Here is a 57,671-nt window from a genome sequence, read left to right on the forward strand (position 1 = left end):
TGTACCGGGCTATTGAAAAGGCGCTCCCGGTTATAGACTTCAGGTTGAGCCGGGGTAAAAACGCAGATAGTTCATACTCCACAGAATCGGTAAAACCATGAACAATCTTCAGGACAATGGATGAAAAGCTAAGTTTGGTGTTACGGGTAAAATCAACCGAACGGTTAAGATATTGCTTATCCAGAACGGGGCGCTCAACAAAAGAAAAGATTTTTTTTAGAGCCTTCGCTACTGCGCGCTCCTTCAGATTTTGTTACTTTTGACATATATTTTAGTTTTCAAACACAAAATAAGGCGTTTTTCCCCATAAGGTGATTATACGCCTTATTTTAATAGCATTGGTGTCCTCACAAACCACTAGTAATTACGCATTTTAATAAAATAGATTCCGGTTCATTATTAGCCGTCAGCAATCAGCTTTCAGCGGCCAGGTCAAAATAGAAAATAGTGAATGGTCAATCGGGTGTAAAATGAATTTACCTACGGAACTTTAAACCTCAAATAGACCATGCCCCTGCTACCACAGGCGCTGCACCAGTTCGCAGGTATTGAGGTCGTTGTTAAAGGATTTTTCGACCAGTGCTTTTCGGAACCGGATCTCGTCCTCGTCAAATGGCTTATAATAGAGCTGGGAAATGATGGAGGCAATGGCATTGGAATTGTTTCCGATATGGCAGGCACCTTCCAGGCCCGTACCGGACACCATTGCGGGGGTTGTTACACAATGCCTGCCGGAAAACAATGAGTGCAAAAGCTTTAGCCTTATTCCTGTAATATTTTTATTGAAGTTTGGCAGTACGTTGATATGGGCCTTTTGCACCAGGTCGTTGATCTCCGAATCGCTGGGATTGCCGATCAGGCAGGTGTGCTGGCAAAGTGATGCAGCCTTCTGTAACGGCCGCCCCGGGTCTTTTCCTGCAATGATGAAGGGCACCCTTACCTTATTAAAGACCTTGTTGAGCAGCCATAGCGCAGCTTCCTCGTTTTCCGCTACGGAAAGATTGCCATGAAAAAGGCAGTGTGTGCCCATGCCTTCAAGGCTGCTTACTTCCTGCCAGGAGGGATACGTGGGCAGCAGGAAGGCATCTTTAAATCCCTGGTCCTTGAAAAAGCGGATATCTGCTTCTGAAACGCAGGCCAGCATCAGGTTCCTGGGCAGCGTGGGCACATATTTCTTTATAAGCCGGCTTTCTGTTGTATAATAAAGCTTTTTAAAAAGATCAGAAGTGGCACGGGCCAGCTCCTTGTAATAGATCTCTTCATTATTATGCATGCGCACACAGATCTTCCGCTCCTTGTTTTCCAAAAAAGGCAGGATGCCGGTGCAATGGAGTCCTTCCAGCAGTATGGGATGATCGTCTTTGTTGAGCTGTTCCGTCAGCTCCCTGTTGATCCTGGAGGAAACGATATAAGGAAGCGAAAGGCTGAGGCATTCGGTTTTTTTCCTGCGTTTGTATACGTTTACCGATTCGCAAAAAATATTTAATTCCTTGGGAATGCCCCGCTCATTATAGCTGAAATAATGGAGATGCACTTTCACGCCGTGCCGGTTGAGGGCCCGGATGCGGTTCATCATATCAATAACGCCACCGTAGTCTGCCGGCCACGGCACATCCAAACAAACAATATGTAAATGATTGCTCAAGTTCTATACCAACGAGTTATAAAAATCCAGTACTTTATACTGTTCCCGCTCCCAATTTAGATCTTTTTTTGCTGACCTGCAATTGAGTTGTAATGTTTGATATAGAACAACATCTTCCATTAAAAGGTTGAGTTGGCCGGAAATGACGGCGGGCGATAATGCATCGATAAGCACTGCAATATGATATTGATCATTGATCTTCTTTATTTCCGGGTAATTCATGGTCAGTTGCGGGATCTCTGCCTGGATGTAATCGAAAAGCTTGTTGGGAAGCGCCCAGTACTGGTTCATGCCGGTGGCTTCAATAAGCCCCACAGCCACTTTTGCCTGGCGGATGGCATCCCGCAAAGCATCCGGAGGCGTCATCCCTTTCAGGATCACTTTTTCTTCCACGTTGTTTTCCTTTATAAGTTGTACCAGCTGCGGCATAAAATTCCCGTCTCCGTAAATATGCAGGGGATGGCGTACCTGTTTCATAGCAGGAATAAGCGCTTCAAATCCCCTGCCTTCATTAACGGCTCCGGCATAAATGATATATTCCGGCAGGCCGGGGGTACTCTCCTGGAGCTGGCTGGCAGCAATATTGCGTATGGTTTTATAGGATACCTGGTAGCGTTTCTCAAATTCGCGGGCAATACTGTCACATACGGTATACCCGTACCGGAACCCGGGTACCGCAAATTTTTCAATGGCCGTCCATATTTTAAATGATAAGGGATTTGTTTTTACTTCCTTTAATTCGGTAAAGAACTCATGGGCATCATAAACCCGCTTACTTCCATGAAGCCTGGATACAAACAGGCAGGGGAGGATCGTATCCAGGTCAATAGCACAAATAACAGGGACCTTATGGAACAACAGCCAAAAGAACAGGCGGATATTATATTCTGCATAAAACAACTTCCCCTTCGAAAAAAAACAGCGCAGTCTTTTTTGCCTGAATGGTTTGGCCGGCAGCGCGGAGGAACCCTTTAATTTGCGGCCAACCAGCGTGACCTGCCATCCGTTTGCTGCGAGCGTTGAGCAAATGCGGTTCATCCGCTGGTCAAATGACAGATCATTTGTGACGGTAAAAAAAACTCGTTTTTGTTTCAATCTTTTCGCGGATTATTGAACGTAGCCAGTGCAAGAATAATAAACAGGCGCGAATATCCTCATTTTTTGAGGGAAAATTTTGGGAATTTGAAAATTTGAGAATATGGGTCCTTATCAGGTATAAAACCGGATCTGACAAAAACCTTAAACTTTAAACCTGGAACCAAAGAAAGCCCCGGGAGGCGTGCACACGGATCAAATATGATTACTGTCCGCCCATGCCCTGCATGCCCCCCTGTATGCTTTCCTGTTCGCCTTTCATATTCTTGCGTTTGAACAGGGAAGCATCAAACTTACCGAAGCGATAGGCAAAATTCAGCCGGAAGAACTGCTGGTCGCGGGTGCGTACCTGGTGTTGATTAAAGAAGGTGGAGGAAGTATATACGTCATTCTTCCTTGTCTTGAAAATATCGTTCACACTAAGGGTCACAGAAGCTGCTTTTCCTTTGAGGAACTCATATTTCAGTGCAGCATCCACGCCATAATTGGGCATGGTGTAGCCCTGTGCATTGCCGCTTACCGTACCGCCCATAAATCCGCGTCCGCCGCCGGAGTTGTTACTGCTGCTGCCTCCCGGGGCCAGTACGGTTTTGGAATTATAATCTCCGGACAGCTGCAGCGTAAAGTTGGCAGGCAGCTTGAAATCATTATTGATCTTGCCAAACCAGCTATAGATCTGGTCTGCAGTTGGGATGGCCGGATCATCGATGTTGATTTTTGAGGTGTAGATATTGACGTTGCTGGTCAGATCCCACCAGGGGGTCAGCTTGTTCTTACCTACAGCCTCAAAGCCACCCACAAAACTGGAGTTGGCGTTGATGAACGTATTCACCAATACCGGCCGGTCGTTGATCGGGTTTACATCCGGCGACTGGTACCGGGTAATAAGCCCGAAAGTGTGCTTATAGTATACCGAAAGGATCAGGCTGTTGTTCCGGTTGAAATTGTTGGAGTAAGACAGCTCAAACGAGTTGGTGAACTCCGGCTTCAGGTCGGGATTACCCCGGCTAAGGTTGAGCGAATCAGAGTAATCCGTAAAGGGAAACAGCTGAAAGAATCCCGGGCGGTTGATGCGGCGGCTGTAGTTAAGCTGCAGATCCTGTTTGTCGTTTAGTTTCTGGCTCAGGAACACGCTTGGGAACAGGCTTACCGGGTACTTGATATTAAAGTGATTACTGGAAGACTCGAAATTGCCGGAACTGTTCCTGGTGCTGGTATAAACAGTACCGTCGTAGTTCGAACTTTCCAGCCTTACCCCAACCTGGTAGCCGAATTTTTCACCTATTTTACTGGAAAAATTGCCATAGGCGGCTAATACCTGGTCCTTATAATCGAACCGGGAAGACAGGGGTGGCTGCAGTTGCAGGGCGCCGTTGGAGAGTACGTAATACATATTGTTCTGGCTGGATACGCTGGTCTGGTTCATCCGCACGCCGGCTTCCAGTTTGGAATTATCGGACAGGGGGTTGGTATAATCCGCCTGGGCGGTAATGCGCTCCGTGGTCCCGTTGCCCTTCTGCAACTGGTTAAAGCTCCGGGTCTGTGGCCCAGAAACATTATCGAAGATGCTGTTGTTTACGGCTGTCTGGTTGTCATTTTTACTTTTATTATAGTTGGCATCTGCGGTGAGCTGGTGCCCGTTCTTTGGAAAATTATGTACATAGCCCAGGCTACCGCCGAGGTTGCGGAAACTAAAGTTTCCGTTGGATTCCCGGATGGTTTTGGAGTGGGCCTGGTATCCGTTGGCCAGCGTATCTACAAAAAGATCACTTTCCGTATTGTTATTGAATTTACCCTTTACCCCTATACCGGAAAGTGTAAGGGTATTACGGTTATCCAGAAAATAATCAAAACCTGCTCTTCCAAACATGAAGGTTCCATCGCCCACATTGTGGTCGGTTTGCAGCAGGCGGGTTGTAGTATCACTTAAAGTGGTAGACCGCTCGGTGGTTCCGTCGGAAACCGATTTACGCTGACCGTAATTGGCGTTGGCAAAAATGTTGAATTTACCCTGGCGGACGTTTACATTGCCGCCGGCATTCAACTTGCCCCGCTGGTCAATTCCCGCTCTTACGTTTCCGCTGTATCCCACCCGTTTTGTTTTTTTCAGCACAATGTTGAGAATACCGGCAGTTCCTCCGGATGCATCGTATTTGGCAGAAGGGTTGGTGATTACCTCAATAGTTTCGATCTGGTCGGAAGGGATCTGGTCCAGGGTAAGCGTTGTAGGCCTTCCGTCCACGAAGATCTGGGGGCTGCTGTTCCGGATGCTGATGTTCCCGTCGATATCGACGTTTACTGAAGGGATATTTTTTAAAAGGTCTGTTGCCGTGCCTCCTGCGGCCATCAGGTTATTTTCAACATTATATACTTTACGGTCAATACCCAGGCTCACAGAAGGCTTGGAGCCGGAAACCGTAACGTTGGAAAGGGTCTGGTTATCGATGCCCAGCCGGATATTGCCCAGGTCTTTGTCCAGGTTGCCCAGCAATGATGCCATGTCCCTGTTGCCCTGTTTTAATTTGGCGGGGTCAATAAAGGAAAAAGGTTTTTGATAGGCTTTATAACCGATCCCGGTGATCTCAAGCTGGTACCGGCCTATGGCGGGAACGCCTTCCAGCCGGAACTCACCGTTCGCCTTTGTGAGCATGCCGGTAACAACCGTTGTTTTGTTTTGCCCGGAAGCGCTGTCCTTTTTGATCTGGACCAGTTGTATGGATGCGGCATCGATCCCTTTGCCGGTTGCTGAATCGACTACTCTTCCATAGAGGGCTCCTGCGGGCATCTGGCCATTCTGTGCATATATACAGGTCGACAATAAAAGCATCAACCCCAGGAATAACTGTTTTTTCATTAAAAATTATTTTAGTGCGTTAGACGCGTAATTAATGGAATTCTTGTTATGGGCTTCAAAAAATTTGACAAATGCATAAAACCCGGTATAAAGCGGCCATTTAAAGGACAAAGCAAAGCAATACCAGGTTTACCAGCCCGATAACCAGTCCGTAAAGGAGCCCGGCGTTGCGGTACCGCCGGAGTTGAGCCGCCATATCCTTCTTCATAAGGGACGACAGTGGTTTTTCTGTAAGTTGCCGGGTTACGATCTGCTCAGGATTCAGTTCATTTTTAAGATTGGCTGTCAGCTGCAGCATCACCTGGGGAAACAGGGTCTTCAGCTGGTCGATAAAAACTTCCCGGATCTTATCGGTCGTTTTGTTGCCGATGAACATTGCCAGCATGGGGATCTCTTCCTTCAGTTTTACGTTCAGGAAATCATCAATATGTTTTTCGATGGAAGGCATTGCTTTTTCGATCAGTGCCGGGTCGCTGATCTTTTGCTCGATATTAAAAGACTGTTTCATCAGCTGGCCCGCCCAGTGCCCTGCTTTTGCAGCAAGCGGCGCATCCTGGCGGGGAAGGTACCGGTTCATAAAATAATTACCGGCGATCCAGTGAATCAGCCAGCCGGCAAAGGCCGAAACAGGAAGGATAAGGAATAACCAGCAGGACATGAAAACAGTTTTTATTATGGAATACCTACAAAAAAACCCCGAATCGCAATTCGGGGTTTGATCAGGGTGGCTAACCGGGTTCGAACCGGCGACCCTCAGAACCACAATCTGATGCTCTAACCAACTGAGCTATAGCCACCATTACAGGGCTGCAAATGTAAATAAAAAATCGGAACAAACCATAGGAAAATATTTATTTTGACATCAAATATTTTTATTGATGTAATTTTAGGCAGGAAATTTTATCAATTTATTGTCTTAAAAAAAAAAGTGAAATACGTAAGGCATCGTTTTAAGCAGTATTTTTGGTAAATGCGTGGTTTGTTAAAGTATATATTGAATATGAAAAGATTACCATTTATATTATTGGTTGTTTTATTGATCGGATCCTTTTTTGCATTTAAATCGTCTGTTGCCCGCACACCACCGGGCAAATACGAGCAGATCATGGGCCTGGTAGGCCAGCTTTTGGTTCAGGGACATTTCAGTCCGCAAAATATCGACGACAACTTTTCCAGGAAAGTCTTTGATAAATTTATGGATGACCTTGACTTTGAGAAGAACGTTTTTTTGAAGTCGGATTATGATTCGCTGGCGGCCATTTATGCCAACCATATTGATGATGAAATGAAAGGAGCCCCGGTACAGAGTTTTCTTGCGATCTCCGCTGTTTTTGATAAAAGGATCCAGGAATCCTCCAACTGGAGCAAGGCCATCCTGGCAAAGCCATTCGACTTTACGGTGAATGAATCCGTTGCCATGAATTTTGATAAGTTGCAGTATCCTGCCAGCGAAGCCGAACGCAGGGATCGCTGGAGAAAGAAACTGAAATACCTGACGCTGGAAAAATATGTAGACCTGCTGGATGAAAAGAAGGCGAATAAGGATCAGAAGGGCTATGTGATCAAAAGTGATAAGGAACTTGAGGCGCAGGCCCGCGGCAGGACAGATACCGTTATGGGCCGGCTATTTGAGCGTTACAAGGCGAAGTATACGGACAATGACAAGTTTGATATGTTCATGAATACTATCGCCAATACTATGGATCCGCATACCAGTTTTATGGCCCCGGTAGACCGGCGTTATTTTGATGAAGAGATGAGCGGTACTTTTTTTGGTATCGGCGCCTTATTACAACAGGCAGATGGCAAGATCAAGATTTCGTCGCTGAACGCAGGAAGCCCTGCTGAAAAGTCGGGTCAGCTGCAAAACGGGGACATCATTACCAAAGTGGCCCAGGGCGACGGTCCGGCGGAAGACCTGATGGGCTACAATGTACAGGACGCGGTAAAGCTGATCCGTGGTAAAGAAGGTACTATCGTAAAACTAACCGTAAGAAAAACGGACGGCACCGTGAAGGTTGTGGCTATTAAAAGGGAAAAGATCGAGGCCGATTTTGATACTTATGCCCGCAGCGCGGTGATCAATGACCCGGTAAAACATACGAAGGTGGGGATCATTTACCTGCCGGAATTCTATGCCGCTTTTGATGACCCCAACGGTCGCCGCAGCTACCTGGATGTGGCAAAAGAAGTGCAGAAACTGAAGGACGCCAAGGTAAACGGCATCATCATTGATCTGCGGTACAATGGCGGGGGCTCTTTGTATGATGTAGTGCAGATGGTAGGGCTTTTTGTAGGAAAGGGACCGGTGGTTCAGGTAAAAGACCGGATCAACAGGGCCAATGTACTGGATGTAAAAGATGAGTCCGTCCTTTATGATGGTCCGCTGGCAGTGATGGTCAATGAATTCAGCGCCTCTGCTTCCGAAATATTTGCCGCCGCCATACAGGACTATGGCAGGGGAGTGATCATCGGAAGTACCTCTACATTTGGAAAGGGTACGGTGCAGCGCAACTTTGGTTTGGATGCCAAGAACGGGATCACTTATGGCGAATCGGATCTGGGAACAGTAAAGCTGACACTACAAAAGTTTTACAGGGTAAGTGGCGGCTCTACCCAGTTAAAAGGTGTGGAGTCTGACATTGTGCTGCCCAGCTATATGGATGTGCTGAAGCTGAAGGAGAAAGATAATAAGGACGCATTACCTTACGACGAAATCGCCAGGGCTTCTTACAGCCCCTGGAAGAGCAGCTGGAACCTGGGCGAAATAAAAGCTTTGAGCGACCAGCGCCTGAAGACAGACAGTGCCTTCAAGATCATTAAAGCGAATAGTCAGTGGCTGGTACGGGAGAATGATGAAAGTTCCCTGAACATTGATACTTACCGGGCAGAGCGGAAGGCGATCAAAGCAAAATCGGATCAGCTGAATGCTGCTCAGAAGCTGAAGTCCACAATGGATATAACCCTGCTTCCGGCGGAGGTCAATAAATTTGCGGGAGATAAGACCAAGGCCGAAAGAGCCAAACAATGGCTGAAGAGCCTGAGTGAAGACATTTACCTGAACCAGGCCGCCGATGTAGTGGATGATATGATCAACATTGACCGCCTGGCAAAGAACGCCACGCCGGTAGTTACCCAATAAGTGCATTATAGCAAGGGCATGTGCCCGATGCACATGCAAAGAATAATAAACAGGAGGGAAGGAGCCATTGCTCTTTCCCTTTTTTTGCGGGTGCAGCGGGCATAAAAAAACCGGCTACAGGGCCGGTCTTGACGATATAGGTGATTGGTTTACGCTAAAAGACAAGCTTATTTAAATAAGCGGCTCCTTCTTTCACACATTCGATCGGTGCTTTTTCATAAGCTTCCTGTTCCAGGATATAGTGCTGCATTCCTTCTTTACGGGCTGCTGCAAGGATCGTTTTGAAATCAATGGAACCGGTGCCTACAATAACACTCAGGTTAGGTTCACCCTGTTTGGGCGTTACACCTTTTTTACGGTCTTTAACGTGGCAAAGCCGGAAGCGCCCGCTGTATTTCTTTAACCAGGCAATGGGATCCTGTCCGGCCGTTACCACCCAGTAAATATCCATCTCATAGTCCATCAGGGCTTTATCGGTATGCTGCATGAAAATGTCCTGTGGAAACTGCCCGTTCTGCAAGCGGAAGCTGTAGTCATGATTGTGATAGGCAAACCGGATCCCGTTCTTCTTACAGGTTTCACCGGCTTTATTAAATGAATCGGCCAGTCTTTTATAGTCGTCCAGCGATTTCTGCGGCCCTACGTAGGGGCAGATCAGGTAGCTCATGCCGATTTCAGCGGCTTCAGCGGCCTTGCGCTCAAAATCATGGGTATAATCGCAATGGCTGCTTACGATCTTCATGCCCAGCTCATCCATGTATCGCTTAAAACCCTTGTTCCCCATACCCCAAAACATGCCCTGTGCACCTTCGTAACTTTCAACCTCTTTATAACCAAAAGCTGCCAGCTGCTTCAGAATGCCCTTCGGATCTTTAGGAAGGTCATCCCGGAGGCTGTACAGTTGTATGCCTACGGCGGAAATACTCCCGGAGGCTTTTATACGGGAAGAAGCACTACACCCGGCATAGAGCGATGGCCCCAGCATCAGTCCCAGCGCTGCACCACCGGATCGTTTCAGGAATTCTTTTCTATTATACATAATTTATACTTTTAGCGGGATCATTAAACATCACATACAGCAATGGCTTCCTTTAAAGCCTGTTTCCGGTCCTCATCTGTTTTGCCCGTGGGTATGAACTCCTGCGCTACGTACCCTTTAAAACCGGTTGCTGCAATGGCTTTCATAATAGGAGGGTAATTCAGCTCCTGCAGCTCATTCAGCTCATGCCTGCCCGGAACGCCTGCGGTATGGTAGTGCGCAAAGTACTGGTGGTTGGAGCGGATGGTGGCAATCACGTTGCCCTCATCTACCTGCATGTGATAAATATCGTAAAGCAGTTTGAAGTTTTCAGAGCCAAGGCGTTTACACAATGCAACGCCCCAGGCGCTGTGGTCGCACATATAGTCATGATGATCAACCTTGCTGTTGAGCAGCTCCATCACCAATGTTACTTTATTTTTTTCAGCAATCGACAGGATCTTTTTTAACCCCTGTTCACAGTTCTTTAAACCGGTTTCATCATCCATACCCCGGCGGTTGCCGCTGAAGCAGATCAGGTTCTTATAGCCGGCTTTTGCTACATATTCTATATGTTCGGTATAGCTCTTTATGAGCGTACTGTGAAAATTCGGCTCATTCCAGCCATCTACCAGGTTAATTTCAGCACCATTGCACATGCTGGAGTAAATGCCGTGCTTTTTTAATGTATCCCAGTCTTTGGGCCCTACCAGGTCAATGGCAGCAAAGCCCAGCTCCTTAACCATAGCACAAAGCTGTTCCAGCGACAGGCTGCCGTAAGTCCACCGGCACACACTATGATTAATAGTTCCTTTTAAACGCATTTTCTTTTTATTATTATTTAATACCGTGCTCCAGCCGGTTGTAGTTCCGGCAAGGGCGGCTGCTACTGCAATTGTCTGGATCGCTTTCCTGCGGGTGGTCTTTTTCATAAACATTATTGAGGAAGTTCCGCAGCTTTTGATTTATCGCGGAAGAGCAATGCGAATAAGATCATTACCACGGCGGCAATGCCTGCAGGGATCAGCCATACCATTTTCCAGTCCGGCGTGCCCGCTGCTGTTTTGTATTGCTCCGAAATAAAACCGGCTACCCAAAAACCGATCAGCATACCTACCCCGTAAGTGGCAAGGGTAATGAGCCCCTGGGCCGAGCTTTTATATTTTTCACCGGCCTTGGCATCGGTATAGATCTGACCGGAAACAAAGAAAAAGTCATAGCAAACTCCATGCAGCACAATACCGGTAAGTAACATAAAAGCCAGTTCCCCGGCATTGCCATAGGCAAATAAGGTGTAGCGGATCACCCAGGCCAGCATCCCTACAAGAATGGTATTTTTAAACCCGAAGCGCTTAAAGAACACGGGGAGCAGGAGGATGAACAGCGCCTCGGAAACCTGGCCCAATGCCATTTTTCCGGTTGCATTCTCCAGCCCGATGCCGGTAAGGAAGGGGTTGGCATTCTGATAGTAGAAGGCCAGCGGGATACAGATGGCGATTGAGGCAATAAAGAAAAGCAAAAAGTTCGGATCTTTTAAAAGTTTTAAAGCATCCAGCCCCAGGATCTGCGAAACACTGGCATTGCCTTCTGCTTTCTTAGGCGGCGTTTTGGGAAGTGTAAAACTGAAGAGCCCGAGTACGCCGGCAGCAACAGCTGCCATCAGGAAGGTATTCTTTAATGTGCCGTCTGCTGCATTATTTTGTACGTTATCCCATTTAAGCCAGCTGATCAGCAAACCTGCCAGGATCCAGCCAATGGTTCCGAATACCCGGATATTGGAAAATTGTTTTTCCGGATTGCTCATTTGGCGGAAAGAAACCGAATTAACCAATGCCAGGGTAGGCATATATACGATCATGTAGCCAAAGGTATAGGGGTAAAATGCGCTTACATCAGGAGCTTTATACATCATATACATCAGGATGGCCCCGGCAATATGCAAAACTCCCAGGATCCGCTCTGCGTTAAAGAAACGGTCGGCGATCAACCCTATAATGAAAGGTGCGATGATGGCGCCATAGGACTGGGTGGAAAACACTTTTGCACTATCCAGGCCATCGGCTCCCAAATTGGTTCCCAGGTAAGTACCCAGGGTCACAAACCAGGCCCCCCATATAAAGAACTCCAGGAACATCATAACGGATAACTGCACTTTGACGGACGATTTCATATTACTGCTTTAGAAGATGTATTTTAATTGAGTGAAAAGGTAAGGGACTGTAGGAGACCGGTCAGGCTGCCTGGAGCTGCTTATTTTTATTACGAATATAGATGTTTAAGCCAATAAAAGCTACGATGAGTATGGCCGGGATGATGAGGGTCGTATTAATAATCTCCGGGCCCGCGGCCTTATTGGCCTCCGCAAGCGCGTTCTTCATTTCGAGGGTGGCTTCGGGAGCACCGTACTCCTTCAGGTTGGCACCTGCCGGCAGTTTTTCTGCAATCAGCCGGTCGTATACGCCGCCCATCAGCATCATATATACGGATACGGCAAACATGCCTGCGCCGCCCATAAGGTTTAACCCGATGGCACCGGTCTTGGGCAGGTATTCGGATACAAATCCCAGCATAGTGGGCCAGAAATAGCAAACGCCGGCACCAAAGATCAGCGCACCGGCAAAGATCATATTGCCCGATGTGTTACCCAGCAGGTAAAGCCCGATGGTAGCTACGATGGCAGACATCAGCAAAACACCCTGGGGGGCCAGCCGCTCCACAATGGGGCCTGCCAGGGCACGGCCGATCACCATTACACCGGTAGAAACGGTCAGTACCAGCAATGCATTGTCGGTAATATTCCGCAGCAATACATCGATCCACTGGCCGGTGAACAGTTCCGTGATCGCTGTTCCAAACATGCAGATAAGCATAAAAATAAACAAAGGGTTGCCCAGCGAGCGATACATTTCTGAAGTAGAAACGCCGCTTGCGACCCGCTCGGTAACCGGGAATTTCAGCTTAGAGAAAAGGAACCCGTAAATCAGCGTTGGGATCAGCATAATACCCACCTGCACCTGCCAGCTCAGCGCCACCTTGTCGAAGAAATAAACAATAAGGGTACCCAATACGATCCCGCCGGGGAACCACAAATGAAAGTGATTCAGTTTGGTGGTTTTATTTTCAGGATACAGCGCCGTAACCAGCGGGTTGCAGGCTGCCTCCACGGTGCCGTTTGCGATACCAATAAATAAGGTAGAAAAAAACAAGGCCCAGAAAGGGTTGCCGAATTTACCGGAAAATATCGTTAGCACGATACCTAAAAGATGAAATACAAATGCAAATACCAGCAGGCGCTTCATCCCGATGATGTCCACCACTATACCACCAATGATCACCGCCAGGGGAAATCCCCAGAAGGCCGTAGCGGCAATGGTTCCCAGTTCCGCTTTATCCAGTCCAAAATCTACTCCCAGCTTATTTAATATACCCGCCCTGATCCCAAAGGAGAGTGAAGTTACCAGGAGCGCTAAACAGCTTGCCACAAATAGTTGGGGTCGTTGAATTGATTTCATACCAATGCTTTCGTTAATGATTTGATCCGAAAAAATGTTTAAAGGCTAAATGTACTATTTTTTCATTCTTGAAAATAATAAAGCAGCTTTTTTTTCAACAGTCAGCATAACACACATTCGTATAAAGGATTTTGATACAGGTACTCTTCCTGTAACAGAAAACAGGAAAAGTATTTGGAAGCTCCGAAAATCTAAAATGATTCGTTGAAAGTTTTGTACATTTAGCCGGTGTATTGCTTCACTAAAAAATTATAAATAAATAACGATAATATGACAACGCTGAAAGGCCCTGGTATTTTCCTGGCGCAGTTTGCCGGAGACAAAGCTCCGTTTAATACATTAGAGTCCATATGCACCTGGGCCGCATCGCTTGGGTTCAAAGGGGTACAGATCCCTACGAATAACGACCAGTTCATCGATCTTCAGAAAGCAGCGGAAAGTAAGACCTATGCGGATGAGATCAAAGGCATCGTGAATGCATGTGGTATGGAGATCACGGAGCTCTCCACGCATTTGCAGGGGCAGCTGGTGGCCGTGCACCCGGCTTACGACCTGCTGTTTGATTCTTTTGCACCGGAGCAGGCACGTAATAACCCAAAGGCCCGTACCGAATGGGCCATACAACAAATGAAATATGCTGCAAAAGCTTCGCAGAATCTTGGGCTGAATGCACATGCTACTTTTAGCGGTTCTTTATTATGGCATGTTTTTCATCCGTGGCCACAGCGGCCTGCAGGGCTGGTAGAAGAGGGCTTTACAGAACTGGCCCGGCGCTGGACCCCCATCCTGAATGCTTTTGACGAGAGTGGCGTGGATGTATGCTATGAGATCCACCCGGGGGAGGACCTGTTCGACGGCGACACCTACGAGATGTTCCTGGAAAAGGTAAACAACCATCCCAGGGCCTGCCTGCTGTATGATCCCTCGCATTTTGTACTGCAATGCCTCGATTATATTGAATACATCGATATCTTCCACGAACGCATTAAAGCGTTTCATGTAAAGGACTCCGAATTCAACCCCACGGGCAGGAAAGGCGCGTTTGGCGGATACCAGCCCTGGTTAAAAAGAGCCGGGCGTTACAGGAGCCCGGGCGATGGGCAGGTGGATTTTAAGACCATCTTCTCAAAGCTTGCGGAATATGATTTTAAGGGCTGGGCGGTTATGGAATGGGAATGCTGCCTGAAGCACCCCGAAGACGGGGCAAGGGAAGGCGCCCAGTTTATTAAGGAGCATATTATCCGGGTAACAGAAAAGGCTTTTGATGATTTTGCTGCAACCGTAAAAGATGATGCACTAAATAAGAAAGTTTTAGGGATCAATTAATATCTTTATAAAAAATTTCAAACAAACAGACAGAACATGAAGAAAATTATTTTATCTGCGGTCATACTGGCAACGGTTGCTGCGGCATGTGGCGGAGGTGAAGAAAAGAAAGCGGAAGGAGCAGGCTCCGAAACCACTACCACCGAAAAAAAGAACGATGCTTCCGCTAATCCGGATTACCAGGCGGGATTGGCCCTGGTAGGCCAGTACCAGTGTATTACCTGTCATAAGATCGATGAAAAATTAACAGGTCCGGCGTACCGGGATGTGGCTAATAAATATGCAGGAGCCGATGATGCAACGATTACCAAGCTGGCTCAGAAAGTGATCTCCGGCGGAAGCGGAGTTTGGGGCGAAGTACCGATGACCCCGCATCCGAATGTATCCGAAGCGGATGCCAAAACTATGGTAAAGTATATTTTGTTATTAAAAAAATAACCCTGTTAAACGTTCAATATGACAAGAACCTTTTTGATTGCAGCGGTCCTGGGCATTACCGCGTATTCCTGTTCGGGCCAGAAACAAACTCCAACCAGCGATGCTCCTGCAAATACCCTGAGCAGGAAAGAAAAAGCCGCGGGGTGGAAATTGCTGTTTGATGGTAAAACAACTACCGGATGGCATAACTATGGTAAGGACGCCGCAGGTACTGCCTGGCAGGCGGTGGATGGTACCCTGCAGCTGGACGGGAATGCCAAAGATGGAAGGGGCGACCTGATCAGCAATGATGAATATGGGAATTTTGAGCTGCAGCTCGACTGGAAGATCTCCCAGAACGGTAACAGCGGTATTTGTCTTTATGTGATCGACAACAAAGACAAATATAAATATATGTGGTACACAGGACTTGAAATGCAGATCCTGGATAATGACGGCCATCCCGATGGTAAGATTACCAAACACCGTGCAGGAGACCTGTATGATCTCATAAAGAGCAGCAGCGAGCCGGTAAAGGCCGTAGGAGAATGGAACCATGTAGCCATCAAGAGCCTGAATGGTAAACTGGATTTTTATCTGAATGGCGTTCATATCGTAGACACGCATCTGTGGGACGACAACTGGCGTACGCTGGTGGCCGGAAGCAAGTTTAGGGATCTCCCGGATTTTACCGCCTTTAAATCGGGACATATCGGTTTGCAGGACCATGGCAATACAGTATGGTTCCGCAATATCAAAGTAAGAAAGTTATAATTCAACACATACCGGGTTCATGTACGCTCACCGAAGATTCAGCCGTGTACTGATTCTTGCGTTGTCCTTATTGTTTTTACAGGAAGGAGCAACAGCGCAGCAGGCACGATCAGCATTTGCCATTGGCGACTCCAGTTTTTTACTCAACCAGAAACCATTTGTGATACGATGCGGTGAGATGCATTATACACGTATGCCCAGGGCATACTGGCGGCACCGGCTGAAGATGGCAAAGGCCATGGGGCTGAATACGGTATGTGCTTATCTCTTCTGGAATTTTACGGAAAGAGAGCCGGGCAACTTTAACTGGAGCGGCCAGGCCGATGCGGCAGAGTTTTGCCGTATAGCGCAGCAGGAAGGGCTTTATGTGATCCTGCGGCCGGGGCCTTATTCCTGTGCAGAATGGGAGTTTGGCGGCTTCCCCTGGTGGCTGCTTAAAGACAAGGCAATGCAGGTACGCACACAAAATGCGCACTACCTGGAAGCCTGCAAACGTTACCTGATGGAAGTGGGCAAACAACTGGCGCCCCTGCAGGTTGACAAGGGGGGAAACATCCTGATGGTGCAGGTAGAGAACGAATACGGAAGCTTTGGCTCCGACCGGGAATATATCGGTAAGATACGCGACTTTTTAAAAGAGGCTGGCTTTACGGTTCCTTTTTTTACCTGCGACGGACCGGTACAGTTAAAAAATGATGTACGCCCGGACATTTTTGCTGCAGTCAATTTTGGCGGTAACCCCGAAGCTGGTTTTAAAGCATTGCGAACCGTACAGGCGCACGGCCCCCTGATGTGTGCAGAGTACTACCCGGGCTGGTTCGACAGCTGGGGACGTCCGCACCATACCGGCTCCAGCCAGCGGGTTATTGATGAGCTGAAATGGATGCTGGATCACCAGGCATCATTCAGCATTTACATGGCGCATGGGGGCACTACTTTTGGTACTTTTTCCGGAGCCAATGCCCCGCCATACCTGCCGCAAACCAGCAGTTATGATTATGATGCCCCCATTAATGAAGCGGGTAATGCCACTTCCAAGTTCTATGCCATACGGGAGCTCCTGGGCAAATACCTGCAGCCGGGAGAAACGCTGCCTGATGTGCCGGAGGCCACGGAAGCCCGGTCTTTGAGTCCCATCCGTTTTACGGCAACCGCTCCTTTATGGAACAACCTCCCGCCGGCTGTTGCGGCAGATACGGCAATGCTGATGGAGGACCTGGACCAGGGATATGGCGCGGTGCTTTATGAAACCCTGCTTCCGGCAGGAGGAACAGCTTCCGTTCAGTTTGCCGATATACACGATTATGCCATAGTGTACCTTAATAAAAAACAGGTGGGTACCATGGACCGGCGTAAAGGGAACTTTACCCTCAATATTCCCGCACGTGCAAAAGCAACACCGCTGCAGATCCTGGTAGAAGCCACGGGAAGAGTCAATTACGGCTATTTGATGCATGACCGGAAGGGCATTCACGGAAAGGTGATCCTGGATGATGGTAAAACAAAAAAAGAGCTTAAAGGATGGAAGAACTATCCCATCGGGCTGGGGGATAAGACCCTCCCGGTAACGTATACCGCGCTTTCCAAAGCAGGGCAACCGGGAGCCGCTTTTTACAAAGCCACTTTTGAAGTAAACGAGTTAAAAGATACCTATCTCGATCTCCGGAAATGGAATAAGGGGCTGGTATGGGTAAATGGGATCTGCCTGGGCCGGTACTGGAATATTGGCCCTACGCAAACTATGTACCTTCCCGGGTGCTGGCTGAAGAAAGGAACCAATGAGATCGTAGTCTTCGATCTCCTGGGCCTGGCCCGTCCGGAACTGCACGGACTGGATAAGCCCATCCCGGATTCGGTAACAGAAAAGCGCGCCCAGGCTCATAAAAAGGCCTCACAAAAATGGACCGCTCCCGCTTCCGGTGCTTACCACAGCGGCGCATTTGAAGATAGCAAAGAATGGCAAACAGTTTCCTTCAAGCCGGTAACGGCAAGATATTTTTGCCTGGAAGCTTTAAATGAATTTAAGAACCAGCCCTATACTTCCGCTGCGGAGATCCAGTTGCTGGATGCAGATGGTAAGGAGATCCCGCGCAGCGCCTGGAAAGTAATGTTCGCCGATAGTGAAGAGGTAGATGGTGACGACGGCAACGCAGCCAATCTCTTTGACCTTCAGTTTACAAGTATCTGGCATACCGAATGGCAGGACCGGAGTCCTAAACATCCGCACCAGGTAGTGATCGATCTTGGCAAGGCCTACAAAGTAGCCGGGCTGAAATTGCTCCCCCGCCAGGATAATCCCAACGGGCGCATCAAAGATTACCGGCTCTATTTTTCAGCTACACCGTTCAAAGGCCTGTAGATCCGGGGAGCAGCCCGCTTTCAGTATCTGAAAATAAGGCATCCGTAAGGCATGCAGAGCTTTTCCCATCTTCTTTGAAACCCGGAATATCCATCAGGCTAAGGGGAAATGCGTGGCCCCAAAACCAGGCACCAGGTTCACTAAGACATACACAGTTTCTTACTTTTCACTCTTCACACTTTTCACTTTTCACTTCACACTTTTCACTTCTTAGTTTCTCATTTCTTCCTCTTTTCACCTTTCCTCAGAATCTTTAGCGCCCTGCTGCGTACTCCCGGCGAGGCGTTGGGCAGTATAAATTCCACTGCTGTTTTCAGCTCCGGCAGGATCTCCGGGTAGTTATCTGTCATCTGGTTAAGAATGCCAATGGCGAAGGCACGGGCGGCGATCGTTTCACCCGGGTCCTCAAGAATGCGGAAGCAGCTATCCATTACCGGGCCATGAAATTTTTCCGGAATCCCGGGGGCCTGGTCCATCAACCGAAGAATATTCCTTTTTACGGCTGCCGGCTGCTCCGGGTCGTTCAGCAGTGCAACGATCGTTTTATAATGGGGCATGATCAGTTCCGGATGCAGGATCACACAATAACTCAGGGGCCAGGCAGCCCTTTGTGCCACCCGGGGTTCGCTCCTGGCAAAAAGGGCAAACAGCTGGTCAAACCGGCCTTGATCCGGCCCGATCCATTCAACAATTTCAGCAACCTGTTCTTTTCTTATCGGTGCAGATAATAATACCGGCAAATTCATGACAGCAGGGATTAAAAGAAAAAAGCCGGTAAAACCGGCTTTCAAAAATAAGATTTAAATATACTAGTTTCTTCTTCCGAATAAACGCAGCAACATCAGGAACAGGTTGATGAAATCCAGGTAAAGGCTTAAAGCCCCCATGATAGCCAGCTTCTTTACATCACCGGCGATCACGTTACCATCCTGGTCGATCCCTTCGCCGATCCTTTTTAATTTCTGCACATCATATGCCGTTAAACCGGTAAAAACGATCACCCCGATAAAGCTGATGATATAGCTCATCGTATTGCTTCCCAGGAAAATATTCACGATGGAGGCTATGATGATCCCGATCAGGCCCATCATCATAATACGCCCCATGGAAGTGAGGTCCTGCTTGGTCGTATAGCCCATCACCGCCATTACACCAAACATCAGCGCAGCGGTAAGGAAACAGCCGAATACAGAAGTTGCAGTATAAGTAAGTAAGATAAAGCTAAAGCTGATCCCGTTTATCGCCGAGTAAACAAGCAGTAAGGCCATTAAAACCGGGGCGGAAAGCCGGTTAAAGGCAAAGGACATCAGTAATACAAAGCCCAGCGGCGCAAACATGATCGCATAAAATAAGAGTTTATTGGATAGAATCGGAGCAATGTATTGCTCCGGATTGCCCGCGAAAAGATAGGCAACCACTGCTGTGATGCCTAATGCAATAAACATATAGGTAAACACATTGGCCAGGAAAGAGCGTGATCCTGAACCTACGGCTTCATTCCTTGAAAAAATACTGTCTGGCGTGCTTCTTGAATAATTGTCTTCCATTGTTTTGTCAATTTTGTACGTGAAAATAAACGAAAAAAGCTAGTTTACAAAAGATTAGACCGCTAAAATAAAACAGATCACCGTCCCTCCTGTAATGTTTAAGATAGCAACAGGAAAAGGCGTCAAATGTTCCCGGAAACCACAAAAAAATATTAGCGTGACTTTTTCCCCGCAAATTTCCGCAGCGCATGTCAGGAGGACAGGTTTCCGCGTTAGATCTGCGGGATCGCCATATCTTTTAGGGAGTTACGGCTTTTGCCTCTTTGGAAGACCGGAATAATCTCTGGATGCGGTTGAGTGCCGGCCCGGTCATCAGGGTGGTAGACAGGGCCATGATCACCAGGATGGTAAAGATCTCCTGCGAGATCACTCCCAGGTCATAACCGATATTGAGCACGACCAGTTCTGTTAGTCCGCGGGTGTTCATCAGGGCGCCCAGCTGGAGACTTTCGCTCCAGGACTGTCCGGTGAACCGGGCTGCCGCTGCGCTGGCTCCGAATTTGGCAATAACTGCAATGATCAGTACAATGATACAGATACTCCAGAGAGCAGGATTGTTGAGCAGGGCGATCTGTGTTTTTAAGCCCGTGGAAACAAAAAATAAGGGCAGGAGCAGGAGGAGGGCCACACTTTCGATCTTTTCGATCAGCTGGGTACGGAACTCCATATCTGCCGGCATGATCATACCGGCCACGAAGGCGCCAAATAATGCATGGATGCCAATAGCATCTGTAAGGTATGCAGATGCGACCAGGATGATCATACAAACCGCAACAAACGGTGCGGTTAGCCGGCTGTTTATCCGCTTATAATAATTGGCCATCAGGGGACGCAGCACTTTTATCATCACCAGGATATAAGCAACAGAAAGCAAGATCGTGTACAAGGCGCTCCAGGCCGAACCGGCTTTCACTACGGCAATCACCAGGGCCAGTATGCACCAGGCCGTAACATCATCTGCCGCAGCGCAGGTAATGGCCAGCACGCCCAGGTTGGTCTTTGAAAGATTCCGTTCCTGTATGATCCGGGCCAGCACCGGGAAAGCCGTAATGCTTAATGAAATACCGATAAACAATGCATAGGAAATAAACTGCACGCCTGCCGGGGCAAATTGCTGATAGGTAAAATAAGCGGTGGCCACTCCCAGGGTAAAAGGCACAATAATGCTGGTATGACTGATCATTACCGCTGCATTGGTCTTGCCTTTCAACAGGGAAAGATCCAGTTCCAACCCAACAATAAACATAAACAGTACCAGGCCGATCTGGCTGAGCAGGTTCAGGTTGCCCAGGGACTGCGGGGGAAAAACAAAGGCCGATACCTCCGGGAAATAATATCCCAGGAAGGAAGCCCCCAGCAGGATGCCGGCGGCCATTTCACCGATCACGCGGGGCTGTTTGATCTTTTTAAACAGGAATCCCATAAAAGAACCGGCCAGCAGGATTACAAAGATCTGCAGCAGCAGGATGGCCAGTGGTTCGCGGATATTATGCCGGAGCACAGCCGTAAAAGGAACGCCCAGTGCCGGCTTGCTTTCAATAATGGATTTGATATTCTTTTGTGTCTGTAACCGGCCACCCATGGTAAGGATCCACCAGATGATCGCAATAGCAGCAGCGACCGTTAACACATAAAAAAGAAGATTCCTGTATCGTTGCATGCTGGGATATTTCTCCCGCAAGATATTCTGTTTCTTTTTAATGAACAGATTATTTTTATGTCAATACCCGTACATTGCCACAGATGCACCGAAACACTGAATTACTGGTTTGCATTTCCTGGCATCTATAGCGTGGATGGTCAAAAGCAGAAGCCAAAATCATCTGCGCTGCTGTGGTAAACATAAGAGACGCTGAAACACTGACTTTGGTAAAAACATTGCTTTAAAGAAAGGTTCCGTTTTGCCTATTATTAATTTGGTCTTAAAAAAATAAAGCCATGCGTTTATGCACGGCTCTACCTGTATACTATCATTGGCGCGGATCTATCCATGATGATGAACATGTTGTACCGGGGCTGCAGGCATCGCAGCTTTCACATCCAGCGTGAAAGCTGCTGTATGCAGCTCATCGCCCGTCTTGAATTGGATCCATAACCGGTAGCGGCCGGCTTTTTCAAATGTTGTATGCGCTACGACCGGCGCATCGGTACCGGACCGGGGATGGATATGCAGGAAGTCTTTATCCTCACCGTGGATGAGGATCAGGTGCGCTATCGCGCCAAGATAAGGAGACAATGCTGTTGTTTTAAGTGGCTTTCCGTTCCGCTCGATCCGGAAGGGAAGGAGGGTACTTGTTCCGGTATACAAGGGTGCTGCAAGGTCAATGCGAATATCCAGGTCGCCGGTAACCGCCGTTAATTTCTGGCCGGTTACGGCTACCGGACCGGGACGGTCACCGGCAACGGGAAGCAGGATCTTATCTACTAATGAAGGGGTACCTTCCGGTTGATAATCGGCATACAACAGGTAATTACCCCCGGCAGGAAAGGTAAGACGCACCTGGTAACTGCCGTCTGGTTGTAATACCGGGTGCAGGTGCCGGAACCAGGTAAGCGCTTCGTCCAGGACGATCAGGTGAAAAGGGGCTCCATGCTGCTGTGTCAATATTACTACTGCCCCGGGATCGGTATGCCGGACCGGTTTCAACGAAAGCTGTATTTCCGTTCCTGCGCTTATGGCCTCCGGTGCCGTTAACAAATGCATCTGCACATCAGTTACCGGAGCGGGGTGTGAATGATGGTTCATGTTACTTTTTTATACTCGTTTAACAAACGGTCTGAATTTTATGTAGACAGATCGTATCCTCAATATTCCGAAAAAAACACCAGGGAGTTAAGATGCGTTCAGGCTAAAGAGCACATAGGCACTCTAAATGCCCCTGGTGATTTTTAAAAAGAACTGTTGTAAACCGCTACTGAACGGGTTCAATTTTAAAACCAGCGTTCTTAACCGTGTTGATCACGTCTTCCGGTGTGGCTCCGCCCGTTTTTATTGTAAGGATCTTATCTTTACTGGTGGTATCTACCTGCCATTCTGCAATGCCACTGTTACCATCCAGCGCCGGTTTTACGGAGGCCACGCAGCCGCCGCAATTGATGTTGGTTTTGAATTTCAGGAGGGTACCTTCCTGTTGCTCGTCCTCCGGGGTGATGCCTGCCACTGTATAGCCGGCCTTTTCAATGGCCGCGGTAACCGAAGACTGCTGTTGTGCATCATTTAATGCCACGGTAGCCTGGCCGGCCTGTAGTTCATTTACTTGAATGCCTTCAACGTTATTGAGTGCGTTTTGAACGCGTGCCTGGCAATGCGTGCTCTGCATATCAGGGATAGAAATGTGAATTGTTTTCATCTGTATTCTTTTTAAATGTTTTTACAAATTTCGCTTTTACTGTTGGGGCGATCGTTACAGGATTCCTCTTTAGTCTTATATCTTTTACCGTTTCCATTTTAGCCGCAAACTGTTGGTTACAACGCTTACGCTGCTGAGCGCCATGGCGGCCCCGGCGATCATGGGGTTGAGCAGGAAGCCGTTTACGGGGTAAAGAATGCCTGCCGCCACGGGAATTCCGATCACATTGTAGATAAAGGCCCAGAACAGGTTCTGGCGGATGGTGGCCACAGTCTGACGGGATAATTGAATAGCCTCGGGGATCTTGTTCAGGTCCGATGAGATAATGGTCATCTTGGCTACATCCATGGCAATATCGCTGCCTTTACCCATGGCAATGCTCACATCGGCCTGCGCCAGTGCGGTGCTGTCGTTGATACCATCACCCACCATGGCCACCGTTTTACCCTGTGCCTGTAATTGTTTTACAAAAGCGGCCTTCTGTTCGGGCAATACTTCTGCCTGGTAGGCGGTGATGCCGGTTTGGCGGGCAATGGCAGCGGCAGTTGCTTCATTATCACCAGTGAGCATGTATACCTCGATACCTGTCTGTTTTAAGGCTTGTATGGCCTGCATGGACGTGCTTTTGATCTGGTCGGCAATGGCAAATACGGCCAGGGCCTCCTGCGCATCTGCAAACCAGATCACGGTCTTGGATGCATCGCTCCATTGCCGGGCTCTTTCTAAAAAAGCTTCACCGATCCGGATTCCTTTTTCATCCAGCAGCCTGCGGTTACCGGCATAGTACACGGAACCGTTTGCCTGCGCCCTTGCACCGCGACCGGTTAAACTTTCAAAACCGGTTATGGCTGTAGCCGATAAACCTTCGAAGTGTTTTACCACTGCTTCGGCCAGGGGGTGTTCCGATTGTTTTTCGATACTGAAAAAAAGCTGTTTTAAATGCAGGTCCTCATTTTCCCAGTAGCTGTCGGTTACCACGGGTTTCCCTTCGGTGATGGTACCGGTTTTATCCAGCACCACGGCGTTTACCTTCTTGGCCAGTTCGAGGCTTACCGCGTCCTTGATCAGGATACCCTTTTCTGCGCCTTTTCCAATCCCAACCATAATAGCTGTAGGCGTAGCCAGGCCCAGTGCACAGGGACAGGCAATGACCAGTACGGTAGCAAAGGCGATCAATCCCTGCGTAAACCCATTATCCCCGCTCAGCACGATCCAGCTCACAAAGGCCAGGATGGCGATGCCGATAACGACCGGTACAAAAATGCCGGCAATTTTGTCTACCAGTTTTTGTACGGGGGCCTTGCTGCCCTGTGCCTCCTGTACCATGCGGATGATCTGCGCCAGCATGGTTTCCGATCCAACTTTCTCTGCCCGGAAACGGAAGCTGCCTTTCTGGTTAATGGTGCCGGCAAATACGGCGTCGCTCTCCTTTTTAAGAACCGGTACCGGTTCGCCGCTCAGCATGCTTTCATCTACATAGGAGCTTCCGGCCGTTACCATACCGTCCACAGCGATCTTTTCACCGGGCTTTACAAGAATGGTATCATTCTTATTGACGTTTTCAATAGACAGTACTTCCTCGCGACCATCGGCTTTAATGACGGTAACGGTCTGTGGTTGCAGTCCCATCAGCTTTTTGATAGCGGATGAAGTATTGCCCTTGGCCTTTTCTTCCAGCAATTTTCCCAAAAGAATAAAGGTTACGATCACGGCCGCTGCTTCAAAATATACATGCCCGTGGAGCCCGCGGCTATGCCAGAAGGAGGGGAACAGGGTATTGAATACGCTGAACAGGTATGCCGTTCCGGAGCCCAGCGCTACCAGCGTGTCCATATTGGCGGAACGGTGGCGTGCCTGTTTCCATGCGTTGATAAAGAAATCTTTTCCAAAATAGAGTACGACCGGTGTAGACAATACCCACATGATCTCATTGGCGTATGGTATATCCATAAAGAACATACCGATGAGCACCAGCGGAACCGTGATAAGGGCAGCCCACAGGGTTTTCTTTTTCAGGGCGCTGAATTTTTGCTGATGGATGGCTTCCAGTGTTTCGGCTTCCTTCTCCGCACTTTCGATCAGCAGGTCGTACCCGATAGACTGCACTGCCTTTTGCATTCCCGCAGTATCGATCATATTGGGCAGGTATTCTACCGCTACGGATGTGGTGGCAAAATTAACAGCAGCGGCTACAACCCCCGGCTGGCTTTTGAGCATGCTTTCCACGCTGATGGCGCAGGAGGCACAGGTCATATCCAGCACGGGGATATTCTTTTTTATGGTAGGTACATCGTAACCCAGATCGCGAATGGCCGATACGGCATTGGATACTACTTCGTTCTCGTCTGCGGTAATCAGCGCGCGGCGATTGTTCAGCTCAACTTTATGTGAAGCAATGCCATGCACTTTTCCCAGGCCTTTGTCCACGATAAGGGCACAATGTTCGCTTTCTACACCCTCCAGCGGTATGGCTATTTCATTGAATGCATCGGTTGTCATAATATATCGTTTAATAATTCATACAAAGTTCGCTCCGTTACCGGGCAGATCTGTTACACAATTATGGGTTTGCTTTATATAATTGCAGGTAAATACAGAGGGGAATGCCGATATCCAATATCAGAACCATCTTACTATCGACATCTCCGCCACAGATATTTCACTGTAAACATCTCATTATAATCAGCACCCCACTTAACCTGGATTAACTTCAAAACAACAGAAATAGCGTAGCTTGGTGCTCATAAAAAAGGCATATGAAATATAAATTTGAAAAGCCGGTAAACGCCGCAATTGGCACCGGAAAATATCAATGCTCTATAAGTTGGCGCAATGGAGATTTTACCGCAGATGAGCCGGTTAGCCAGGGAGGGCAGGACAGCGGCCCGGATCCTTATACGCTGCTGCTTTCCTCGCTGGCTTCCTGTACCCTTATTACCCTTCGGATGTATATTGACCGCAAGGGGTGGGAGATACCCGAGATCCGTGTAAATACCAACTTATACAGCGAGATAAAGGAGGGGAGCATCGTTACGGTCATTGACCGGGATCTTTATTTTCCCCAGTCTGTACCGGATGATCAGAAGCTGCGCCTGCAGGAGATTGCAAAAGCCTGTCCCATCTCGAAGATCCTGGAGAACCAGGTTACCGTACGTACCTTTATGCAGCGGGATCCGGAAACGGCTAAAAAGATCGTGTATGAGAATGCCGACATTGCCGTGATCTGGCGCCCGGAGCTTTGTCAGCATGCTACCCGCTGCTGGAAGGAGCTGCCCCGGGTGTTCCGGCCAAAGGAAAAAAAGTGGGTGGATGTAGAAGGCGCTCCAGCCGCACAGATAGCAGAGCAGGTACACCGCTGCCCCAGTGGCGCGCTCGCTATCGAAAAAAAGTAGCATGCTCCTTTCAACAGGATATTTCCGGCGGCACCCCTAAGATGCCCCGCGGTTTATTCACCGGGCTCATTGCCGTGTAGTTTTACCCTGAACCTCAACCGGCAACTGTTATAAAATAATTAAATTAAAAAGTATTTTTTTTGAAAATGACCGGAAGAATTAATTTTACGCCTTTATGAAGCGGGGTGGTGTATTGATATGGGTTTATAGTCTGCTTTTTGCGGGAGGATTTTTGTTGCTGAATTCAACGCAGAAAGCGGCGCATGGTTCTCCTATTCCGGCGTCCGTACAAAAGAATGCCGGCTATACTGCCACACCGGATCTTCCGGTCTTTCCACCTGACCTTTTCTGGGACCATACTGATGATAAAGAAGAAGATGCTGCACCGGGTCTGCATGAGCACTCCTTTGCAGACTTTCCCCACTGGGTGCTTAGCTGGATCCCCAACCATTCCCTGAACATTCATGACAACCCAAAGCCATACCGGCAACCTTATCTTGCGGAACTGATCCCGGAGAAATATATTTTTTTCCGTTCCATCCGTGTATGATCCCCACTAAATGATGTTCAATACCGCATCACAGACTACCTGGGATCATTCCTGTAATTGCAACGGTCCCGGTTTTACAACAAAATAAATCAAAATTACCAACTCCCGGCAGCATGCTGCAGCAGGAGCAATGATCATTACCGGTACTGAAAAGATATACTTTTCATCCGGTAAAGACCTGCCCGGCAGGCGCCGCTGTTTCCGGCAACCTTCAGCATTCCTGCTGACAGGCCGGTACTACTTAAAATTTCCATTCAACAATGAACAGAATCGCATTGCTGGTGGGCTTGTGCGTGATCACGTATGGGGCCACAGGCTGTAAGCAGCACAAAGAAGAAAAAGCGGAGCCCGAATCTTTTTCCGTAACCAGTCCGCTGAAAATGGATACGACCTATGTAAAAGAGTATGTATCCCAGTTGCAATCGGTACGCAACGTGGAGATACGGGCACAGGAGAAAGGATACCTTGAGAAAAGCTATGTAGATGAAGGGCAATATGTAAAAGCAGGGCAACTGCTGTTTCGCATTATGCCGAAAATCTACCAGGCAGAATACCAGAAAGCCCGGGCCGAAGCGCATTCTGCCGAGCTGGAAATGCAGAATACCAGCCTGCTGGCCGACAAAGAGATCGTATCCAAAAATGAGCTTGCTTTATCTAAAGCAAAATATGATGTGGCAAAGGCCGAAATGGCACTGGCCGGCACCCATTTGTCTTTTACAGATATCCGGGCCCCGTTCAGCGGGGTTATAGACCGCATCCGGTTCAAGCAGGGAAGCCTGATCGATGAAGGTACCCTGCTGACCACCTTATCCGATAACAGCGGTATCTATGCTTACTTCAATGTATCTGAAAGTGAATACCTGAATTTTAAGACCGATACCAGCGGCACCACCAGGACCCCGCTGGCCCTTACGCTGGCCAATGCAGAACGGTACAAATACCCCGGCAGGATCGAAACTATCGAAGGGGAGTTTGACAACACCACGGGGAACATTGCATTCCGCGCAAAATTCCCAAATCCCGACGGGCTTTTAAAACATGGCGAAACCGGAAAGATACTGATGCAGATCCCGTTAAAAAATGCACTGGTGATCCCGCAGAAAGCCACGTACGAGCTGCAGGACAAGATCTACGTTTATGTAGTGGATAAAGACAATAAGGTACGCTCCCGGAATATTACCATTCAATATGAACTGCCCAACCTGTATGTAGTAGGAAGCGGACTCTCCGAAAGCGATAAGATCCTGCTGGAAGGATTACAAACGATAAAAGAAGAGCAGAAAATAAAACCGGTATACACGGCGCCGGATCAGGTAGCCCAAAAACTGCAACTCCTGAATCCATAAAATAAAGGCACTCCAAAATAATTTTTATGTTTAGTAAATTTATTAACAGGCCCGTACTGTCGATTGTTATATCCCTTATTATCCTTTTCCTCGGCATCCTGGCGCTTACGCAGTTGCCGGTGACCCAGTTCCCCTCCGTATCTCCGCCCAAGGTAAATGTAACCGCCGAATACCCCGGAGCCAACAGTGAGCTCATGATCAAAGCAGTGGTGATCCCCCTGGAACAAGCTATCAACGGCATCCCGGGTATGAAGTATATGGCTTCCGATGCGGGTAATGACGGGGAAGCCAGCATTCAGGTAGTTTTTGAACTGGGTACAGATCCTAACCTGGCATCGGTAAATGTGCAGAACCGGGTTGCGGCCGTGGTAAACAAACTGCCGCCCCTGGTAGTGCGCGAGGGCGTAAAGATCACCCGGGAGGAATCCAATATGCTGATGTATGTAAACCTCTACAGTGATGATCCCAAACTGGATGGCAGTTTTATTTACAACTTTGCCGACCTCAACCTGCTGGCGGAGCTGAAACGGGTGAATGGCGTTGGGTTTGCCGATATCCTGGGCGACAAGGAATATTCCATGCGCGTATGGCTGAAGCCGGACCGGATGCTGGCTTATAAGATCACCGCCAATGAAGTAATGGAAGCGCTCAGCGATCAGAGTCTTGAAGCCTCTCCGGGCCGGCTGGGAGAAAGCTCCGGAAAAAAATCGCAGGCTTTTGAATATGTGCTAAAATATACCGGCCGGTATAATAAAAAAGAAGATTATGAGAACATTGTGCTGAAAGCTGGTCCCGACGGGCAATTGCTTCACCTGAAAGACATTGCCGATATAGAACTGGGCAGTGCTTTTTATAACATTTATTCAAAACTGAATGGAAGAACCTCCGCAGCTATTGTGATCAAACAATCCTATGGCAGTAATGCCAGCGAAGTGATTACGAACGTGAAGGAGAAACTGAAGGAGATCGAGCAATCTTCCTTTCCCAGGGGGATGCATTATGAGCTGAGCTATGATGTATCCAGGTTCCTGGACGCTTCTATGGAAAAAGTAGTGCATACGCTGGTAGAGGCTTTTATCCTGGTGGGGTTTGTGGTATTCCTGTTCCTGGGCGACTGGCGGTCTACGCTGATCCCGATCCTGGCTGTACCCATTTCACTGATCGGAACCTTCTTCTTTATGCAGTTCCTCGGCATCACGCTAAACCTGATCACATTGTTTGCACTGGTACTGGCGATCGGTATCGTGGTGGATGATGCCATCGTAGTAGTGGAAGCCGTGCATGCAAAAATGGAAAGCGAGGGGCTCAGTGCCAAAGCCGCTACCATGGCCGCGATGCATGAAATAGGCGGGGCCATTATCGCCATCACCCTGATCATGGCTGCAGTATTCATCCCCATTGCGTTTATGTCGGGCCCGGTAGGTGTGTTCTACCGCCAGTTCTCGGTTACCATGGCAACCGCCATCATCCTTTCCGGTATCGTGGCGCTTACCTTCACCCCTGCAATGTGTGCCATGATCTTAAAAAATACACACGGCAGGAAGAAGAAGCAAACAGTAGTGAACCGCGCAATCGATGGCTTTAATAACTGGTTCAATAACCTGCAGGGCTGGTATAAAAAACTGGTATCGCTGATCGTGAACCGCCGTGTGGTCACCTTCCTTGTACTGGTGGTGTTTATTGCAGGTACCTGGGGGTTGAGCACCTCGGTGCCCTCCGGTTTTATACCGGGTGAGGACCAGGGTATGTTCTACGCCATCATCGTTACACCACCCGGGTCCACACTGGAACGTACGGATGATGTAGCGGCGCAGTTGCAGAAGATCGCTTCCGGGATGGAAGACATCCAGTCCGTATCCACCACCGCAGGGTATGAAGTATTATCGGAAGGAACCGGATCCAATTCCGGAACCGTTCTCGTCAACCTTAAAGACTGGAGCGAGCGGAAGCATTCCATGCAGGAGATCATGGAGGAGCTGGAAGAAAAGGCCAAAGGCATTAAGGGTGCCACACTGGAATTTTTTCCACCACCGGCAGTACCGGGTTATGGTGCAGCCGGGGGCTTTGAGCTGCGGTTGCTGGATAAGGCCGGTACCGGTGATTACAAGCTGATGGAGACCGTGAGCCGCGATTTTGTAAAAGAACTGAACAAGCGGCCGGAACTGCGTTCCGTCTTCACATTTTACAGCGCCAGCTTTCCGCAATACCAGCTGGCAGTGGATAACGACAAGGCCAAGCAAAAAGGGGTCTCCGTAGAAAACGCCCTGGATAACCTTTCTACGCTGGTAGGCAGCAACTATGAAACGGGATTCATCAAGTTTGACCGGCCTTATAAAGTAATGGTGCAGGCGCTGCCGCAGTACCGCCAGCTGCCGGAGGATGTGTTCAATTATTATGTAAAAAATGATCATGACGAGATGGTGCCGTATTCGGCCTTTATGACAATGAAGAAGACCTATGGACTATCGGAGATCACCCGGCATAATATGTACAATGCATCTGAGATCAGTGGAGGATCGGCACCCGGCGTTAGCAGCGGCACCGCTATTGATGTGATCAACGAAGTAGCGAAGGAAAAACTGCCAAGAGGTTTTGGCATCGACTGGGCAGGTATTTCAAAAGATCAGACGCGGAGGGGTAATCAGGCCATCTATATCTTCCTGATCTCCCTGGTATTCGTATACCTGGTATTATCGGCCCAGTACGAAAGTTTTGTACTACCGTTGCCTATCCTGCTTTCCTTGCCCATTGGCATCTTTGGCGCATTTTGTTTTTTGAAGATCTTCGGACTGGAAAACAATATCTATGCGCAGATCGCGATGGTTATGCTGATCGGTATCCTGGGTAAGAATGCCGTGCTCATCGTGGAATATGCCGTACAACGGCACCGCGACGGTTATTCACCGGCACAGGCGGCTATTGAGGGGGCTGCGGCACGGCTGCGCCCGATATTGATGACCTCTTTTGCCTTTATCGCCGGCGTTATCCCGCTGATGGTGGCTACCGGGCCGGGAGCCATCGCCAATCATACCATCGGGTCAGCAGCAGCGGGGGGGATGTTATTTGGTACCATCTTCGGCGTGCTTATTATACCCGGGCTGTACTACATTTTTGCCCGTATATCAGAGCGGCATATCCTGGTGGAAGACGAAGAAGAAAATCCGTTAACAGAAGAAATTGATCATCATGAACAACATTAAGCTCTACCTGACTGGTCTTGCAGTACTTGCCCTTACGGCCCTTGAAAGCTGTAAAGTACCGGCGATAGTGAATCACCAGGTAACAACGGCGCCCCCGGCAGCCTTCGAGGCGGAGCCGGCAGACACGCTGAACAGCGCATCCGTAAGATGGCAGGATTTTTTTTCCGATCCCTACCTGCTGAAACTGGTGGATACCGCGCTTGTCAATAACCAGGAGCTCCTGGGCACCCTGCAGGAGATCGAGATCGCCCGTAATGATATCCGGGTAAAAAAAGGAGAACTGTTACCCGGCGTAATGGCAAAGGCCGGAAGCGGAGTAGAAAAAGTAGGACGGTATACCAGCCAGGGAGCAGGGGATGCATCTACCGATATAGCCCCGGGAAAAGAAGTACCCGATATCCTGGCAGATCATGAGCTGGGACTCTATGCCACCTGGGAGGCCGATATCTGGAAAAAACTGCGCAATGGTAAAGAGGCAGCGGTAGACCGTTACCTGGCTACCGTTGAGGGAAAGAACTTTGTAGTAACCAACCTGATCGCCGAAATTGCAGATACTTATTATGAGCTGCTGGGACTGGATAACCAGCTGGCCATAGTAAAGGAAAGCATACAGCTGCAGAAGAATGGTCTGGAAATTGTAAAAGTGCAGAAGGAGGCTGCAAGGGCTACTGAACTGGCCGTTAAAAAGTTTGAAGCGGAAGTACTCAATTCCCAGGCCCGGGAATACGAAATCCTGCAGCAAATAAAAGAAGGGGAGAACAAGATCAATTTCCTGCTGGGGCGCAATCCCCAGGCGGTGGAGCGGTCTTCTGGTGGCTTTCTTACCGCATTACCGCGGCAGGTGAGCACCGGTATCCCGTCGCAGTTGCTGGCCAACCGGCCGGATATCCGCCAGGCAGAGCGGGCACTGGCAGCAGCAAAGCTGGATGTAAAAATTGCCCGGGCGGCGTTTTATCCATCGCTGGATATCTCCGCCTCATTAGGATTGCAGGCGTTTAAGCCTTCCTACCTGGCCAGGTTGCCAGAATCTGTTCTGTTTTCCCTGGCGGGCGAGCTGGCCGGTCCGCTGATCAATAAGAATGCGATCAAAGCGGAGTTCGCCAGCGCCGATGCACGGCAGCAGCAGGCCCTGTATGAATACGAAAGGACCATTTTAAATGCGGTCAGGGAGGTATCCAATGAGCTTTCCAACATCAGCAACCTGGAACAAAAATACCAGCTCAAGAACGGCGAAGTAAACGCATTGGCAAGATCTATTACCGTATCCAATGAATTGTATAAAGCGGCAAGGGCCGACTACCTGGAAGTGCTGATGACCCAGCGGGACGCGCTGGAATCCCGGCTGGAGCTGGTGGAAACCCGGGAACAGCAGTTCAGCGCGGTTACTCATATCTACCGCGCCCTGGGCGGGGGATGGAAGTAATAATAAAAGAAACAAACTGTTGCGAAACTGAAGTTTATCACGTTTGTATATAAAACTGTCTTATGCAAACAAAAAACATCAAAACTGCAGCGCTGCTTCTTTGTTTCTTTTTATTCCTTAATAGGACGGCGTATTCTCAAACAAGGATGGGAATCCAGGCGGGATTGAATGCAGCCTATGTGCAGGTAACGAATGGGACATCAGCGGTGAGCGGAAGCATTTTCCGGCCCGGGATCGGACTGCTGGCAGATATTCCGCTTGTTTCAAAGATCTATTTACGCCCCGCCCTGGCCTACTCCCGCAAAGGGTTCCGTCAGGATCATAGCTGGTTTGCAGGCCGGGACAACCAGCTGAGGGTAGCCGCGTCCTATATAGAAATGCCCCTTCCTTTAGTTTATAAACAAGAATTAGGCCCAGGAAAACTATTGGTGGGTGCGGGGCCTTATATTGCTTATGGAACAGGAGGGAGGTGGAGCACCAAATATGATATAACAGAAGAGGATATTGTGTTGAGCGAAAATCATGGGAGGGTCATCTTTAAAAAAGACATAACAGAAGGCGGCTTCAATAATTATCTGTATGGCCAACCCTGGGACTATGGAGCCTCCTTTTTGTTAGGATATGAATTTTTAAAGCGCTTCTGGCTCCAGGCCGGCTTTCAGCTTGGTACCGCTGATCTTAAACGGATGTACTCTGGCAAAGAACGGGATGGGACACTACAAAACCGGGAGGGGAGCATTAGTGTCGGTGTATATTTTTAATCCGGTGTGGCATCCAGATATTGCCAGAGGTGCAGGCAGGCATAGGTACGGTAAGGCTTCCAGGCTTCCGTTATTGAAAGCACATCGGCCTCAAATGTTTTTTTATCCGTATAGCGGATATCGTAAAGCCTGCTGACGGCCTTTTGTAATCCCAGGTCGCCGATGGAAAATACATCTTCGCGTCCCAGTGAGAACATCAGCAGCATTTCTGCCGTCCATTTACCAACGCCCTTTATTTGTGTAATAAATTCGATAAAGGCTTCGTTGGTCAGCCGGTGAAGCTTTGCATCGGTAAGTTTGTGCTCTATAAAAAAGTGACAAACGTTTTTGATATAAATGGCTTTTGCATTGGAGAGGCCAATAGACCGCAGGGTATCGTGCGGAATATCCAGTATTTTCTGCGCGGTGGGCTTCTTACCATTAAACAGCTCCATGAACCGGTTGCGTATGACCGCAGCAACTTTTGTGCTCAGTTGCTGCCCCAGAATAGAGCCACATAAACGGAGCAATATATTCTGCCGCAATTGCAGGGAATGCAGGCCCTGTTCTTTGATGAGCTTTTTTAATACCTTGTCTTTTGACAGATGTTTATGATACGCCATGGAATAAAGTTAAAAATAATCTTTTGACGAAATCTGAAAATTTGAAAATGGATGGTGAAGTTTTAGCAGGGGGGATTGATGATCGATGATCATGGAACAGCGGGCATGAGCTTGAGCGTTAAGCCGGGAATAGTTTGAAGATTTGAATCCCGAACGTTCGCATACGGGTCAGGTTAACTTTAACAGGATTCCAGGAACCTTTTAAGATCAAAGGGAAAACGGGTATATATAGACCTGGGTGCCACAGGCTCCGCATGTTTATAAAATCGTAATCATAGAACAACCCGTTCCGCCCCTCGGGGTGCCACGTAACACGGGGCATCCTACGGAGCCTGATCCCAATAATGAAATATTGCTATAAACACGCTGCTCCATCCGGAGCACCTACCCCGGGATTGCCGGTAGCAATTTCTGCAGCTGTTCTTCATCTAACAGTATGGATCTTTAAGATAATGTTCCTTAACCTGACGCGCATGCGAAAGTTCGGGAGTGAAAATGCATCAGGCATGAAGCCGGATCTGACCAGTGTCAATAGTCGATCAATGCCGTTTCAGGTTTAACGTTCAAAGTCCCAGGTTAGATCTAACGTGAAACCTTAAACCTCCTCCAAATCCCGAAACTTCAGGGGAAACCTGAAACAAACATAGGAGCTATCATCTGTCAGTTTTCAGCGTCCATTAAACAATATTCAACCACATTCAACAATGTTCCACCACATTAAACCAGTAACCCATCTGTGATCTTTAAGGGGTAAAAACGGGATCTGACCAGTGTCAATAGTCAATCAATGCCGTTTCAGGTTTAACGTTCAAAGTTCCAGGTTAGATCTAACGTGAAACCTTAAACCTCCTCCAAACCCCGAAACTTCAGGGGAAACCTGAAACAAACATAGGAGCTATCAGCTGTCAGTTATCAGTTTTGATCATCGGGAAGAACATAGTAATCATCAATAGAACATTGAGGCACGCACAACGATCTAACGTTGAACCTGAAACCTGGAACAAAAGATAAGCGCGGATAACTGATGACGATCATCTATTTTAATGACGATTTTTCTTTTTGCTTTAATAAGGAATCAATAGCTTCGCGGAAAATTCCTCCATTGTTTAAAAAGATCATGGCCTTGTTTTTCCTGATGACGTTTGCGATGCAAACGTTCAGCCAGGCAGTCATGATGATCGACTACCGGATCAACCGGCAGGCATATGCAAAGAATTGTGTCAACAAATTCCGTCCGAAAATGCACTGTAACGGGCATTGCCAGCTGATGAAGAAAATACAGGAGGAGGAACAAAAGAACCAGCAGAACCCGGAACGCAAGCTGGAATTCAAAAATGAGATCACCCTCTCGTCCAAATCTTTTTTTCCGGAACTCACCTTCTTTACCCGTACCCGTTCATCCGTTTATTGCAACAGGATCATTGGTACGGAGATCAAAAGGCCCCGTTCGGTCTTTCATCCCCCCGCTGCTTAGTATCCTATTTCCTGAAACAGCGCAACAGCCGGTATCTGTCTGATCTTTTACAGATCCCGATGTTCATGAACACCTGGGATCGGCCAATAGCCGGACCGGTGTACCTTTTCTCCACTGAGCGTTTCAGGCGATCTTCCATATTATTTCTGTTTACATTTTCGGGAAACGGATATTGCACCGTATGTGTATTACACGCTGAGCGTTGCAACGTTTCCGGATGATTGTTTCATCTGTGCAGAAGCTGTGTAGCTGAAAATCAATTTCAGGTACCGGCATCAGGCATACTATTATCTTTTCCAAAATGAAATTATTACATGCTTCTTTCTATACAGCCTTGTTTGCTGCCATTCTGTTATTAGCCTCCTGTTCCAAAGACCCCGTTGAACCGGTATATGACCAGGGCCAGCTGGCGCAGCTGTCCGTTGAGTTTGACAATATCGTAGGCGGACAAAAACTGGTACTGAATACCGGATCCTATACCAATGCATTGAACCAGCAATACAACATACAGCTGCTGCAGTATTTTATCAGCAACATCCGGTTAAAAAAGGCCGATGGAACGGTCTATGCGGTCAACCAGGACAGCAGCTATTTCCTCATCCGGCAGGATGCCCCGGAAACAAAGTACGCCCGGGTAAAGGTTCCTGAAGGGAACTATACTTCGCTCACCTTCACGCTGGGCGTTGACAGCCTGCGAAGCACGATGGATATTGGCAAACGCACGGGGGTACTGGATCCGGGTGCAGACAACCATGACGGAATGTACTGGGGCTGGAACAGCGGGTATATCTTCTTTAAAATGGAAGGGATCGCCCCGCAGGCACCCGAGGACCCGACCGGCCAGCACAAATTCCGGTATCATATCGGTGGCTTTGGAGGCTACAGCGCACCTACCATCAATAACATCAAGGTCATTACGATCGACCTCACGGCAAGGGGTATTGCCCAGGTGCGTAAGGACCGCTCTGCCAATATCCACCTGATGGTTGATATCTCAAAAGTGCTGAGCGGTACTACCAATGTAAGTTTTGCCAGCAACCCACAGGTGATGTTCAGCGAATACAGCGTCAACATCGCCAACAATTATGCAAAGATGTTTGTGCACGATCATACCGAAAATTAAGAGCATGAACCGGAAACATATTGCAGTGATCGTAACATTGATGGCACTGGTATTCGCCTGTTCACGCGGACTTCCGGATGCCGGAAAAGGAACGGAACCGTTCGCCGGGTTTCAGCAGCCCGGTAACTTTCCTGCCCCGGCATATCACTTTGAAACCAACCCGGTAACAAAGGACGGATTTGAACTGGGCAGGAAGCTCTTCTATGAACCCCGCCTTTCCCGCAACAATACCATCAGTTGCGGAAGTTGCCACATCCAGTCGTCGGCCTTTACCCAGCATGGACATGACGTAAGTCATGGTATTGATGACCGCCTGGGAAAGCGGAACACGCCTCCCATCATGAACCTGGCATGGAGCCCGCTGTTGATGTGGGACGGGGGCATCTTTGACCTGGACCTGCAGCCGGTGGCCCCTATAACCACCCATGAGGAAATGGATGAGACCGTGGCTAATGTAGTAGCCAAATTGCAGGCCATGCCTGAATACCGGGTCCTGTTTAAAAAAGCATTCGGAACGGAGCAGGTCAATACCGCCAATCTGATGAAGGCCCTTTCCCAGTTTATGCTGCTTTGCATCAGCAGCCGGTCAAAATATGACAGCGTAATGCGCCATGAAGGCGGGGCCGCTTTTACAGCAGACGAAGCCGCCGGCCGTGTACTCGTGATCCGGAATTGCGGTGGCTGTCATAAGGAGCCCCTGTTCACTGATGGCTCATTCCGCAATAATGGCATTGGCGTTGGGGGCAATGACGACCAGGGGCGCTATGCGGTAACCCTGCTGCCGGAGGACAAATATAAATTCAGGGTGCCTGGTCTGCGGAACCTGGCGTATACGGCGCCGTATATGCACGACGGCCGTTTTTATACATTGGATGCGGTGCTGGATCATTATACAACGGGGGTAAAAGCAGGTCCCGGATTGGATCCGCTGCTTGCGGGGAACGGGCAACCGGGTATTCCGCTTACTGCGGAGCAACGCAAACAGATGCTGGCATTCCTGGCAACATTGAACGACAAGGCTTTTATTACAGACAAATTACTGGCGGAGCAATAGCGCCTGCCATCTGTCAAAAAAACAATAGATAGTAATGAAAAAACAATGCATCAGAATCGTGCTTACTTTTTTGATATGCTGGATGGCTCCCAAGTCTTCCATCGCCTGTGATATCTGCGGTTGCGGCGTGGGCAACGATTATATCGGCATCCTGCCGGATTTTCACAAACATATCTTTGGCGTCCGCTACCGGCACAATTCACTTTGGAGTCATCTGGGTGTGGGCGGGCAAAAAACCTACCTTACGAGTTCGGAACACTACAATACGGTGGAAGCCTGGGGCGGCTGGAATATCACCGAAAAATTACGGGTAATGGCAGCGGTTCCCTACAGCATCAACCGGCGCAGCAACGAGGAAGCTACCCGCACCAAAAGCGGTGTAGGCGATATAAGTCTTTCCGCGTTCTATCAGCTGATCAATAAACGCCAACCTGTGGGCAGCAAACTGCTGGTGCAGAGCCTTTGGCTGGGCGGTGGCGTAAAACTGGCCACCGGCTCCTATGACCCTGCAGACCGCAATGCATCCGGAGAAAGTGCCAATCTTTTTCAGCTGGGATCCGGCAGTACCGATTTTTCGCTGAACGGTATGTATGACCTGAGGGTGCAGGACGCGGGTATCAATCTTGGCGCATACTACAAAATAAATACAGCCAACCGTTACGATTACCGTTACGGGAACAAGCTCAACCTGAATGCGCAGGCCTATTATAAATTCCGGATCGCCAACCAGCTGATGCTGGCGCCCAACGCCGGTGTTCAATATGAGCAGGCAGGAACGGATGTAGACAATGATGTACTGGTAACAGTGTCCGGCGGAAACCTCCTGATGGGTACGGCGGGGATCGAAACGGCCTATAAAAAGATCGCCATTGGCGCCAATTTTCAAACCCCGTTCTCGCAGAACCTGGCCAATGGTATTGTAAAGGCCAATAACCGGGTAATGGTGCACCTGTCCGTAGCGCTTTAAGCCGGGTCATTCTGCCCAGCTCATGATATAATCAGGGTTCTCCAGCTCCAGTGCCTGCTGCGTGATCATCAGCGGATGAAACGTGTCTACCATCACTGCCAGCTCCTTTGTTTCGCGGGTGCCAATGCTTTTTTCCACAGCACCGGGATGCGGCCCGTGGGGTATACCTGCAGGGTGAAGGGTGATCATTCCCCGCGTAACATGTTTACGGCTCATAAAATCACCATCCACATAATAGATCACCTCATCGCTGTCGATATTGCTGTGGTTATAAGGCGCCGGTATCGCCTGCGGATGATAATCAAATAAACGGGGCACAAAAGAACAAACCACAAAGGCACTCGTTTCAAAGGTCTGGTGCACGGGTGGTGGCTGATGCACCCTCCCGGTAATGGGCTCAAAATCATGAATGGAAAAGATAAAAGGATAACAGCAGCCATCCCAGCCGATCACATCAAAAGGATGGGTGCCATAGTGCAGTCCGTAAAGCAAGCCTTTTTTTTTAGCGCGGATCAGGAAATCGCCTTTTTCATCCGTTGTCACCAGGTTTACGGGCGGCCGGATATCGCGCTCGCAATAGGGGGCATGTTCCATCAGCTGCCCGTATTGGCTGAGGTAGCGTTTGGGAAACCGCAGGGGAGTGAACGATTCAACGATGAACAACCGGTTATGCGTATCGTTAAAATGGATCTGGTAGATGGTGCCCCTGGGCAGTACGATATAATCGCCATAACCAAAAGGGAGATCGCCGTACTGGGTTTTGACCACGCCGGAACCTTCATGTATAAAAAGCAGTTCATCCCCATCGGTGTTCTTATAAAAATAATCCGTCATGCTTTGCCGGGGCGCAGCCAGCACAAGATGGCAGTCGTTGTTGACCAGTACCGGCACGCGGCTTTCTAAAAAATCCTCCGCCGGCTCTATCTTAAAGCCCTCAAAACAACGGTGCTGCAGCATTTTTTCTTCAGCGATACGGGGACTTACATCCCGTTGCGGCTCCGTTCTGATGATCTGTGTAGGAGGGTGGCAATGGTATAACAATGCATAATCATTGCTGAACCCCTCTGTAGAAAAAAGTTGTTCGCTGTAAAGCCCGCCATCGGGTTTCCGGAACTGGGTATGGCGTTTATGCGGGATCGCTCCCAATGTATGATAATGTGGCATGGGGAATGTAAAATTTAAAATGATGATTTTGGAATGATGACCGGTGTAATACCAGCTGCGGCCCAAATGGCATCGGTCTTGCGTCGCAATCACGTTGTCTGTGGTGCAGGTGGCATCATACACCGGCCTGTGCGGCATCAATCCCTTACGCTCGCATGGCAAGGGTGGCCATCAGGAAATAAAATTTCCATTGACGTTTATCGATCGGGTATATGAAATTTCTGAAGTAAGGCATGGGGAAATTTCTGATACAAAATTACCACATTTAGTAAAATAACGTACATTTGTTATTATTTTTAAAGTGCGGCCCGATTATCCATATAAAGTTTTCCCAGATAAGCGCATCAATTATGTGCTGCTGATAGAAGCACTGTCTACAGACCGAAGCTGCTAACGGTCCGCTATCCTTTATGCTTCCCGCCCGCGGGACTTCTTTTACCTTAAAATTATCGTTATGTCTGATACAAATCTTATGGCATCAGCGGCTGCGCCCGCTGTTGATTTTCTACCGTTGCAAGGCACAGATTATGTTGAATTTTATGTAGGCAATGCCAAACAGGCTGCACATTTTTATAAAACGGCCTTCGGGTTCCAATCCCTGGCCTATTCCGGTCCGGAAACCGGTGTAAAAGAAAAAGCCAGCTACGTGGTGCGCCAGAACAAACTCACTTTTGTATTCACCACCCCTATAAAGAACTGTGCAGAAATAGAAGCACATCTTACCCGCCACGGCGACGGCGTGCGGATGCTGGCGCTGCGCGTGGATGACGCCACCGATGCCTGGGAACAAACCACCAGGCGTGGCGGCAAAAGTTATATGAAACCGGTAAAAACAGCGGATGCACAGGGGGAAGTGATCATGAGTGGCATCCACACTTATGGCGATACCATCCACCTTTTTATCGAACGGAAAAATTACAAAGGCCCCTTTCTCCCTGGTTATAAGAAATGGGAGAGCCGTTATAATCCACCAGGTACAGGGTTACTATATGTAGACCATTGCGTGGGTAACGTAGGCTGGAACCAGATGAATAAATGGGTACAATTTTATGAGGATGTGATGGGCTTCCGGAATATCTTATCCTTTGACGATACCGATATCTCCACTGAATATTCCGCGCTCATGAGCAAGGTGATGAGCAATGGCAACGGGTTTGTAAAGTTCCCGATCAATGAACCGGCGGAGGGAAAGAAAAAATCACAGGTAGAGGAATACCTGGAGTTCTATAATGGGGAGGGGGTGCAGCATGTAGCGCTGGCCACCCATAATATCATTGAAACAGTAACGGCGCTGCAGGGCCGCGGCGTGGAGTTTCTGAAGATACCGGACAATTATTATGATACCGTGCTGGATCGGGTGGGTGCCATCGATGAGGACCTGCTGCCGCTAAAAGAGCTGGGGATCCTCATCGACCGGGATGAAGAAGGATACCTGTTGCAGATATTTTCAAAACCCGTGGAAGACCGTCCCACGCTGTTCTTTGAGATCATCCAGCGCAAAGGCGCCAAAAGCTTTGGGAAAGGCAATTTTAAAGCCTTGTTTGAAGCACTGGAGCGGGAACAGGAATCCAGGGGGAACCTGTAGACGCTGGTCAACGGGCAATTAAGCGCGTTCGGTTTTACATACTACTGTTATGTTAAGCATAAAAAGGCGTACTATAGTTGCCACAGAAACGCGGAAGCATAGAAAAGAACTCAGTGATTCTGTGTATTCAGTGGCGGCAAAACAGACTTAACATCACACTACATTGCACATTTTATATGCAACATTCTACATCTCAACTAAAGCTCTCGCAATTAGCAGCATCGATACCAGGGTCGGCCATACTGGCTTTTAGTAATGCCGTAAAGGAACGCATCCGCAACGGTGAAAAGATCTATAATCTTACCGTTGGCGATTTTGACCCTTCGGTGTTCCCGATTCCCCGGGTACTGGAGGAAGCCATTATTGACGCTTACCGGAACCGGCAGACGAATTACCCGCTGGCCGAGGGAAATGCCGACCTGAGAGAAACCCTTTCCTCATTTATAGCGGATGTTCAGGGGCTGTGCTATCCCGCATCGGATATACTGGTGGCAGCCGGCGGGCGCCCGCTGATCTATGCGGCTTACCAGGTCATCGTGGATCCGGGCGATAAAGTGATCTATCCCGTACCCTCATGGAATAACAATTATTATGTACAGCTTACAAAAGGCCATCACTGCCGGATTGAAACCCGGCCGGAACATCATTTTATGCCGGTAGCGGAAGAAATAGCTCCACATATAAGCGATGCCGTCCTGCTGGCCCTTTGTTCCCCGCAAAACCCAACGGGCACCTGTTATACCGCTGATCAGCTAAAAGATGTTTGCCGGCTGGTGGTCAAAGAAAATGAGCGGCGCGGGCCCGGGAAAAAAAAACTGTACATCCTGTACGACCAGATCTATCACCTGCTTACGCATCAGCAAACGGAGCATGCGGATCCGGTTTCTGTCTTCCCCCGCGTAAAGCCTTATTGTATTTATGTAGATGCGATCAGCAAGGGCTTTGCAGCCACAGGGGTACGCGTGGGCTGGGGTTATGGCCCGGAGCCTGTCATTGCAAAAATGAAGGCCGTGCTGAGCCATGTGGGCGCCTGGGCGCCGATGGCCGAGCAAAAAGCCGTTGCCTCTTTTTTACAATCCCGGGATGCCGTTAAACAGTTCCTGGATCCCTTCAAAAAAGAGCTCTTTGACCGGCTGCAGCAGATCTATAACGCCATCCGGCTATTTAAACGGGAAGGGCTGCCGGTAGATGCCATTGCACCCCAGGCGTCCATTTACCTGACTGTAAAGATCGATATACCGGGTGATGCTTCAGCGCTGTTGCTGAACGGGGCGGGCATCGCCCTGCTTCCTTTTTCCGTTTTTGGCGCTACCAAAAGTAAAAAATGGTACCGTTTGAGTGTGGGCACCTGCCGGAAAGAAGCGATCAGTCCCATGCTCCGGGCATTTAAAAAAATTTTACAGGAGAACGGGGAGCCGGCGCATCACTCCAGATCCCGGGAGGCATAAAAAAACCGCCCCGATCAGATCGGGACGGCGGTTAATAACCTTTTGCTAAAGTATAACTAAATTATTTTTTAGTTGTATCTGCAGCAGGAGCTTTAGCAGCTGTATCTTGACCGGCAGGAGCTACTGTAGTATCAGGAGTAGGAGCCGGAGGAGGAGTTACATTCAGGGAAGTATCAGCACCTGGAGTTTCTTCAGTTTTAGTTTCAGAACTGTTACAAGCTGCGAAAGAAACTGCGATCAGAGCAATTGCAAATAATTTTTTCATTGTTTGTTTTTTTAATTTAAAATTATAATTTGATATTAATACTGGTTTTGAAAAAAGGTAACCGGTTTCAATGAAAAAATATTTTTATTACAATATTATGATTGTCAACTTAATATGAATTATTTAAAAAAAAATATCTTAAAAACCAGCCGGGCAGGGTCACAAAACCGGGTTCTGGCGTACCAGGCTATTGAATTTCACAGAGGATTCCTCCTCTTTTCCGATCAGGTCGCTCAGGGTGATCTGTACCAGCAGCTTGTCAATAGTCAGCTGTAATATCTGCCACAGCGACCGGGCAGAACAGTCTACCGAATTGGTACAGAACCGCATATTCCCCTTGTGTGCACCGCAAAAGCTGGTATCAAATAATACACCTCCCAGGGCATCGAGCACCTCTTTTATAATGATTTCGCCGGCTGGCCGGGCAAGAATGTATCCCCCCTTGTTACCGGGAGTACTGCGGATAAAGTTTGCCATGCGCAGGGTACGGGCAATTTTTGCCGCATAATGCGTGGTCAGTCCTTCGGCATCGCTGAGCTGGGGAATGCTTAATCCCTCTTCATCTTTACAGGCGGCGAGCCTGATCAGGATCCTCAAGCCATATTCTTCCTGTGCGGTAATTTTCATTTTAATAATTTTTCCCGGATTCCCTGTTCCTTTTTATACTGTTTTATAAGAATCCCAATTCCAGTTGGGCTATTTCACTCATCATACTTTTGTTCCATGCCGGATCCCAGGTTATGGTTACCTCTACATCGCTTACGCCCTCTATGGCACGGATCTTTTGGTCTACCTCCACCGGTAGCGACTGCGCTGCAGGGCAGGAGGGCGCCGTAAGCGTCATCAGGATTTTTACATAGTTATGATCCAGCACCTCTATTTTATAGATCAGTCCCAGCTCATAAATGTTTACCGGTAACTCAGGATCAAATACGGTTTGCAGTTCCTTAATAACTTTTTCTTCTATTGTATCCGGTTCCATATTTTTTTGTTTAAACCCGCCCGGATGACCCGGTTGGATGGGGTGAAGTTTAACGTTAAACCTTAAGCGTTGAACTTTGAACCTTTAAATGCCAGCGCGTAATGCTTCATTTGTTTAACCATTGCCCGCAACCCGTTGGACCGGGTCTGCGCCAGGTGGCTCGTCATGCCGATCTTATTGATGAAGTCCATATCCGCATCCAGGATCTCATCGGGGGTATGATGGGAGAGTACGCGGATGAGCATACTGATCAATCCTTTTACGATGATGGCATCGCTTTCTGCTTTATAAATTACTTTGCCGCCGATATAGTCCGCTACCAGCCATACCGTAGACTGACAGCCCTTTACTTTGTTCTCCTCTTTTTTAAAGGCATCATCCAGCGGGGGTAATTTCTTGCCCAGGTCAATGATGTATTCGTATTTATCGTCCCAGGAATCGAAGAGTGAAAAGTCTTCAACGATCTCCTGTTCTATTTCGGGTATGCTTTTACTGTTCGTCATCTTTAAACTCATTTACCGTTCCATTGGCCGTTTCCGCCCGGAAACTTGTTCACCAGTTCATATCCCACATGCAGTGAGAAATCATTTTTATTTTTGTTCCGCTCTACCGTGTAATAAATATTCAATACTACCCAGCCGGTCATTTCGCGTCCGCTAAAGCCCCCGGGCCTCCAAAGGCAGGCCGATTCTTTCACTGCACGATTCAGCTCATTTTTAAACCGCTCACCCTGCGCTTTTGTGACCGTAAGATCGCTCATTCCCTTTCCGGGCGACAAAATAAACCGGACCTGCGCGGTATCGGTGAACGCATTACCGGGTGTTGCCGGTGCCAGCTGTGCAAAAGGGATCCGGACGGCCAGGTAATTGCCAAAACCGGATTGTCCCCGGAACTGCGGAGATATTTCCATTTTGTCAAATACGTTTCCCGGAACGTTCTGCGATTTTTCCGAATAGCATGTTGAAGAGCCGGCGGGCTGTCCAAGGGCGGGTCCCGTTAAAACAAGGACTGCACAAAAGAATATAGGCCATTTGCTCTTCATGATACTTTATACGGTTACCGGCCCCTTTTTATTTCAATACCTTAATTGCCTTTTTCAACCCTTCCGCCAGTTTATCCACTTCTTCCAGGGTGTTATAAACCGCAAAGGATGCGCGAATCGTGCCCGGTATGCAAAAACGGTTCATCAGCGGCTCGGCACAATGATGGCCGGTGCGTACCGCTATCCCCTTATTATCCAGCAAAATTCCAATGTCCTGCGGATGCACGCCATCAATAACAAATGAAAGCACACTGGCTTTGTGCGCAGCTTCTCCAATGATCTTTATCCCTTCGATCTCTCTTACTTTCTCTGTGGCATAGGAGAGGAGCGCATCTTCGTGTTTGCGGATGTTTTCCTTACCCAGCTCATTGATATATTCAATGGCCGGCCTGAATGCTACAAAGTCTGCTATATTGGGGGTGCCTGCTTCAAATTTATAGGGCAGTTCATTGTAGGTGGTCTTTTCGAACGTTACCTCTTTGATCATTTCACCGCCGCCGTTGAATACGGGCATTGCTTCAAGAATCTGTTTTTTACCATATAAAGCGCCCGCACCGGTGGGGCCCAACATCTTGTGGGCAGATAATGCAAAAAAATCACAATCCAGCGCCTGCACATCAATATCCAGGTGCATGGAGGATTGGGCACCGTCTACCAGCACCAGGGCGCCTTTCCCGTGCGCGGCATCGATGATCGTCTTAACCGGGTTAATCGTACCCAGCGCATTGGATACGTGTACAACTGCAACCAGCTTTGTTTTTTCAGAAAGCAAGGTATAAAAGGCTTCCATATCCAGCTCGCCTTTATCTGTAACGGGGATCACTGTGAGCCGGGCTTTCTTTTCTTCACACACTATTTGCCAGGGCACAATATTGGAATGGTGCTCCATCCCGGATATGATCACCTCATCGCCCTCCTGCAGCTGCTGCCTTCCCCAGGTATACGCTACCAGGTTGATTCCTTCTGTGGTCCCTTTTGTATAAATAATTTCTTCCCGGTATGCGGCATTGATAAAGCCACGGATGGCATCACGTGTAGCTTCAAATGCTGCCGTGGCCTCTTCGGCCAGTGTATGAATGCCGCGGTGTACATTTGCGTTCAGGTGTGTATAATAATGCACCAGCGCGTCGATAACAGCTGCCGGTTTCTGGGAAGTGGCTGCGTTATCAAAATAAACCAGCGGATGTCCTTTTACCAGCCGGTTGAGGATCGGGAAATCATTCCTGATCTTTTCAATATCCAATACTTTGTTTTTTTCGCCTGCTGTCATCGTTTCATTACTCATCACCTGTATTTTTAATGTCATTGGATCTTATAACGCCCTGTTCAGGGCTTCCTTTGCGCCTGTCTTAATCCAGTTGCAGATTGGAAGTTACCAGTGCGTTTACATACGCCCTTACATCTTCTGATCCGATTTTTTCCAGCACATCCAGCGCAAACCCGTGCAGGAGCAGTGCACGTGCCGTGGCATCGGTGATGCCGCGGGCTTTCAGGTAAAACAGTGCCTCCTCATCCAGACGGCCTACGGTACAGCCATGAGAACATTTTACATCATCTGCGAAGATCTCCAGCTGTGGTTTTGTATTGACCGTTGCATTCCCGGAAAGCAGGATGTTTTTATTGGTCTGGTAGGCATTGGTTTTCTGTGCGATCTGGCGCACGAATATCTTACCGTTGAATACACCTGTGGCCTGGCCGTTCATAATGCCTTTATACAGCTCATTGCTGAGGCAGTTGGGCTGGCGGTTGTCTACCACGGTATGATTATCTACATGGGTGTGCCCGTTCTGCAGGTACAACCCGGAAAGGTTGGCTTCGCAATAGGGGGCCGACATTACCATATTAAGATTATTACGTACCAGTCCGCCGCTTAAAGAAATGGTTACCACATTGGCAACGCTTTTGCCTACCTGGTGCACATGCGTGGTGCTCACAATGGTAGAATTGGGGGCATCGTTCTGGATCTTGCATAAGTTCAGCACGGCGTTCTCTTCCACTGCAATTTCAAAAACCTGGTTGGTGAAACTTTCGTCGGCACCAACGGTTACAAAGGTCTCCAGGATCTCTACCTGCGCGTTCTCTGCCACGTGTACCAGCGCCCTTGGCTGTGCAAAGATATTCCCGGAGCGGGCATCGGTCACATTATAAATGTAAACCGGATGGTTGACGGTTTTGCCTTTTTGTATATGAATAAAAACGCCCTCCTGTATAAAAGCCGTGTTCAGCGCGTTGATACCATCTTTATGGTAATCCGCACTGTGTCCCAGGTGTTTTTCCACCACCGGAGCGTATTGGTTGTGTGCGGCTGCCTCCAGTGATATCACTTCCAGCTCCTCCGAACGTAAAACCGAATGCTCGGCATGATAGTGCCCGTTTATAAAAACAATGCTGTTGGCTGCTTCATGCCCCGGTAATAAAAAAGGCTGCAGTTCCGGAGCACGGAACTGTTGCTCTTTCAGGTCTGTTGTAAAATGATAATCTTTGTTAAAGAAATCATTGATCCTTGTATATTTCCACTCTTCGTGCTTTACCGTAGGAATACCCGTTTGCTCAAAGGCACTAAAAGCGTCATCCCGCAACGATTTCAGGCGGGAATCCAGCTGTTGTCCCTGCAGTTGTTCAAAACGATCTTTAAAATATGTTATTGTATCCATTGTTTAATTTGAAAATTTAGGAATTTGAACAGTTGAAAATGAATGGTACCACACCGGGTTTAACCATCAATAACCGGGAACGCCTCCCGGTACTGTATCCATTTTCAATGCTTCAAAGTTCCCCATGAGCACATTATGCTACGCCAGTTCGCTTTTTATAAAATCATACCCTCTTTCTTCCAGCTCGTAAGCCAGTTCCTTGGTACCGGATTTTACGATACGTCCGTTATACAGTACATGCACAAAATCGGGGATGATATAATCCAGCAGGCGCTGGTAGTGGGTGATTACCAGGATACCATTTTCCGGGGTACGTAATTTATTAACGCCATTGGCCACAATGCGGATCGCATCAATGTCCAGACCCGAATCTGTTTCATCAAGGATGGCCAGTTTGGGTTCCAGCATGGCCATCTGGAAGATCTCGTTCCGCTTTTTTTCACCACCGGAGAAACCTTCATTCAGCGAGCGGCTCAGCATCGACTGGTCAATCTCTACCAGGGCCATTTTCTCTTTCATTTTCTTTAAAAAGGAAACGGCATCCAGCTCTTCCTGTCCCCGGTATTTACGGATCTCGTTCACCGCTGTTTTCATAAAGTTGGTCGTGCTCAGTCCGGGTATCTCAACCGGGTACTGGAAGCTCAGGAAAATGCCCTCTCCGGCCCGTTCTTCAGGCGCCAGTTCCAGCAGGTCCTTTCCTTCAAAGGTTACAGAACCACCGGTTACCTCATAATCCTGTTTACCCGCCAGTACAGACGCCAGGGTACTTTTTCCCGAACCATTGGGTCCCATAATCGCATGTACTTCGCCGGGCTTAATGTCCAGGTTGATACCTTTTAATATTTCTCTGTCTTCAATGCCTGCGCGGAGGTCTTTGATTTCTAACATTTTTTATATCTGATTTTCGTTTTTACTTAAAATTCACCCCTGAAAGTTTAAGTTTCAGGTTTCAGGTCCGAAGTTCCAGGTTGGTTCCTGGACCTGAATTTGTTTCCCAGAAAACTGCTCCTATTCAAATAGCTAATAAAGTTTTTGATCTTACCACTTAATTGTTCCAATTCGCTTTTGAGATGTGAGAATCGCACTTCATCAATATAACCACAATCAAAAATTCGATATAACTGAGACCTCGTTTCCCCGGCAGAACCTTTAGCTATCGATAAGAACTGCCTGAATTCCCCATTTCCGTTTCGTTCAAAACCTTCAGCTATGTTGTCCATTACAGAACCAATTGCTGCACGGATCTGATCCTTTAAACGATAGTCATTTTTAAGATCTGTTTCAACCGAAATTTTATGAATTTCATTTGAAAGTCTTCTGGCTTCCTTCCAGATCTCGGGATCTTCAAAGCGTTTTACAGTAGGTATGTTTTTAGTTTTAGGTTTAATGTTCAATAGCCACCTTATTAATTTGCTTCGGCAAGCTGCCGGGTAATGTACTGCAAAACAAGTGAGTGACACAACGAAGCTGATAGTAATTCAACTGCTGACCCAATAATGCAGCTCGTAACCTTGAACCTTAAACGTTGAACTTTAAACTACCCAACCGATCCTTCCAAACTGATCGCCAACAGCTTTTGTGCCTCTACTGCAAATTCCATGGGCAGCTGGTTCATTACTTCTTTTGCAAAACCATTGATGATAAGGGCTACCGCTTTTTCGGTATCGATACCGCGTTGGTTGCAATAGAAGATCTGGTCTTCGCCGATCTTTGAAGTAGTGGCTTCATGTTCTACCACGCCTGTATTATTCTTTACCTCGATATAGGGGAAGGTATGTGCCCCGCATTTATCGCCTAATAATAATGAATCACATTGGGAGAAGTTCCGTGCATTGGCGGCATTTTTACCTACACGCACCAGCCCGCGGTAGCTGTTCTGGCTCTGGCCGGCAGAGATCCCTTTGGATACGATGCGGCTGCGGGTATTTTTACCGATGTGCAGCATCTTGGTGCCCGTATCGGCCTGCTGAAAATTATTGGTTACTGCCACGGAGTAGAACTCGCCGGTGGAATGGTCGCCCTGCAGGATCACACTGGGGTATTTCCAGGTAATGGAAGAACCGGTTTCTACCTGCGTCCAGGAGATCTTGGAATGTACGCCCTTGCAGATCCCTCTTTTGGTAACGAAATTATAGATACCGCCTTTTCCTTCCTTATCGCCGGGGTACCAGTTTTGAACGGTAGAGTATTTTACTTCTGCATGATCCATGGCCACGATCTCAACGATAGCCGCATGCAGCTGGTTCTCATCCCGCATAGGAGCGGTGCAGCCTTCAAGATAGCTTACATATGAACCTTCTTCGGCAACGATGAGCGTGCGTTCGAACTGGCCGGTATTTTCCGCATTGATCCGGAAATAGGTCGAGAGCTCCATCGGACAGCGCACGCCTTTGGGAATGTAGCAGAAAGAACCATCGCTGAATACGGCGGAATTCAATGCTGCGTAAAAATTATCGGTAACGGGAACCACGGAAGCCAGGTACTGCCGTACCAGTTCCGGGTGTTCCTGGATGGCTTCGCTGATGGAACAGAAAATAATTCCCAGTTCCGCCAGTTGCTCCTTAAATGAAGTACCGATGGAAACACTATCGATAACCGCGTCTACGGCAACGCCGCTGAGCCTTTTCTGCTCATCCAGCGAAATACCCAGCTTTTCAAAAGTTTTGATCAGTTCCGGATCTACCTCGTCCAGGCTTTTGGGTTTTACCTTCTGTTTGGGCGCTGCATAATAAATAATATCCTGGAAATCGATAGTAGGGTAGGTAAGGTTGGCCCAATGCGGTGGCTGCATCTTTTGCCATTGTGCAAAGGCTTTTAAACGCCATTCCAGCATCCACTCCGGTTCATTTTTCTTGGCCGAGATAAACCGAATGGTATTCTCATCAAGCCCTTTGGGCGCTGACTCCATTTCGATATCTGTAACAAAACCATACTTATATTCGCTATTTACATGATTTTCAATAACATCTGATTCTTCGGCTACGTTACTCTGCAATAATTGATCTGTTTCCATACTCATTTTGCAAAAGTACGTTTTTATTTGTACAAAAAAGTATAAATGGAATAAAAATGGAAAATGAAATCAGGAATACAGGGAGCCCGCAAAGGTAGCGATAATGGCCATAACCCGGGTATTGGTTGCGAGGGGTTTTCCGGATCAAATATGAAAAACGGCGGCTTCTGGGGTATCCTTTAAATAAAAAAGGACCGCACTCATTGTGGATGCGGTCCGTAAGGGAATAAGGGTGTGATTTAAAATGTATACCGTGCAGAGATCCCTGCATTGGGGTAAAAGCTGTTGTAGTAGGTGTACGCTTCAACAACATGGAAGGTCGGACGCACATCGGCAGAAACAGCAAGCGGTATATTTTTGAATTTATAATCCGCCCCGGCAGTCGGGTACAATCCAAGGTTGAATCCTTTGCGGTCATCGTAATTGGAAAACGAATTGGACGCAACCACACCGCCGCCGATGAACCATTTCAGACCTTCAACAGGTTTAATGTCGAAATGGTGCTGGTAAGTAGCCGCGGCTGATGCATTGAACCACTTGTACCCGGCAACACCATAGGGACGGAATCCCAGGTTTATTTCCATTGCAGAAGCATCATTAAAAAAGGTCTTGTAAGCAGCGGAGGCTACGTCATAGTAACCGCTGCCCAATCGTAAACCGATCGATTGTTTGTAATCACTTTGCGCAAACAGTGCAGTTGCAGTTAAAAAGAGTGCAACACATAAGGTCATTTTCAATTTCATAATGATAAAAATTTTTGCAAAAGTAAGGGACCTGCCCCCTTAAAAAATACCTGTTTTCAGGTAGTTTTTAAAATAGTTGTTTTTTGTATGCCGGCGGGGCATCGGACCCGGTACGGAATGCCCGCCGCGGATTCTCCCGGCAGACAGGCAGATTACAGGCCGGACCGGGAGCAATACCCCCGTAGGCCTTTGGTTGTCCCCTGCTCATGACACAGACCTCCATGCCGGTTTGTAAAAAAAGGTTTTCGCTTTGTAAAGGGTCCTGCCTGTATTGAAAAAACGGGAAGACTCCGGATGCAGCGAATGTTCCCTGGAATTGGAAAAGAATACGGATTCAGTTATATTTGTGACAGTTAGTTTACTGCTGGAGATCGACATTTAAAAACGCTGTATCTAATCTATTTAAAATATGAATGCATTTTTTGAGGGCATGCCCTCATTACTTCAGGGATTTTGGTGGGTAGCCATTATTACCAGTATTGTTTTTTTGATACAGACCGTGCTGACCTTTGCCGGCGGGCATGGTGCCGATGGGATCAATGCGGACTTTGACGGGGACCTTACAGGGGCGGATGCCCCCTTCCAGATGTTCTCCCTGCGCAACCTGATCAACTTCCTGATGGGGTTTGGATGGACTGGTGTGGCGTTCTTTCACTCTATGGAAAACAAAGCCCTCCTGATAGCCCTTGCGGTTGTGATCGGTATCTTTTTCGTATTGCTTTTTTTCTTTGTGATCCGGCAGCTCATGAAGCTGACCGAAGACAATACCTTCAATGCGGAGAAACTGATCGGAAAATCCGGCGAAGTTTATCTGACCATCCCGGAAAAGAGAAGCGGCCTGGGAAAGATCCAGATCAGCTATAATAACACCAGCCACGAGCTAACCGCTGTTACAGAAGGGGAACGCCTGTTTTCCGGAACCCTCGTTAAAGTACTGGGTATTGAAGACCGTATATTAATTGTAACTAAAATCTGATAAAACAAACCACTCATGAATTTTGACGGACCTTTTATTCTGATCCTGGTAGGAGCACTGATCCTGTTTGTGACCATTGTATCGCTGATCTCCCGCTACAAACGCTGTCCTTCTGACAAGATCCTGGTCATTTATGGTAAAACAGGCGGCAGCTCTGCGCGCTGTGTACACGGCGGCGGTGCCTTTATATGGCCGGTGATCCAGGATTTCGCATACCTGGATCTGAAGCCTATTTCTATTGAAGCCAACCTCACCAATGCCCTTTCCCGCCAGAACATCCGCGTAGATGTGCCCTGCCGGTTCACTATTGCTATTTCAACAGAGCCTGATAGTATGGGCAATGCGGCGGAACGCCTGCTGGGCCTGAGCCCGGAGCAGATACAGGAACTGTCCAAAGATATTCTGTTCGGACAGTTGCGTCTTGTAATTGCCACGATGACCATCGAGGAGATTAATTCCGACCGGGATAAATTCCTGGATAATATCTCCAAGAATGTTGACACCGAACTGAAGAAGATCGGTCTGAAGCTCATCAACGTAAACGTAACGGATATCCGGGATGAGTCCGGCTATATTGAAGCATTGGGTAAAGAAGCGGCGGCAAAAGCCATCAACGAAGCCATCGTGAGCGTAGCCGAGCAAACCAAGATCGGGGAAACGGGAAAAGCTGTTGCCGACAGGGAAAAAGATACCCAGATTGCGGAAACCACCCGTGACCGGGATGTAAAGATCGCCATTACCCAAAAAGATAAAGAGATCAGCATTGCTGCTGCCGGCAAGGACGAGGCCATTGGTAAAGCCGAGGCAGAAAGGGATGCACGGATCGCTACCTCTATGGCCAATTCACTGGCTGTTAAAGGGGAGAATGATGCCAAGATCACTATTGCCAACTCAGACGCAGTGCGGCGGGAGAAAGAGGCGGAGGCCCTGAAAATTGCGGTAACCGCAGAAAAAGTACAATCTGCAAAAGCGCTGGAGGAGTCTTACCTTGCTGAGCAGAAAGCGGAGCAGGCACGTGCGGAAAGAGAACGCTCCACGCAAAATGCCAACGTGGTGATACCGGCGCAGATCGCCAAGCAAAAAGCCATCATCGATGCAGAGGCAGAAGCGGAGCGGATCCGTCTGAGAGCGAAGGGAGAGGCCGACGCGATCTTTGCAAAAATGGAAGCAGAAGCCAAGGGTTTGTTTGAGATCCTGACCAAACAGGCAGATGGTTATGATAAGGTGGTAAAAGCTGCAGGGGGCGATTCTACCAATGCCTTCCAGCTGCTGCTGCTTGAAAAATTGCCGGACCTGGTGCGTACACAGGTTGAGGCTGTTAAGAATATCAAGATCGACAAAGTGACCGTATGGGATGGAGGCGCCGGCGAAAACGGGAACGGCTCAACTGCAAATTTTGTACAGGGCCTGATGAAATCGGTGCCGCCGCTCAATGACCTGTTCAATATGGCCGGCCTGAATCTTCCCAGCTATTTAAAAGGAGCAGATCTTAAGAACAAGGATCTTCCTGCCAAAGAGCATCCGGGGGAAGAAGCCGGTCATAACGGATAACAGCATCCCTCCGGGACCATATCAGAAATGCATAGCGGCGCTGATCCCGGACGATGTTATTGTACAGCTCCTGGTTCATCCATTGGTGGATCAGGAGCTGTTATCTTTTAAGGGTGTTTTGATACCGTCAAAAAGAATCCTATCTTTAATCCGGTCTCTTTTGAGCGCCACCCAATAACGCGATCAGTAATTGCCATCATATTCAATCCTCCTCCTATGTATACCCGGAAGAAGTTTATCAGGAATGTATTTATGGGTGCCGTAGCCGCATCGGCGCTTCCCAAATCATCACCGGGAGCCTCTGTACCAACGGCTGTGGCTCCGAAAGACCGGGTACGCCTGGCCGTTATCGGCAAAGGCAATATGGGATCCAGTGATCTGCAGACAGCACTGTCTACCGGCATGGCTACACTGGCCGGTGTCTGTGATATATTTGACAAAAACCTGGATGCATTGCGGCAACAGGAGGGCAAAGGAGTGCTGTTTACAAAAGACTACCGCGAGATCCTGGACCGCAAAGATATTGATGCGGTGATCATCGGCACCCCGGATCACTGGCATCAGAAGATCGCCATTGAAGCGATGAAGGCGGGGAAGGACGTTTATTGTGAGAAACCGGTGATTCATTCGTTGCAGGAAGGCCGGGCGCTGGTGGAAGCGCAGGAAAAAACCGGGCGCATTTTCCAGATGGGGAGCCAGGGTATGTCGTCCTGGGGAAACCAGCTGGCCAAAAAGATGGTGGAAGAAGGGTTTATTGGTGCCGTAAGCCAGGTTGACGGACAGTTCACTGCAGCCCCTTCCTCTTTAAAGCCCTTTGTAGCTCCGCCGGAAGCGAATGAGAAAACGATCTGGTGGAACCGTTTCCTGGGGAGCGCGCCCAAACATGCTTTTGATGCGCAGCGTTTTTTACAATGGAGAAGCTGGAGCGATTATGGCACCGGTGTGGCAGGTGACCTTTTTGTGCACGTGATAGCAAGCACTCATTTTATCATGAACGCAGCCGGGCCGGAAAAGGCCTACAGTACAGGAGGGATCCGGTATTATACCAATAATTCGAGAGACACGCCGGACCTGCTGCTGGGTTACCTCGATTACCCGGACCAGGATAAAAAAGGCGCATTTACGCTTTCTCTTTCCGCCAATCTTGCGGATGGGGTTTCAAAGAAATGGGGCAGCACTGATTTTACGATAAAAGGAGCAGGGGGATCACTGACCGTGGGGTGGGACAAAGTGGTGCTTAAAACCAACGGGAAGACGGACACTGGATTGTTTGGCCGCCTGAAGGAATTGCTGACATCGGCCCCGGTCAAGGTTTCGGATAATGAATATGAATTCAATGTTGGTGCAGGAAACAGAGGCGCCCATCACGATCATTTTGTAAACTTCCTCTCCGCTATCCGGAATGGTGGTAAAACAATTGCAGATACCCGGTTCGGAGTACAGGCTTCTGCAGCATCGCTGTTGTGTTATGAAAGTTATCTGAAGCAGAAAGCGCTTGCCTGGGATCCCCGGCTATGGAAGCTCAGGTCTTAAGGCGGCTGTTTGCTAAGTCGCTATTTTGTCCTGCCATCCCGATCGCTATTTCATGCACGCCGGTTAATTTTAGCCGGCAGGAGATTGCGGGTAACCATGGCAAAGGATGGGTACCGTTTCTATATATAATTAACCGCTCATAAACCGGTAGTTACACCGCCGGCTATCGGGGCATAACCCCGTCCGGGTTTTGCCGCTTATCTTGACGCACAAGCGAACCATCGGGATTCAAATTTGCAAATTCCCGCGTCTCACACCAGTATCCCGGGCTCATCCCATGGTAAACCCCTAAGGGGTTGTATTTAATGAACCGCGCGTGAAACGCGGGGTGAATGATCAGCATCCTGGTTGAACCCCGGCCGGGGTTCAATGCAAGCCAATCGCCCATAAACCGACGGCTATCCGGGCATAACTCCATTCAGGGTTTTGCCGCTTATCTTGACGCACATGCGATCGCTATCGGGATGGTTCCGGCATCTGAAAGATGGTTTCCGTCTGGTTGAGGCTGATCCGCTGCGGACAGAACAACAATGCGCCCTAAGCGACTTTCGGTACAGCTCGCTGCCAGGCATATTATTACTGTTCCCGCTCTGCAGGAGATCAATACCTGGGATCTGTTATACCACACGGATCAGCACATTGCTGTCCGCTGCCTCCAGCCATCCAAAAGGTACCAGGTTATAGCCCTGTTCCTGCATCAGTTGTTCAAAGTCCCGGGCTCCGTCTCCTTCCACGGCTACCAGCAGGCCGCCGCTGGTTTGCGGATCTGCCAGTATCTGTTGCTGGCGTTCTGTAACCGGCCCAATCTTCATTCCATAGCTGCTCCAGTTGCGCTGGGTTCCGCCAGGAACACAACCCTGGTCAAGATAGGAAGTAATAGCGGGGATCACCGGTACGCTGTCAAATGCTACTACTGCAGAAAGCCCGCTGCCGGCACACATTTCGGCCAGGTGCCCCAGAAGCCCGAAGCCGGTTACATCGGTCATTGCCTTAACACTGTCCAGCCGGCCCAGCAGTGCTCCGGGTTTGTTGAGGGTGGTCATCGTTTTTAGAGCGATAGCAGCATCTTCCGGCTGCAGCAGCCCGCGCTTTTGCGCGGTAGACAGGATTCCCACCCCCAGGGGCTTGGTAAGATATAAGCGGCAACCCGCAGTGGCCGTAGCATTTTGTTTCAAATGCGGCAGGTCTACCAGCCCGTTTACGGCAAGCCCGAAAACCGGTTCGGGGCAATCGATACTGTGTCCGCCTGCCAGTGTAATGCCCGCATCCGCACATACCGCCCTGGCACCTTCCAGCACCCGGCCGGCAACTTCGGGTGGCAGCTGGTTAATGGGCCAGCCGAGGATGGCGATGGCCAGTACCGGGTTGCCGCCCATGGCATATACATCACTGATCGCATTGGTAGCGGCAATGCGTCCAAAATCGTATGCATCATCCACTATCGGCATGAAGAAATCTGTAGTGGAAATAAGGGCGGTGCCATTGCCCAGGTCCAGCACCGCGGCATCATCACGTTTGTCATTGCCTACCAGCAGCCTTGGATCAGCCTGGGGTACAGGAGCTGCAGTATGTAATATTTTATCCAGCAGGGCGGGGCTGATCTTGCAGCCGCAACCGGCACCGTGCGAGTATTGGGTAAGTTTGTATGTTGTTGTTTCCATTATTAAAAAATTCCGGTTAAAGTTTACCGTTTAGCGCTGATCGTTCCGTGGTATCCAGATTATTTTAGTGAAGCAGCAAGTGCAGCCAGCAGCCGGCTATCAGCGGCCATATCGTTTCCCGAT

At 48.6% G+C, this 57,671-nt stretch carries 49 protein-coding genes and 1 tRNA gene (1 of these 50 running past the window's edge); 20 read left to right on the forward strand and 30 right to left on the reverse strand.

Annotated features, from left to right (window positions below):
* Window positions 1-517: 517 nt before the first annotated feature.
* From BLS44_RS17685 to BLS44_RS17705, 5 genes are all read right to left on the reverse strand, one after another.
* Window positions 518-1,645: a glycosyltransferase gene (locus BLS44_RS17685; protein WP_090391567.1), complete on the reverse strand. Its 1,128-nt coding sequence runs from the start codon at window positions 1,643-1,645 to the stop codon at window positions 518-520.
* Window positions 1,646-1,648: 3 nt separating this feature from the next.
* Window positions 1,649-2,740 carry a glycosyltransferase gene (locus BLS44_RS17690; RefSeq protein ID WP_245729254.1) on the reverse strand — a complete coding sequence of 364 codons (1,092 nt, stop codon included), beginning with the start codon at window positions 2,738-2,740 and terminating at the stop codon, window positions 1,649-1,651.
* Between the two features lie 205 nt (window positions 2,741-2,945).
* Window positions 2,946-5,594 carry a TonB-dependent receptor domain-containing protein gene (locus BLS44_RS17695; RefSeq protein ID WP_090391569.1) on the reverse strand — a complete coding sequence of 883 codons (2,649 nt, stop codon included), beginning with the start codon at window positions 5,592-5,594 and terminating at the stop codon, window positions 2,946-2,948.
* Window positions 5,595-5,694: 100 nt separating this feature from the next.
* Window positions 5,695-6,252, reverse strand: coding sequence for a DUF445 domain-containing protein (locus BLS44_RS17700; RefSeq protein WP_090391570.1), 558 nt, complete (start codon window positions 6,250-6,252; stop codon window positions 5,695-5,697).
* A gap of 65 nt (window positions 6,253-6,317) precedes the next feature.
* Window positions 6,318-6,391 (reverse strand) — tRNA-His (locus BLS44_RS17705).
* A 203-nt stretch (window positions 6,392-6,594) separates the two neighbouring features.
* Between BLS44_RS17705 and BLS44_RS17710 the strand changes: the two genes are divergently transcribed.
* Window positions 6,595-8,736, forward strand: a complete 2,142-nt coding sequence (locus tag BLS44_RS17710) for a carboxy terminal-processing peptidase (RefSeq protein ID WP_090391571.1) — start codon at window positions 6,595-6,597, stop codon at window positions 8,734-8,736.
* A gap of 154 nt (window positions 8,737-8,890) precedes the next feature.
* Here the strand turns inward: BLS44_RS17710 and BLS44_RS17715 are convergent, their stop codons facing one another.
* The 4 genes from BLS44_RS17715 to BLS44_RS17730 all read right to left on the reverse strand — a co-directional run bounded on the left by BLS44_RS17715 (window position 8,891) and on the right by BLS44_RS17730 (window position 13,236).
* The gene (locus BLS44_RS17715; RefSeq protein WP_090391572.1) at window positions 8,891-9,775 is read right to left on the reverse strand and encodes a sugar phosphate isomerase/epimerase family protein; all 885 of its coding nucleotides are present in this window, start codon (window positions 9,773-9,775) and stop codon (window positions 8,891-8,893) included.
* A gap of 23 nt (window positions 9,776-9,798) precedes the next feature.
* On the reverse strand, window positions 9,799-10,686 hold the full coding sequence (locus BLS44_RS17720; RefSeq protein ID WP_245729255.1) for a hydroxypyruvate isomerase family protein: 888 nt from the start codon (window positions 10,684-10,686) through the stop codon (window positions 9,799-9,801).
* 5 nt (window positions 10,687-10,691) lie between these two features.
* Window positions 10,692-11,924: a nucleoside permease gene (locus BLS44_RS17725; RefSeq protein WP_090391574.1), complete on the reverse strand. Its 1,233-nt coding sequence runs from the start codon at window positions 11,922-11,924 to the stop codon at window positions 10,692-10,694.
* A 61-nt stretch (window positions 11,925-11,985) separates the two neighbouring features.
* Window positions 11,986-13,236, reverse strand: coding sequence for an MFS transporter (locus BLS44_RS17730; RefSeq protein ID WP_245729256.1), 1,251 nt, complete (start codon window positions 13,234-13,236; stop codon window positions 11,986-11,988).
* Window positions 13,237-13,536: 300 nt separating this feature from the next.
* On the opposite strand from BLS44_RS17730, the gene BLS44_RS17735 reads away from it, so the two are divergent.
* The 4 genes from BLS44_RS17735 to BLS44_RS17750 are packed head-to-tail and all read left to right on the forward strand — an operon-like array spanning window position 13,537 to window position 18,142.
* Window positions 13,537-14,592: a sugar phosphate isomerase/epimerase family protein gene (locus BLS44_RS17735; protein ID WP_090391576.1), complete on the forward strand. Its 1,056-nt coding sequence runs from the start codon at window positions 13,537-13,539 to the stop codon at window positions 14,590-14,592.
* Window positions 14,593-14,628: 36 nt separating this feature from the next.
* A complete protein-coding gene (locus BLS44_RS17740) occupies window positions 14,629-15,030 on the forward strand; it encodes a c-type cytochrome (RefSeq protein WP_090391577.1) in 402 nt (133 codons plus the stop codon).
* Between the two features lie 18 nt (window positions 15,031-15,048).
* Window positions 15,049-15,783: a 3-keto-disaccharide hydrolase gene (locus BLS44_RS17745; RefSeq protein ID WP_090391578.1), complete on the forward strand. Its 735-nt coding sequence runs from the start codon at window positions 15,049-15,051 to the stop codon at window positions 15,781-15,783.
* A gap of 19 nt (window positions 15,784-15,802) precedes the next feature.
* Window positions 15,803-18,142: a beta-galactosidase gene (locus tag BLS44_RS17750; RefSeq protein WP_090391579.1), complete on the forward strand. Its 2,340-nt coding sequence runs from the start codon at window positions 15,803-15,805 to the stop codon at window positions 18,140-18,142.
* A 218-nt stretch (window positions 18,143-18,360) separates the two neighbouring features.
* On the opposite strand, the gene BLS44_RS17755 is transcribed toward BLS44_RS17750, so the two are convergent.
* The 6 genes from BLS44_RS17755 to BLS44_RS17780 all read right to left on the reverse strand — a co-directional run bounded on the left by BLS44_RS17755 (window position 18,361) and on the right by BLS44_RS17780 (window position 25,538).
* Window positions 18,361-18,888, reverse strand: a complete 528-nt coding sequence (locus BLS44_RS17755) for a hypothetical protein (RefSeq protein ID WP_090391707.1) — start codon at window positions 18,886-18,888, stop codon at window positions 18,361-18,363.
* A 63-nt stretch (window positions 18,889-18,951) separates the two neighbouring features.
* Window positions 18,952-19,689: a Bax inhibitor-1/YccA family protein gene (locus BLS44_RS17760; RefSeq protein ID WP_090391580.1), complete on the reverse strand. Its 738-nt coding sequence runs from the start codon at window positions 19,687-19,689 to the stop codon at window positions 18,952-18,954.
* Between the two features lie 238 nt (window positions 19,690-19,927).
* Window positions 19,928-21,349, reverse strand: a complete 1,422-nt coding sequence (locus BLS44_RS17765; protein ID WP_245729257.1) for a cation:proton antiporter domain-containing protein — start codon at window positions 21,347-21,349, stop codon at window positions 19,928-19,930.
* Window positions 21,350-21,673: 324 nt separating this feature from the next.
* The gene (locus tag BLS44_RS17770; protein WP_090391582.1) at window positions 21,674-22,435 is read right to left on the reverse strand and encodes a hypothetical protein; all 762 of its coding nucleotides are present in this window, start codon (window positions 22,433-22,435) and stop codon (window positions 21,674-21,676) included.
* Window positions 22,436-22,601: 166 nt separating this feature from the next.
* Window positions 22,602-23,039, reverse strand: a complete 438-nt coding sequence (locus BLS44_RS26970; RefSeq protein ID WP_143019829.1) for a heavy-metal-associated domain-containing protein — start codon at window positions 23,037-23,039, stop codon at window positions 22,602-22,604.
* Between the two features lie 84 nt (window positions 23,040-23,123).
* Complete coding sequence (locus tag BLS44_RS17780; RefSeq protein ID WP_090391583.1) at window positions 23,124-25,538, reverse strand: heavy metal translocating P-type ATPase; 2,415 nt, start codon at window positions 25,536-25,538, stop codon at window positions 23,124-23,126.
* A 257-nt stretch (window positions 25,539-25,795) separates the two neighbouring features.
* Here BLS44_RS17780 and BLS44_RS17785 point away from each other — a divergent pair, with 257 nt between their 5' ends.
* From BLS44_RS17785 to BLS44_RS17810, 6 genes are all read left to right on the forward strand, one after another.
* Window positions 25,796-26,431, forward strand: coding sequence for a (4Fe-4S)-binding protein (locus BLS44_RS17785; RefSeq protein ID WP_090391584.1), 636 nt, complete (start codon window positions 25,796-25,798; stop codon window positions 26,429-26,431).
* 175 nt (window positions 26,432-26,606) lie between these two features.
* Complete coding sequence (locus BLS44_RS17790) at window positions 26,607-26,981, forward strand: hypothetical protein (RefSeq protein ID WP_090391585.1); 375 nt, start codon at window positions 26,607-26,609, stop codon at window positions 26,979-26,981.
* Between the two features lie 260 nt (window positions 26,982-27,241).
* Complete coding sequence (locus BLS44_RS17795; protein WP_090391586.1) at window positions 27,242-28,327, forward strand: efflux RND transporter periplasmic adaptor subunit; 1,086 nt, start codon at window positions 27,242-27,244, stop codon at window positions 28,325-28,327.
* 26 nt (window positions 28,328-28,353) lie between these two features.
* Window positions 28,354-31,527 (forward strand): efflux RND transporter permease subunit, encoded by a 3,174-nt coding sequence (locus BLS44_RS17800; RefSeq protein ID WP_090391587.1) that lies wholly within the window; start codon window positions 28,354-28,356, stop codon window positions 31,525-31,527.
* The gene (locus BLS44_RS17805; protein ID WP_090391588.1) at window positions 31,514-32,950 is read left to right on the forward strand and encodes an efflux transporter outer membrane subunit; all 1,437 of its coding nucleotides are present in this window, start codon (window positions 31,514-31,516) and stop codon (window positions 32,948-32,950) included. The genes BLS44_RS17800 and BLS44_RS17805 overlap by 14 nt, the downstream gene beginning before the upstream one ends.
* A 62-nt stretch (window positions 32,951-33,012) precedes the next feature.
* Complete coding sequence (locus BLS44_RS17810) at window positions 33,013-33,711, forward strand: outer membrane beta-barrel protein (RefSeq protein ID WP_090391589.1); 699 nt, start codon at window positions 33,013-33,015, stop codon at window positions 33,709-33,711.
* Here the strand turns inward: BLS44_RS17810 and BLS44_RS17815 are convergent.
* The gene (locus BLS44_RS17815) at window positions 33,708-34,313 is read right to left on the reverse strand and encodes a DNA-3-methyladenine glycosylase family protein (protein WP_090391590.1); all 606 of its coding nucleotides are present in this window, start codon (window positions 34,311-34,313) and stop codon (window positions 33,708-33,710) included. The two genes, BLS44_RS17810 and BLS44_RS17815, sit on opposite strands and share 4 nt — an antisense overlap.
* 1,024 nt (window positions 34,314-35,337) lie before the next feature.
* Here BLS44_RS17815 and BLS44_RS17820 point away from each other — a divergent pair.
* From BLS44_RS17820 to BLS44_RS17835, 4 genes are all read left to right on the forward strand, one after another.
* On the forward strand, window positions 35,338-35,787 hold the full coding sequence (locus tag BLS44_RS17820) for a hypothetical protein (protein WP_143019830.1): 450 nt from the start codon (window positions 35,338-35,340) through the stop codon (window positions 35,785-35,787).
* 301 nt (window positions 35,788-36,088) lie between these two features.
* Window positions 36,089-36,910: an MbnP family protein gene (locus BLS44_RS17825; protein WP_090391592.1), complete on the forward strand. Its 822-nt coding sequence runs from the start codon at window positions 36,089-36,091 to the stop codon at window positions 36,908-36,910.
* 4 nt (window positions 36,911-36,914) lie between these two features.
* Window positions 36,915-37,964 carry a cytochrome-c peroxidase gene (locus BLS44_RS17830; protein WP_090391593.1) on the forward strand — a complete coding sequence of 350 codons (1,050 nt, stop codon included), beginning with the start codon at window positions 36,915-36,917 and terminating at the stop codon, window positions 37,962-37,964.
* A gap of 34 nt (window positions 37,965-37,998) precedes the next feature.
* Window positions 37,999-38,931, forward strand: coding sequence for a hypothetical protein (locus BLS44_RS17835; protein ID WP_090391594.1), 933 nt, complete (start codon window positions 37,999-38,001; stop codon window positions 38,929-38,931).
* 6 nt (window positions 38,932-38,937) lie between these two features.
* Here BLS44_RS17835 and BLS44_RS17840 read toward each other — a convergent pair whose 3' ends face one another.
* Complete coding sequence (locus BLS44_RS17840; RefSeq protein WP_090391709.1) at window positions 38,938-40,095, reverse strand: homogentisate 1,2-dioxygenase; 1,158 nt, start codon at window positions 40,093-40,095, stop codon at window positions 38,938-38,940.
* A 454-nt stretch (window positions 40,096-40,549) separates the two neighbouring features.
* On the opposite strand from BLS44_RS17840, the gene hppD reads away from it, so the two are divergent.
* Both hppD and BLS44_RS17850 read left to right on the forward strand, forming a co-directional pair.
* Window positions 40,550-41,680 carry a 4-hydroxyphenylpyruvate dioxygenase gene (gene hppD / locus BLS44_RS17845; protein ID WP_090391595.1) on the forward strand — a complete coding sequence of 377 codons (1,131 nt, stop codon included), beginning with the start codon at window positions 40,550-40,552 and terminating at the stop codon, window positions 41,678-41,680.
* Window positions 41,681-41,856: 176 nt separating this feature from the next.
* Window positions 41,857-43,128, forward strand: a complete 1,272-nt coding sequence (locus BLS44_RS17850; RefSeq protein ID WP_090391596.1) for a pyridoxal phosphate-dependent aminotransferase — start codon at window positions 41,857-41,859, stop codon at window positions 43,126-43,128.
* A 61-nt stretch (window positions 43,129-43,189) separates the two neighbouring features.
* Here BLS44_RS17850 and BLS44_RS17855 read toward each other — a convergent pair whose 3' ends face one another.
* From BLS44_RS17855 to BLS44_RS17905, 11 genes are all read right to left on the reverse strand, one after another.
* Complete coding sequence (locus BLS44_RS17855; RefSeq protein ID WP_090391597.1) at window positions 43,190-43,393, reverse strand: hypothetical protein; 204 nt, start codon at window positions 43,391-43,393, stop codon at window positions 43,190-43,192.
* Window positions 43,394-43,552: 159 nt separating this feature from the next.
* On the reverse strand, window positions 43,553-44,020 hold the full coding sequence (locus BLS44_RS17860) for an RrF2 family transcriptional regulator (protein ID WP_090391598.1): 468 nt from the start codon (window positions 44,018-44,020) through the stop codon (window positions 43,553-43,555).
* Window positions 44,021-44,063: 43 nt separating this feature from the next.
* Window positions 44,064-44,375 carry an SUF system Fe-S cluster assembly protein gene (locus BLS44_RS17865; protein ID WP_090391599.1) on the reverse strand — a complete coding sequence of 104 codons (312 nt, stop codon included), beginning with the start codon at window positions 44,373-44,375 and terminating at the stop codon, window positions 44,064-44,066.
* Window positions 44,376-44,437: 62 nt separating this feature from the next.
* On the reverse strand, window positions 44,438-44,878 hold the full coding sequence (locus BLS44_RS17870; RefSeq protein WP_090391710.1) for a SufE family protein: 441 nt from the start codon (window positions 44,876-44,878) through the stop codon (window positions 44,438-44,440).
* An 8-nt stretch (window positions 44,879-44,886) separates the two neighbouring features.
* Entirely contained in the window at window positions 44,887-45,285 is a 399-nt protein-coding gene (locus BLS44_RS17875; RefSeq protein WP_143019831.1) for a hypothetical protein, read from the reverse strand.
* Between the two features lie 160 nt (window positions 45,286-45,445).
* Window positions 45,446-46,723, reverse strand: coding sequence for an aminotransferase class V-fold PLP-dependent enzyme (locus BLS44_RS17880; protein ID WP_317039731.1), 1,278 nt, complete (start codon window positions 46,721-46,723; stop codon window positions 45,446-45,448).
* A gap of 43 nt (window positions 46,724-46,766) precedes the next feature.
* The gene (gene sufD, locus BLS44_RS17885) at window positions 46,767-48,071 is read right to left on the reverse strand and encodes a Fe-S cluster assembly protein SufD (protein ID WP_090391601.1); all 1,305 of its coding nucleotides are present in this window, start codon (window positions 48,069-48,071) and stop codon (window positions 46,767-46,769) included.
* Window positions 48,072-48,209: 138 nt separating this feature from the next.
* Window positions 48,210-48,959 carry a Fe-S cluster assembly ATPase SufC gene (gene sufC / locus BLS44_RS17890; protein ID WP_090391602.1) on the reverse strand — a complete coding sequence of 250 codons (750 nt, stop codon included), beginning with the start codon at window positions 48,957-48,959 and terminating at the stop codon, window positions 48,210-48,212.
* A 47-nt stretch (window positions 48,960-49,006) separates the two neighbouring features.
* Window positions 49,007-49,465: a four helix bundle protein gene (locus BLS44_RS17895; protein WP_245729259.1), complete on the reverse strand. Its 459-nt coding sequence runs from the start codon at window positions 49,463-49,465 to the stop codon at window positions 49,007-49,009.
* Window positions 49,466-49,608: 143 nt separating this feature from the next.
* Complete coding sequence (gene sufB / locus BLS44_RS17900) at window positions 49,609-51,090, reverse strand: Fe-S cluster assembly protein SufB (RefSeq protein WP_090391603.1); 1,482 nt, start codon at window positions 51,088-51,090, stop codon at window positions 49,609-49,611.
* 233 nt (window positions 51,091-51,323) lie between these two features.
* On the reverse strand, window positions 51,324-51,827 hold the full coding sequence (locus tag BLS44_RS17905; RefSeq protein ID WP_090391604.1) for a hypothetical protein: 504 nt from the start codon (window positions 51,825-51,827) through the stop codon (window positions 51,324-51,326).
* A gap of 409 nt (window positions 51,828-52,236) precedes the next feature.
* Between BLS44_RS17905 and BLS44_RS17910 the strand changes: the two genes are divergently transcribed.
* From BLS44_RS17910 to BLS44_RS17920, 3 genes are all read left to right on the forward strand, one after another.
* Window positions 52,237-52,803 carry an NfeD family protein gene (locus tag BLS44_RS17910; RefSeq protein ID WP_090391605.1) on the forward strand — a complete coding sequence of 189 codons (567 nt, stop codon included), beginning with the start codon at window positions 52,237-52,239 and terminating at the stop codon, window positions 52,801-52,803.
* 15 nt (window positions 52,804-52,818) lie between these two features.
* Entirely contained in the window at window positions 52,819-54,354 is a 1,536-nt protein-coding gene (locus BLS44_RS17915; RefSeq protein WP_090391606.1) for a flotillin family protein, read from the forward strand.
* A gap of 216 nt (window positions 54,355-54,570) precedes the next feature.
* Window positions 54,571-55,887 (forward strand): Gfo/Idh/MocA family protein, encoded by a 1,317-nt coding sequence (locus BLS44_RS17920; protein ID WP_090391607.1) that lies wholly within the window; start codon window positions 54,571-54,573, stop codon window positions 55,885-55,887.
* A 617-nt stretch (window positions 55,888-56,504) separates the two neighbouring features.
* On the opposite strand, the gene selD is transcribed toward BLS44_RS17920, so the two are convergent.
* Complete coding sequence (gene selD, locus BLS44_RS17925) at window positions 56,505-57,548, reverse strand: selenide, water dikinase SelD (RefSeq protein WP_090391608.1); 1,044 nt, start codon at window positions 57,546-57,548, stop codon at window positions 56,505-56,507.
* A 59-nt stretch (window positions 57,549-57,607) separates the two neighbouring features.
* Window positions 57,608-57,671, reverse strand: partial view of a tRNA 2-selenouridine(34) synthase MnmH gene (gene mnmH, locus BLS44_RS17930; protein ID WP_090391713.1) — the 3' portion only. Its footprint extends 965 nt past the window's final position; 64 of the gene's 1,029 nt are visible here — the last part of the coding sequence; its start codon lies off the right edge, out of view; it ends in the stop codon at window positions 57,608-57,610.

Source organism: Niabella drilacis (genome assembly GCF_900101395.1).
GTDB lineage: Bacteria > Bacteroidota > Bacteroidia > Chitinophagales > Chitinophagaceae > Niabella > Niabella drilacis.

Excerpts from the sequence above, each read along its gene's own strand:
- BLS44_RS17695 (WP_090391569.1), bottom strand. The coding sequence starts at position 5,594 with ATGAAAAAACAGTTATTCCTGGGGTTGATGCTTTTATTGTCGACCTGT.
- BLS44_RS17700 (WP_090391570.1), bottom strand. The coding sequence starts at position 6,252 with ATGTCCTGCTGGTTATTCCTTATCCTTCCTGTTTCGGCCTTTGCCGGC.
- BLS44_RS17710 (WP_090391571.1), top strand. The coding sequence starts at position 6,595 with ATGAAAAGATTACCATTTATATTATTGGTTGTTTTATTGATCGGATCC.
- BLS44_RS17715 (WP_090391572.1), bottom strand. The coding sequence starts at position 9,775 with ATGTATAATAGAAAAGAATTCCTGAAACGATCCGGTGGTGCAGCGCTG.
- BLS44_RS17720 (WP_245729255.1), bottom strand. The coding sequence starts at position 10,686 with ATGAAAAAGACCACCCGCAGGAAAGCGATCCAGACAATTGCAGTAGCA.
- BLS44_RS17725 (WP_090391574.1), bottom strand. The coding sequence starts at position 11,924 with ATGAAATCGTCCGTCAAAGTGCAGTTATCCGTTATGATGTTCCTGGAG.
- BLS44_RS17735 (WP_090391576.1), top strand. The coding sequence starts at position 13,537 with ATGACAACGCTGAAAGGCCCTGGTATTTTCCTGGCGCAGTTTGCCGGA.
- BLS44_RS17740 (WP_090391577.1), top strand. The coding sequence starts at position 14,629 with ATGAAGAAAATTATTTTATCTGCGGTCATACTGGCAACGGTTGCTGCG.
- BLS44_RS17745 (WP_090391578.1), top strand. The coding sequence starts at position 15,049 with ATGACAAGAACCTTTTTGATTGCAGCGGTCCTGGGCATTACCGCGTAT.
- BLS44_RS17750 (WP_090391579.1), top strand. The coding sequence starts at position 15,803 with ATGTACGCTCACCGAAGATTCAGCCGTGTACTGATTCTTGCGTTGTCC.
- BLS44_RS17755 (WP_090391707.1), bottom strand. The coding sequence starts at position 18,888 with ATGAATTTGCCGGTATTATTATCTGCACCGATAAGAAAAGAACAGGTT.
- BLS44_RS17760 (WP_090391580.1), bottom strand. The coding sequence starts at position 19,689 with ATGGAAGACAATTATTCAAGAAGCACGCCAGACAGTATTTTTTCAAGG.
- BLS44_RS17765 (WP_245729257.1), bottom strand. The coding sequence starts at position 21,349 with ATGCAACGATACAGGAATCTTCTTTTTTATGTGTTAACGGTCGCTGCT.
- BLS44_RS17770 (WP_090391582.1), bottom strand. The coding sequence starts at position 22,435 with ATGAACCATCATTCACACCCCGCTCCGGTAACTGATGTGCAGATGCAT.
- BLS44_RS26970 (WP_143019829.1), bottom strand. The coding sequence starts at position 23,039 with ATGAAAACAATTCACATTTCTATCCCTGATATGCAGAGCACGCATTGC.
- BLS44_RS17780 (WP_090391583.1), bottom strand. The coding sequence starts at position 25,538 with ATGACAACCGATGCATTCAATGAAATAGCCATACCGCTGGAGGGTGTA.
- BLS44_RS17785 (WP_090391584.1), top strand. The coding sequence starts at position 25,796 with ATGAAATATAAATTTGAAAAGCCGGTAAACGCCGCAATTGGCACCGGA.
- BLS44_RS17790 (WP_090391585.1), top strand. The coding sequence starts at position 26,607 with ATGAAGCGGGGTGGTGTATTGATATGGGTTTATAGTCTGCTTTTTGCG.
- BLS44_RS17795 (WP_090391586.1), top strand. The coding sequence starts at position 27,242 with ATGAACAGAATCGCATTGCTGGTGGGCTTGTGCGTGATCACGTATGGG.
- BLS44_RS17800 (WP_090391587.1), top strand. The coding sequence starts at position 28,354 with ATGTTTAGTAAATTTATTAACAGGCCCGTACTGTCGATTGTTATATCC.
- BLS44_RS17805 (WP_090391588.1), top strand. The coding sequence starts at position 31,514 with ATGAACAACATTAAGCTCTACCTGACTGGTCTTGCAGTACTTGCCCTT.
- BLS44_RS17810 (WP_090391589.1), top strand. The coding sequence starts at position 33,013 with ATGCAAACAAAAAACATCAAAACTGCAGCGCTGCTTCTTTGTTTCTTT.
- BLS44_RS17815 (WP_090391590.1), bottom strand. The coding sequence starts at position 34,313 with ATGGCGTATCATAAACATCTGTCAAAAGACAAGGTATTAAAAAAGCTC.
- BLS44_RS17820 (WP_143019830.1), top strand. The coding sequence starts at position 35,338 with ATGACGATCATCTATTTTAATGACGATTTTTCTTTTTGCTTTAATAAG.
- BLS44_RS17825 (WP_090391592.1), top strand. The coding sequence starts at position 36,089 with ATGAAATTATTACATGCTTCTTTCTATACAGCCTTGTTTGCTGCCATT.
- BLS44_RS17830 (WP_090391593.1), top strand. The coding sequence starts at position 36,915 with ATGAACCGGAAACATATTGCAGTGATCGTAACATTGATGGCACTGGTA.
- BLS44_RS17835 (WP_090391594.1), top strand. The coding sequence starts at position 37,999 with ATGAAAAAACAATGCATCAGAATCGTGCTTACTTTTTTGATATGCTGG.
- BLS44_RS17840 (WP_090391709.1), bottom strand. The coding sequence starts at position 40,095 with ATGCCACATTATCATACATTGGGAGCGATCCCGCATAAACGCCATACC.
- hppD (WP_090391595.1), top strand. The coding sequence starts at position 40,550 with ATGTCTGATACAAATCTTATGGCATCAGCGGCTGCGCCCGCTGTTGAT.
- BLS44_RS17850 (WP_090391596.1), top strand. The coding sequence starts at position 41,857 with ATGCAACATTCTACATCTCAACTAAAGCTCTCGCAATTAGCAGCATCG.
- BLS44_RS17855 (WP_090391597.1), bottom strand. The coding sequence starts at position 43,393 with ATGAAAAAATTATTTGCAATTGCTCTGATCGCAGTTTCTTTCGCAGCT.
- BLS44_RS17860 (WP_090391598.1), bottom strand. The coding sequence starts at position 44,020 with ATGAAAATTACCGCACAGGAAGAATATGGCTTGAGGATCCTGATCAGG.
- BLS44_RS17865 (WP_090391599.1), bottom strand. The coding sequence starts at position 44,375 with ATGGAACCGGATACAATAGAAGAAAAAGTTATTAAGGAACTGCAAACC.
- BLS44_RS17870 (WP_090391710.1), bottom strand. The coding sequence starts at position 44,878 with ATGACGAACAGTAAAAGCATACCCGAAATAGAACAGGAGATCGTTGAA.
- BLS44_RS17875 (WP_143019831.1), bottom strand. The coding sequence starts at position 45,285 with ATGGAAATATCTCCGCAGTTCCGGGGACAATCCGGTTTTGGCAATTAC.
- BLS44_RS17880 (WP_317039731.1), bottom strand. The coding sequence starts at position 46,723 with ATGACATTAAAAATACAGGTGATGAGTAATGAAACGATGACAGCAGGC.
- sufD (WP_090391601.1), bottom strand. The coding sequence starts at position 48,071 with ATGGATACAATAACATATTTTAAAGATCGTTTTGAACAACTGCAGGGA.
- sufC (WP_090391602.1), bottom strand. The coding sequence starts at position 48,959 with ATGTTAGAAATCAAAGACCTCCGCGCAGGCATTGAAGACAGAGAAATA.
- sufB (WP_090391603.1), bottom strand. The coding sequence starts at position 51,090 with ATGAGTATGGAAACAGATCAATTATTGCAGAGTAACGTAGCCGAAGAA.
- BLS44_RS17905 (WP_090391604.1), bottom strand. The coding sequence starts at position 51,827 with ATGAAATTGAAAATGACCTTATGTGTTGCACTCTTTTTAACTGCAACT.
- BLS44_RS17910 (WP_090391605.1), top strand. The coding sequence starts at position 52,237 with ATGAATGCATTTTTTGAGGGCATGCCCTCATTACTTCAGGGATTTTGG.
- BLS44_RS17915 (WP_090391606.1), top strand. The coding sequence starts at position 52,819 with ATGAATTTTGACGGACCTTTTATTCTGATCCTGGTAGGAGCACTGATC.
- BLS44_RS17920 (WP_090391607.1), top strand. The coding sequence starts at position 54,571 with ATGTATACCCGGAAGAAGTTTATCAGGAATGTATTTATGGGTGCCGTA.
- selD (WP_090391608.1), bottom strand. The coding sequence starts at position 57,548 with ATGGAAACAACAACATACAAACTTACCCAATACTCGCACGGTGCCGGT.